This is a genomic window from Pseudonocardia thermophila (genome assembly GCF_900142365.1).
GTDB classification, from domain to species: Bacteria; Actinomycetota; Actinomycetes; order Mycobacteriales; family Pseudonocardiaceae; genus Pseudonocardia; species Pseudonocardia thermophila.
The window spans coordinates 113,408-168,099 of record NZ_FRAP01000002.1 but is presented as its reverse complement, the minus strand read 5'-3'; the positions used below and the strand labels follow the sequence as shown (position 1 = coordinate 168,099).

Sequence of the window (54,692 nt, the reverse complement as noted above, 5' to 3'; positions counted from 1 at the left end):
CGTCTCCGACTACGACGACGACGCGGTCTTCATCACCCCGGACGGGGTCAAGCACGGCAAGGCCGGCGTGCGGGAGGGCTTCGAGAAGCTGCTCAAGGACCTGCCGAACGCGCAGTGGTCCGTACCGACCCAGCACTTCGTGGGCGACATCCTGTTCATCGAGTGGCAGGCGGTCTCGGAGAAGACCCGGGCCACCGACGGCATCGACACGTTCGTGTTCAGCGAGAACGGCATCCGCGCCCAGACCGTGCGCTACACGCTCGAGCAGATCTAGGGCCGTCGCCGAGCGGACACCGCCGAGCCCGCCGGGGCGTCGTGCTCGACGACGTCGGTGAAACCGTGCGCGGTGAGGCTCGCGGCGATCACCCCGGTGACCCGGCGGGTGGAGCCGGGCGGCGGGGCGCCGTAGCAGAGGAGCAGCCGCCCGCCGGGGCGCAGCGCCTCTGCCAGCGCCGCGAGCTCCGGCTCGGCGGTGCCCGTCCAGAACAGGTTCACGTTCACGCCGAACGCTGCGTCGAGGCTGGCCGGGGCGACGAGCGAGCCCAGCTCGTCGAGCTTCGCGCACTGCGCGCGCAACCGGCCGGACTCGACGTGGGCGGCGTTGCGCCGCACGGTGTGCTCGATCGCCGTGATCGAGCGGTCGAGCGCGAGCAGCGTGCCCGTGGTGAGCCGGTCGCAGACGAGCCCGGCGGCGACGCCGCGCCCGCAGCCGAACTCCAGGACCTGCTCGGAGGGGGCCGGATCGAGCAGCCGCAGCGCGTAGTCGATGCGAGCTGGCACGATCATTCGGACACGCTACACATCCCGGACACCATGATCAGCAATTGGGCGGGACGATCACGGCGTGAACCGCCCCCGTCATCGCCGCCGAGCCGGTGATCCGCCGACGTTCCCGGCCGTGGCCCACGGCCACGGCCACCGCCCCGCCGGCCCGGCCGGGCGCGGGGTGCGGATCGCGATCGCGGTCCTGCTCGTCCCGGCCGCGCTGGCGACGGCCGCAGCGCTCGTGCTGCTCGCTCCGTGGTCGGGCGTCGCGCGGACGGACGCCGCGGCGTCGGCGGGTCCGCGCGTGCCCGGGCACGTGACGACGGTGACCGAGGTGCCGTGCGACGAGGCTGATCCGGACGCCGATCCGACCGGCTGCCTGCAGCTCACGATCGCGCTCACCGGCGGGCCGGTCGCCGGGCAGGAGGTGCGGACGGTCCTGTCGAAGGGGATGATCCGCTACCAGGCCGGCGACGACGTGGTGCTCGTGCAGTCCGGGGACGCGGACGACCCGATCGGCTACGACGTCGTGGACTTCCAGCGCAGCACTCCGCTGGCGGTGCTGGCCGCGCTGTTCGCGGCGGCCGTGGTGGCGCTGGGGCGGTGGCGCGGGGTGGCGGCGCTGGTCGCGCTGGGCCTGTCCGGGTTCGTGCTGCTGGCGTTCGTGCTGCCGGCGATCCTGGCCGGGCGGGATCCGCTGGCGGTGGCGGTCACCGGGGCGTGCGCGATCATGTTCGGGGTCCTGTACCTCACCCACGGGTTCTCGGCGCGCACCTCGACGGCGGTGCTGGGCACGCTCGCGTCGCTGGTGCTCATCGGGGCGCTGGGCGCGGTGTTCGTCGAGGCCGCGCACATCGTCGGGGCCTCGGAGGACGTGGCGGGGCTGTCGCGGGCGCTCGGCACGGCGGTCGACGGCCGCGGGCTGGTGCTGGCCGGGCTGGTGATCGGGGCGCTCGGCGCGCTCGACGACGTGACGGTGACCCAGACCTCGGCGGTGTGGGAACTGCACGCCGCCGATCCCGGGATGCGGCCGCGGCGGTTGTTCGCCGCGGCGATGCGGATCGGCCGCGACCACGTGGCGTCCTCCGTGAACACGCTGGTGCTGGCCTACGCGGGCGCGGCGCTGCCGTTGCTGCTGCTGTTCTCGGTGGCCGAGCGCGGGCTGGCGGACACGCTGACCGTCGACGTGATAGCCGTGGAGGTGGTGCGGACACTGGTGGGCAGCATCGGGATCGTCGCGTCGGTACCGGTGACGACGGCGCTGGCCGTCGCCGTGGTGACCCGGCGGTGATCAGCGGCAGGCGGCCCACCGCCACCTGGCACGATGGGGCACCGGACGGCACGACAGGGGTGTGATGAACGAGCCATCGGAGTGGGCCCGGCCCGACGACAGGTCGCCGGAGCAGCGTCGGGACGAGCCGCAGACCGCGCCCGAGCAGCAGACCCCCGCTCCGCCGCAGAACCAGCCCTACCCACCCCAGTACGCCCCGCAGGGTGGCCAGTGGGGTCCGCCGCCGGGGCAGCGGCCCGGCTGGCGCGGCACGATCCGGCCGGGGGTGATCCCGCTGCGTCCGCTGGGGCTGGGCGAGGTCCTCGACGGCGCGATCAGCTTCATCCGCAGCAACCCGAAGGCGACGATCGGGCTCTCCGCCGTGGTCGCGGCGATCGCGCAGCTGCCGCAGCTGGCTGCGTCGCTGGTGTTCGGGGTCGCGACCCTGCCGAACCCCGAGGACGCCGCCCGCGACGTGGACCGCTACCTCGAGGACGTCTCCGGGCTGATCGGGCCGCTGCTGGCGTCCAGCCTGCTGGGGTTCCTCGTCACGTCGATGCTGACCGGTCTGCTGATCGTCGTGCTGTCGCAGGCGGTGCTGGGGCGGCGCATGGAGATCGCGGAGGCGTGGCGCGCGGTCAAGGGCCGCATACCGGGCCTGCTCGGGATCTCGATCCTCGCCACCCTCGGCGTCTCGGCGGTGCTGTTCCTCGGGCTGGTCCCGGCCTTCGCCGCGATCGCGCTCGACGCCGGGCCCGGTTCGATCCTCGGCCTGCTGCTGCTCGGCACGCTCGCCGGGATCGCCGGCGCGATCTACCTGGGTGTGTCGTGGGCGCTGATCGGCCCGGCGTACGTGCTCGAGCACGCGGGCGCGATCGCGTCGTTCGGTCGGTCGCGCCGACTGGTCGCGCCGCAGTGGTGGCGGGTCTTCGGCACCCTGCTGCTCACGACCGTCCTCATCGCGATCATCGGGGAGATCCTCGCGCTGCCGTTCTCGGGTGCCGCGCTCGCGGTCAGCGACGATCCGCTGTCCGGGCAGCTCTCCCCGCTCGGGCTGGTCCTGACCGCGCTCGGCGGGGTGATCGCGGGTGCGATCACCACACCGTTCCAGGCCGGCGTCACCGGGCTGATCTACTTCGACCAGCGGATGCGCCGGGAGGGTCTGGACATCACCCTGCAACGCGCCGTCGGCGGGTGATCATGACCCTGCCTCCGATCGACATCGGCCGCGACGAGGCGGCCGATGCGGCGGCCCGGGAGCTGGCCCGCCCGATCTACCACGACGACCGCGGCCTGATCGCGACGATCTTCGACTGGATCGTGGAGCGGATCGCCGACCTGATCGCCGTGGCGGCGGACGCGACACCGGGCGGGTACCTGTCGCTGCTGGTGCTGCTCGCCGTGCTGGTGGCCGCGATCGTGGTCATCCGGTTGCGGATCGGGTCGGTCGGGCGCAGCACGTACGGCGCGCAGGAGCTGTTCAGCGGCGGCCCGGTACCAGCGGCCGAGCACCGTCGGGAGGCCGACGCGTTCGCCGCGCGCGGCGAGTGGGCCGAGGCCGTGCGGTCGCGGATGCGCGCGATCGTGCGGGGCCTCGAGGAACGCGACCTGCTCGACGTCCGGCCCGGCCGGACCGCTGACGAGGCCGCCCGCGAGGCGGGTGCGGTGCTCCCGCAGTGCGCGACCGATCTGCGCGCGGCCGCCGCGGTGTTCGACGACGTCTGGTACGGCGAGCGCCCCGCCACGCAGGAGATGGACGCGCAGCTGCGGGCCGTCGACGCGGCGGTGGCGCGGGCGCGACCCGCGATCCGGGCATGACAGCGCCGACCGAACCGCCCACGGCGCTGCGGCGGGATCCGCGGGCCCTGTGGCGAGCCGCGCGGGGACCGCTCGCGATCGCGGCGCTCCTGCTCGCCGTGGCCGTCGTCGTCGCGGCGCTGAGCCCGCGCACCAACCGCGGCGTCCTTGATCCGCAGTCCCCGGCGCAGCAGGGCAGCATGGCGCTGGCGACCCTGCTGCGCGAACGCGGCGTCACCGTCGAGGAGGCGCGGACCTCCGCCGATCTGCACGACGTCGGCCGCGGCGCCACCGTGCTCGTGCCGTTCCCCGAGCGGCTCTCCCGGATCCAGCTCGACGCGCTGGCGGCCACCGAGGCGGACCTGGTGCTGCTGGCGCCGAGCGACGGCCAGCTGGAGGTCCTCGCCCCCGGGGTGACCGTGGACAGCCGCACCGGGAGCGAGATCCCGATGCCGGCGGCCTGCCTGCTGCCGGCGGCGGTGGCCGCGGGCCCGGCCGTCACCGGCGCGGTCACCTACCGCGCCCCGCGCGACGCGATCACCTGCTACCCCGACGAGCACGGCGCGGCGGCGCTCGTGCAGGTCCGAGCGGGCGGGCGGACCGTCGTCGTGCTCGGCGGCGACGACGCGTTCACCAACGCCGATCTCGCCGACGAGGGCAACGCAGCGCTGGCGATGAACCTGCTCGGCGCGCACCCGCGGCTGGTGTGGTTCCGCGCGGTGCCCGAGGGGGTGCCCGTCGACGAGCAGCGCAGCCTCACCGAGCTGCTGCCGGAGGGCTGGGTGTGGGCGACGTACATGGGGTGGGTCACCGCGCTGCTCGCGGTGCTGTGGCGGGCGCGGCGGCTCGGCCGGGTCGTCGTCGAGCCGCTGCCCGTCGCGGTGCGCGCCGCGGAGGCCGTGGAGGGCCGGGCGCGGCTGTACCGGCGGGCGCGGGCGCGCGGGCACGCGGCGGAGGTCCTGCGGGACGCCGCGCGGAACCGGCTGGCGACGCTCGTCGGCACCGGTGACCGGACGGGGATGGTCGCAGCCGTGGCCGCACGGACCGGCCGGGCACCCGCGGCCGTCGACGCCCTGCTGTACGGTCCACCCCCTGTGGACGACTCCGCGATGATCGAGCTGGCCCGGGCGCTGGACGCCTGCGAAGCGGAGGTGCGCCGCGCATGACACTCCCCGACGCGGAGACCGCGCGGGCAGCCCTGCACGCGGTGCGGCGTGAGGTCGCGAAGGCCGTCGTCGGGCAGGACGCGGCGGTCACCGGCCTGGTGGTGGCGCTGCTGTGCCGCCGGCACGTGCTGCTGGAGGGCGTGCCGGGAGTCGCGAAGACGCTGCTCGTGCGCGCGCTCGCCGCCACCCTCGCGCTCGACGCGAAGCGGGTGCAGTTCACCCCCGATCTGATGCCGGGCGACGTCACCGGCTCGCTCGTCTACGACGCGCGCACCGCCGAGTTCTCCTTCCGGGAAGGCCCGGTGTTCACCAACCTGCTGCTCGCCGACGAGATCAACCGTACGCCGCCGAAGACCCAGGCGTCGCTGCTGGAGGCCATGGAGGAGCGGCAGGTCTCGGTCGAGGGCGAGCCGCGGAAGCTGCCCGAACCGTTCGTCGTCGTCGCGACGCAGAACCCGATCGAGTACGAGGGCACCTACCCGCTGCCGGAGGCGCAGCTGGACCGGTTCCAGCTGAAGCTGACGATGCCGCTGCCGGAACGGGCCGACGAGATCGCGATCCTGTCCCGACACGCCGCCGGGTTCGACCCGGCCGACCTGACCGCGGCCGGGGTCACGGCGGTCGCCGGCCCGGCCGACATCGAGGCGGCCCGCCGCGCCGTCGCCGCGGTGACGCTCGCGCCCGAGGTGATCGGTTACATCGTCGACGTCTGCCGGGCCACCAGGACGGCGCCGTCGGTGATGCTCGGGGCGTCGCCGCGGGGCGAGACGGCGCTGCTCGCGGCCGCCCGGGCGTGGGCATGGCTGTCGGGCCGCGACTACGTCACCCCCGACGACGTGCAGGCGCTCGCCCGGCCGACGCTGCGGCACCGGCTGCGGCTGCGCCCCGAGGCGGAGCTGGACGGCGTGACGCAGGACGCGGTGATCGACGGCGTGCTGGCGACGGTGCCGGTCCCCCGGTGACCGGGGTGCTGCGGTGGCGCTGACCGGGCGGCTGGTGCTCGCCGCGGGCGTCGGCGCGGTGGTGTGCGGGTTGCTGCCCGGACCGGCGACGTTCCTCGCGGTGCTGGCCGTGCTGCTGGTGGGAGTGGTCGCCGACGTGGTGCTGGCCGCGCCGGTGTCCGCGCTGCGACTGCGCCGCTCCGGTGACGCGGCGGTGCGGCTCGGCGGGTCCGCGACCGTCGAGCTGGTCGTGGCCAACCCCGGCCGGCGAGCCCTGCGTGCGCTGGTGCGGGACGCCTGGCCGCCCAGCGCCGGTGCTGCGCCGTCGCGCCAGCGGATCACCGTGCCCCCCGGGGAGCGGCGCCGCCTCACCACCACGCTGACGCCGACGCGGCGCGGGGACCGGCGGGCCGACCGGGTCACCGTCCGGTCGTTCGGCCCGCTCGGGCTCGCCGCCCGCCAGGGCAGCCACGACGTGCCGTGGACGGTGCGGGCGCTGCCGCCGTTCACCTCCCGCCGGCATCTGCCCTCCCGGCTGGCGCGGCTGCGGGAGCTCGACGGGCGGACCGCGGTGATGGTGCGCGGCCAGGGCACCGAGTTCGACTCGCTGCGCGAGTACGTCATCGGCGACGACGTGCGCTCCATCGACTGGCGCGCGACCGCCCGGGCCGCCGACGTGGTCGTGCGGACGTGGCGGCCGGAACGCGACCGGCAGGTGCTGATCGTGCTCGACACGGGACGGACGTCGGCGGGCCGGGTCGGCGACGCTCCGCGACTGGACACGGCGATGGACGCGGCGCTGCTGCTGGGCGCGTTGGCCGCGCGGGCCGGGGACACCGTGGGGCTGCTCGCCTACGACCGCACCGTGCGCGCCCAGGCCGGCGGCGCGGGCCGGGGGAACCTGCTGCCGTCGCTGGTGCACGCGATGGCGCCGCTGGAGCCCGAGCTGGTGGAGACCGACGTGCGCGGCATGGTGGCGGCCGTGCTGGCCCGGGCGACCCGCCGCTCGCTCGTCGTGCTGTTCACCGGACTCGACCCGGCCATCGTCACCGAGGGGCTGCTGCCGGGCCTGCCCGCGCTGCTCACCCGGCACACAGTGATCGTCGCGGCCGTCGCCGATCCGCGGGTCGACGAGCTCGCCGCGGACCGGTCCGACGCCGCCGCCGTCTACGCGGCAGCCGCGGCCGAACGCGCGCGGGCCGAGCGGCGAACGGCAGCGGCGCAGCTCACGCGGCGCGGGGTGACAGTGGTGGACGAGCCACCGGAGCGGCTGGCGCCGGCGGTGGCGGACGCGTACCTGGCGCTCAAGGCAGCGGGGAAGCTCTGACCCGCGATGAACCTCTACGAACGGCACTCTCGTCAGCACCGTTCCTCACGGGAGTGCCGTTCGTGGAGCTCCGGCGAACTCGGTGATCATGCGCTCTCCCGGCCAGGGTGCGGCGGGGTACGGGCTTGCACCACCACCGCGGGCGCGGGGTCGCCGTACACGTCCGGGCGCCGGTCGGCCGGGCCGCGCCGCACCTCCGTGAGGGCCCGGCGGGTCAGCCTCGCCCGCACGACCGGGTCCTCCGCCCCGTGGCCGCGGGTCAGGATCCGCCCGCTCGGGTCGGCGGCGACGCTGCGACCGACGTACCGGACGCCGTACTCCTCGCCGAGCCGGTTCACGGCCACGAAGTGGACCTGGTTCTCCCAGGCCCGGACGACGGCGCGGTGGGTGAGGAGATCGAGCGGGGCGGCGGGATCGTCGGCGTAGGCGAAGACGCAGACCAGGATCTCCGCGCCGGCGAGCGCCTGGGAGCGGGCCGCCTCCGGGAACTTCGAGTCGTAGCAGACCGAGAGCCCGATCCGGCCGAGATCGGTGTCGGCGACGCTGAGCCGGTCGCCGGGCACGAAGTAGTGGGCCTCGGTCCCGAACAGGTGCACCTTGCGGTGCACGACGATCCGCCCGGCCGGGGTCACCAGGACCAGTGCGTTGGCCAGGTCCCCGCCGGGCCGCAACTCGGCGATGCCGGTCGCCACGTGCGCACCGGTCTGGGCGGCGACCGTGCACAACGCCTCGGTCGTCGGGCCGGGCACGGGTTCCGCGGCTCGGGCCAGCAGCCGTCCGTACCACGCGTCGTGGTCCGGGGGCGGGTAGCCGGTGGTCGCGAGCTCCGGGAAGACCACCAGATCGGCCGGGTGTTCGCGGGCGATCCGGCGCACCGCTGCGATCATCGCCTCGCGGTTGGCGATCGGGTCCAGCGTGGTCGGCGCGAACTGCACCAGTGCGACGTCGACGACGTCCTTCACCCGCCGCTTCCTCCGCTATCCCGCCGTGGGCAGCACGTCGCCGGCTGCCCCCTCCTCCACGTCGCCGGTGATCCCGGCCAGAGCCGCGCGCCTGCCCAGCACCCACACGTACGCCACGAACGCCAGCTCGGCGGCCACCCCGATGCCGACACGCGCCCACGTCGGCAAGCCGGAAGGGGTCACGAACGCCTCGATCACGCCGGAGACCGCGAGCAGCAGCGCCACCCCGATCGCCATCCCGACCGTGGCGCGACCGGCCCGGCCCAACGCGGTGGTGCGCGGCAGCGGGCCGGGATCGACGAGGGTCCAGCCGAGCCGCAGCCCGGCACCGGCGGCGACGAACACCGCCGTCAGCTCGAGCAGCCCGTGCGGGGTGATCAGGCCGAAGAACAGGTCGAGCCGGCCGGCACCGGCCATGATGCCGCCCGCGACGCCGATGTTGAGCACGTTCTGCCACAACACCTCGATCACCGGGACGAGCAGGATCCCGGACACCAGGCACACCGCGGCGATCCACGCGTTGTTCGTCCACACCTGCGCGGCGAACGACCCCGCGGGCGCGGCCGAGTAGTACTGCTCGAAGTCGGCCTCGACGAGCCTGCGGATCTCCTCCGGCGTGGCGACGGCGGCCTGCACGTCCGGGTTCGTGGCGACCCACGTGCCGATCACCCAGCACAGCAGGAGGCTCGCCGCCATCGTGGTCAGCCACCAGCGACGGCCGGCGTACAGCGCGGCCGGGAACCCGGCCACGAGGAACCGCAGCGCCACCCTCCACGCCGGGGTGTGCACGCCCGCGATCGCTGCACGGGCGTTCGCGACCAGCTGCGACAGCCGCTGCACCAGCGCCGGGTCGGGGGACGCGGAGCGGATCGTCGACAAGTGCGTGGCCGTGCGCTGGTAGAGCATCACCAGCTCGTCGGCCTCCGGGCCGGACAACCGCGACGATCGGGCGACGAGCCGCTGCAGCCGCTGCCACTCGGGGCCGTGCCGGGCCGTGTAGGCGTCGACGTCCACGACGCCAGCCTATCCGCGGCACAATGGCCGGGTGCGCGACGTGATCACCGGCGAGGCCGTGGTGGTGGACCTGCCGGTGGCGCAGCTGGCCTCCCGCTCGTTGGCGTTCGCGATCGACGCGATCCTGCTGATCACCGCCACGGTGCTGGTGCTGATCGGGTACGCGTTCACCGGCCTGTTCGACTCCGACCCGGCGTTCGCCGCGGCCATGGCGATCGGGACGGCCGTGCTGATCCTCGTCGGGGTGCCGGTCACCGTGGAGACGCTCACGCGCGGCCGCAGCCTCGGCAAACTGATCGTCGGGCTGCGGGTGGTGCGTGACGACGGCGGGCCGATCCGGTTCCGGCACGCGCTGGCCCGCGGCCTGGCCGGGCTGGTCGTCGACTTCGGCCTGGTCAGCGGGTTCACGGGCGCGGTCGCGCTGTTCTCGTCGCTGATCTCGCCGCGCGGCAAGCGCATCGGCGATCTGCTCGCCGGCACGGTCGTGGTGCGTGACCGGGTCCGCACCCCGGCCGGGGCCGCGATCGGGATGCCGCCGATGCTGGCCGACTGGGCGAGCTCGCTCGCGCTCTCCCAGCTGCCGGACTCGCTGGCCCTGTCGGTGCGCCAGTTCCTCGTGCGGGCGCCGGAGATGGATCCGCAGGCGCGGTCGGCGATGGCGCTGTCGTTCGCGACGGAGGTGGCGGGGCTGGTCAGCCCGCCACCTCCGCCCGGCACCCCGCCGGAGGCGTTCCTCGCGGCCGTGCTCGCCGAACGGAGTCGCCGGGAGTCGGTGCGGCTGGCCGGGGAACAGCACGCCGTGGCCCCGCCCCCGCCGGTCCCGACCGCATCCCCGCCTCGGCCGCCGCAGGTCCCGCCCCCGCCCCCGGACGGGTTCGCCCTCCCCCGCTGACCGGGGAGGGCGTCGAGAACGAACTCGTGGTGATCGAAGAGCCTTGTTGATCACCACAGGTTCGGTCTCGACGCGGAGCCCCTGGGCAGCAGCGCGCAGTCGCCGCAGTAACCCCCACCGGGGACGCGGTAGTACAGGCAGCAGGAGCGGCGGCGGAACCCGGCCGGACCCACCTCCCAGGTGCCCACCAGCGGTCCGTGGGCGAGCAGCCCGGACACCGCACGGGCGGCCACCGGGTCCCGGCCGAGCACCCGCAGGGCGCCGACCAGCGCCGACGCCACGTTGCCCCACAGCAGGCCGGGAGCGACGCGCGCGTCCGCGGCCACCGTCTCGAGGAGCGGCCGCAGCTGCTGCTCCAGCAGCACCTCGGCGACCAACCGCACGTCCAGCTCGGGCGCGAGCCAGCCACCCGGGCACTCGCACGTCAGGGCCATCGCTTCACCGGGCCGGCTGCGCACGAACACGGCAGCGGGATCGAGGTCGAGGACGACGCCGTGGGCGAGCCCGGCGAGCACCGGCGAGAGCAGCCGGGACGCCAGTCCCTGGAACATGATCGACGCGGCGACCCGGCGCTCGGCTGCGCCGATCCGTTCCCCGACCGTGTCGGTCAGCGTCGCCAGGCCGGGTGCGTCGAGGGCGGTCCAGCCGTCCCCGTCCGGTGGTCCCGCCTGCACGGCGAAGAACGGGCCGATGCCCGCGGCGGCCTCGAGAACCGCCCCGACCTGCGCGTTCCCGGCCCGCAGGGGCGGGCCGACGGCGGCCGTGCGCGCCCAGCGCCCCAGTTGGGCCTGATCGGCGAGCCAGGACGTGGTGCCGGCGCACTGGGCCCGGATGCCGTCTGCGTGGCCGGTGACCTCGGCATCGGCGGGGCCGTCGGGCACGACGGTCCAGCCGGCGGTGCGCAGCACCGCACCGAGCACGTCGGTGTGCCGGCCGCGGACGCGGACGGCGGGGATCGAGGTCACGCCGACCATCCTCCTGCCGGACCACGCAGTGCTGCCGACCGGGCGGCAGCCGCACCGGACCGAGTGATCATCACCACCCGACCGGGTGGTCATGATCACGGACCGCGCCCGGGTCTGCGAACCTGCGATCGTGCTCCCCCAGCTGGTCGCACTGCTCGCCGCCACCGCGCTCGCCGCCGCGCCCGCCCCGGCCGCAGTGCCGTGCGCGACCGGGCTCGTCTGCCCGGACCACCTCTACGTCGACCCGGAGGGAGCGGCACCCGACCAGGTGCGCGAGCACCGTGCGCAGGGCCGGGAAGCCGAGGCCGCCGCGCTGGAGCGGATCGCCGGGCAGCCGCAGCCGCTGTGGGTCGGCGGGAGCGCCGACGACGTCGCGGACGCGGTCGTCCCGTACCTGGAGCGGGCCCGCGCGGCCGGGGCGCGGCCGCTGCTGGTGGGCTACTCGATACCCGGTCGCGACTGCGGGGCGGGCTACTCCGGCGGCGGGGTCTCCGACGGGGCCGCCTACCGGGCCTGGGCGAGCGCGTTCGCGGAGGCGCTGCGCGGCAGCGGCGCGATCGTGGTGCTGGAGCCCGACGCCATCCCGCACGCCCTGCAGGGCAGCTGTGACCGCGACGCGGACGAGCGCTTCGCGCTGCTCGCCGACGCCACCGCGAAGCTCGCCGACGCCGGCGCCGCCGTCTACATCGACGCCGGGCACCCCAGCTTCACCGGCGACGTCGAGGCCACCGCTGACGCGCTGCGCAGCTCCGGGGTGGACCGGGCCGCGGGCTTCAGCCTGAACGTCTCCTACTTCGCCAGCACGGAGGCGAACGTCGAGTACGGGACGGCGATCTCCGCCTTGCTCGGCGGCACGCACTTCGTGATCGACACCAGCCGCAACGGCGCCCCCGACGAGCCCGACGGCTGGTGCAACCCACCGGGCAGGCGGATCGGCGAACCGCCGACGCTCGACCCGGGCATCCCGCTGGTGGACGCCCTGCTGTGGATCAAGCGGCCGGGCGAGTCGGACGGCGACTGCGGCGGCGCGCCGCCCGCGGGGCAGTGGTACGAGGAGTACGCCCTCGGGCTGGTCGGGCTGTAGACCGCCCCGACTGCACGAGCTCACCCCGACTGCGCGGCGCTCAGCTGCCCGGCCAGCGCCTCCGCCGCCGCCCGCAGCCGCGGGGCGAAGTTCTCCACCGCCTCCCACGTCACCCGCGCCGCCGGTCCCGACACCGAGATCGCGGTGGCCGACGGCGCACCCGGGATGGCGACGGCGACGCAGCGCACCCCCAGCTCCTGCTCGGCGTCGTCGACGGCGTAGCCGCGGGCGCGGATCCGGTCCAGCTCGCGCATCAGCGCGTCGGGATCGGTGATCGTGTGCGGGGTGGCGGCGGGCAGCCCGGTGCGGGTGATGAGCGCCCGCGCCTCGGCCGGTGGCAGGGTCGCGAGCAACGCCTTGCCCACCCCGGTGCAGTGGGCGGGCACCCGGCGGCCGACCTCGGTGAACATCCGCATGGCGTGCCGCGACGGCACCTGCGCCACGTAGACGACCGCGTCACCGTCGAGCATCGCGAGGTTCGCCGACTCCCCCGTCGCCTCGACCAGCGCGGTGAGCTGCGGGCGCGCCCACTCCCCCAGCATCCGCGACGCCGCCTCGCCCAGCCGGATGAGTCGCGGGCCGAGCGCGTAGCGGCGGGACGGGAGCTGGCGCACGTGCCCGGACGCGACGAGGGTGCGGACCAGCCGGTGGATCGTGGGCAGCGGCAGCCCGGAGCGAGCGGCGAGCTCGGAGAGCGCCACGCCGTCGGGGCCGGGGGCGTCGGCGAGGTGCTCGAGCAGCGCGAACGCGCGGTCGAGCGACTGCACCCCGCCGCCGCGCACGGGCTCCGGCACACGTCCTCCGATCGCCTCGTTCCCGATCGATCGAGGATAGCCCGGCGGGTCGCAGCGGACCGGTGGATCTTGCGCGGTGCGGCAGGATGGCCGCATGGCACAGGTGACGGCGCAGGCCTCGCGGACCATCGCAGCTCCGGCGGACACGGTGTACGCCGCGCTCGCGGACTACGCCACGACCCGCCCGAAGATCCTCACCGACAGCTACCGCGACTACCGCGTCGAGGCCGGCGGGCAGGGCACCGGCACGCGCGCGGCGTGGAAGCTGCAGGCCACCCGGTCGCGAGTGCGCGACCAGGTCGTCGACGTCACCGAGCCTGCACCGCGCCGGCTCGTCGAAGCGGACGCCAACTCCAGCATGGTCACCGTCTGGACGGTCCGCCCCGAGGGTCCGGACCGCAGCACCGTCACCGTCGACACCCGCTGGAACGGCGCCGGCGGCATCGGCGGGTTCTTCGAGCGGCTGTTCGCACCGAGCGGCCTGGCCCGCATCCACGACGGCGTCCTGGAGAAGCTCGACGCCGTGGTCACGCGGTGAGCGGGATCGTCGCGGTCGCGGGCGAGGCGCTGGTCGATCTCGTCCCGGCCCCGGTCGGGGACTACTTCGAGGCCCGCCCCGGCGGCAGCCCCGCCAACGTGGCGCTCGGGCTGGCCCGGCTCGGGGTGCCGGCCCGGCTGCTCGCCCGGATCGCCGAGGACCCCATGGGCAGCCGGATCCGCGAGCACCTCGACCGCAACGGTGTGCAGCTCGATCACGTCGTCACCGCCCGGGAGCAGACGTCGCTCGCGCTCGTGACGGTCGGCCCGGACGGCGGGCCCAGTTACGACTTCCGCATCGACGGCACCGCCGACTGGCAGTGGACCCCCGAGGAGCTGACCGGAGCCGTCGACGACGCGGTGGTGGCGGTGCACTCCGGCTCGCTCGCGCTCACCACGCCGCCGGGCGCCGCGGTGCTGCGCCGCCTCCTGGCCGACGCGGCGGCCACCGCGACGATCAGCTACGACCCCAACTGCCGCCCGCTGCTCATGGGCGACCCGGCCGATGTGCTCGCCGGGGTGCACGAGGTGCTGGCGTTCGCGGACGTGGTGAAGGTGAGCGCCGAGGACCTCGAGTGGTTGATGCCCGGCGCCACGCCCGACGAGGTGCTCGACGACTGGCTCGCGCGCGGCCCGGCGATCGTCGCGGTCACCCTCGGCGGCGACGGCGTCGTGGCCGGCAGCGCGAACGGGTTGCGCACCCGGCGTCCGGGCGTCCCGGTGCAGGTGGTCGACACCGTCGGCGCGGGCGACACGTTCTCCGCGGCCCTGCTCGCCGGGCTGCACGGCCGGGAGCTGCTCGGCGCGGCGAAGCGGGTCCAGCTGCGCGCGCTCGACGCCGACGCGCTGGACCAGCTCCTGGACCTGGCGGCGCGGGCCGCAGCGATCACCTGCTCGCGGCGCGGTGCGGACCCGCCCACGGCGGCGGAGCTGGGGTGCACGTCCGCCCACCACTACTGAACCCCGGTCCTGACGCCCCTGTCCCTGACCCCACCCGCTCACCCGTCCGGACGGGGCGAGGATGATCGGGGCATGTCCATTCCTGCCACGGTCGCATCCGTCGCAGACGCGGTGGACGCCGCGATCGCCCGTCTGGACCGGGTGGCCGTGCGCACGCCGCTGCAGCACAACGAGCGCCTGTCCTCCGCCGTCGGTGCCGACGTCTGGTTGAAGCGGGAGGACCTGCAGGTCGGCCGCTCGTACAAGCTGCGCGGCGCCTACCACCTGCTGTCCGGGCTGACCGAGGAGCAGCGCGCGGCGGGCGCGGTGTGCGCGAGCGCCGGCAACCACGGCCAGGGTGTGGCGCACGCCTGCCGGCGGCTGGGCATCGCCGGGCGGGTGCACGTGCCGAGCACGACGCCGCGGCAGAAGCGGGACCGGATCCGCTCCCTCGGCGGCGACGCCGTGGAGCTGGTGGTCGACGGCGACACCTACGACGAGGCCGCTGCGGCCGCGGCCGAGTACGCCGAACGGGCCGGCGCGACCCTGGTCCCGGCGTTCGACGATCCGCGCACGATCGCCGGGCAGGGCACGATCGGCCCGGAGATCGTCGCGCAGCTCGGTGGCCCACCGGACGTGCTGGTGGTGCCGGTCGGTGGCGGGGGCCTGCTGGCCGGGCTGGGCGGGTGGTTCGCCGCGCGGCACCCGAGCACCCGCATCGTGGGCGTGGAGCCGGCCGGGGCGGCGAGCATGGCGGCGGCGCTGGCGGACGGTGGTCCGGTGACGCTCGACGAGATCGACTCGTTCGTCGACGGCGCCGCGGTGCGCCGCGTCGGCGACCTGACCTTCCCCGTGGTGCGCGACTGCGGCGCGGAGCTGATCGCGATCGCCGAGGGCCGGGTGTGCACGGAGATGCTCGATCTCTACCAGGTCGACGGCGTGATCGCCGAGCCCGCCGGGGCGCTGGCGTCCGCCGCGCTGGAGGAGATCGGCATCGCGCCCGGCTCGTCGGTGGTGTGCCTGCTGTCGGGTGGGAACAACGACGTCAGCCGCTACGCCGAGGTGGTGGAGCGGTCGCTGGTGCACCGCGGGCTCAAGCACTACTTCCTGGTGGAGTTCCCGCAGGAGCCCGGGGCGCTGCGCCGGTTCCTCGACGACGTGCTCGGTCCGGACGACGACATCGTGCTGTTCGAGTACCAGAAGCGGGACAACCGCGAGACCGGCCCGGCGCTCGTGGGGATCGAGCTGGCCAGCCGGGACGGCTACGAGCCGTTGTGGGAACGGATGAAGGCCAGCCCGCTGCGCATCCAACTGGTGGCACCTGGCTCCACCGCGTACCGGTTCCTGGTCTGAGTACGTACCGTTGAGACGTGCCCAGCTACAGCCAGGAGAAGGACGCCTACCTCAAGCGGTTGCGCCGCATCGAGGGCCAGGTGCGCGGTCTGCAGCGGATGGTCGAGGAGGACAAGTACTGCATCGACATCCTGACGCAGGTCGCAGCGGCCACGAAGGCGCTGCAGGCGTTCTCGCTCGAGCTGCTCAACGAGCACCTGGCGACCTGCGTGGTGCACGCGGCCCAGGCGGGTGGTGAGGAGGCCGAGCAGAAGGTGAAGGAGGCCTCCGAGGCGATCGCGCGGCTCGTCCGCTCCTGAACGGCCGATCGGGTGGCAGCCGGTGACGCGCGATCACCCTTCCAGGCGAGGAGATTCGTCCATCTTCACCCTCCGTAACAGATCTGTGGCGCGGCGGGAGTAACCGCTGCGTTAACTCTCCCTCGTGTCACTGGCGGTCCATGCCCCTCGGCCTAGGCTCGGATCGCCGGGCCGACCGCCCGGCTCCCGTCCGGTCTGGGGAGGTGAGACCGAAGGTGCGAGCGCGCAGGCGCCCGGCCGTGGGGCTGCCCGCAGGGGCCCGCTTCGCCGGCGCAGCAGCCGTGCTCAAGGCTGCGAACGAAACCGTTCCCGGTGACGCAGTGTCAGGCATCGGAGCCTTCGCCGCCGTCCCGTCCCCCCGTTCCCCCGACTCGCCCGCCCCGGCCGCCCCCGACTCGGCCGCGCTGATCGTCCGCTCCCCCGACCGGCCGGCGGGCGCCCGCTTCGTCGTGCCCGGCCGGCACGCGACCCGGGAGGCGCCCGCGCGCCGAGGCTGGCCGTTCCCCTCCGTCCGCCCGCACGGCGGCCGGATCCGCCCGCCCGACCCGCCACCAGCCCCGGCCGTGCTCCCCGGGCTCGGCGCTCGGGGTGCCGGACGCCTCGGGCGGGTCGCCCCCGCATGACCGCCGCCACCGGCGACACCGCGTGGGTCCTGGTCGCGGCGGCGCTGGTGATGCTGATGACGCCGGGCGTCGCCTTCTTCTACGGCGGCATGGTCCGCGCCCGCAGCGTGCTCAACACGCTGATGATGACCGTTGTCTGCCTGCCGGTGGTGGGCGTGGTGTGGGCCGTGGTGGGGTTCGACCTCACCTTCGGCGACGACGCGGGCCTCGGCGTGCTCGGGCTGATCGGGCGCCCGGGTTCGATCGACCCGGCGGGGCTGGTCGGCTCGGGCGACGCGACCACGCCGTGGCCGGGCCCGCACGCGCTGCCGGTGCCGGCGTTCGCGATGTTCCAGCTGATGTTCGCCGCGCTCACCGCGGCGGTGGTGGCCGGCGCGGTGGTGGAGCGCACCCGCTTCTGGGCGTGGACGGTGTTCGTGGCCCTGTGGTCGGTGCTCGTCTACGCCCCGGTCGGCCACTGGGTGTTCGCCGCCGACGGGCTGGTCGGGCCGGCCTCGCGCGGCGGCTGGATCAACAACCAGGTGCACGCCGTCGACTTCGCCGGCGGCACCGTCGTGCACATCAACGCCGGGGCGGCGGCGCTCGCGCTGGCGATCGTGCTGGGCCGCCGCCGCGGCTGGCCCACCACCGTAGCCCGGCCGCACCACCTGCCGTTCACGATGCTCGGCGCAGGCCTGCTGTGGTTCGGCTGGTACGGCTTCAACGCCGGCTCGGCGCTCTCGGCCGGGCCGCTGGCGGCGATCGCGTTCGCCAACACCACGTTCGCGACCTGCACCGCGGTGCTCGGTTGGCTGATCGTGGAGCAGCTGCGCACCGGACGGCCGACGAGCCTCGGAGCCGCGTCCGGCGCGGTCGCCCGGCTGGTCGCGATCACCCCGGCCTGCGGGTACGTGGACACCTGGGGCGCGCTGGCGATCGGCCTGGTCGCCGGGATCGTCTGCCCGCTGGCGTGCGCGGCCAAGTGGCGGATCCGGCTCGACGACTCCCTCGACGTGGTGGCGATCCACCTGGTCGGCGGGCTGGTGGGCACACTGCTGGTCGGGGTGTTCGCCCGCCGGTCGGTCAACCCGGACGCGCTCGACGTCGACGGCGTCGTCCACGGCGGCGACGCGACCCAGCTGCTGCGCCAGGCCGTGGCCGCCGGCGCGGTGTTCGGCTACTCGTTCGTCGTCACGCTGCTGCTGGGCTACCTGATCCGGTTCACGATCGGGTTCCGGGTGCCGGCAGCCGCCGAGGCCACCGGTCTGGACCTGGAGGAGCACGCCGAAACCGCCTACGAGCCCGTCGAGCGGCCCACCGGGCGACACCGCGACCAGCCACCACCCGGACCGTCCCCGCCTGGATCACCACCGGCGCTGCACCGTCCGCGGCCCGATCGCGGCCCCCTGCAGCGGTACGGATCGCAGAGCTGGTTCGACGTCCCGCAGGACCGGTGACACCCGCCGCAGCGAGTACGCTGGCCTCCGGAATCGCGCCGGGCGCTGCCGACGGAGAGGTCCCATGACGGCTGCCGACACGCCGACCGGCCGGGTCGCGCAGCGCCAGGTCGACAAGTTCGAGCAACGCCGCCGCGAGCTGGCCGACGCTGCCCTGCAGACCCTGTCGGAGCTGGGTTACGCCCGCACGAGCCTGCGCGAGATCGCGCAGAACTCGCCGTTCTCGCACGGCGTGCTGCACTACTACTTCCGGGACAAGGTCGACCTGATCACGTACTGCGTGCGGCAGTACAAGACCGAGTGCGTGCACCGCTACGACGACATCGTCGCCGGATCCACCACGGCTGAGCAGCTCTCGCGCGACTTCGGCGCGCGGCTCGCCGAGACGATGGTGGAGGACGCCGCGATGCACCGCCTCTGGTACGACCTGCGCGCGCAGGCGCTGTTCGAGGACTCGTTCCGCAGCGACGTCCTCGAGATCGACGCCGTGCTGGAGCAGATGATCTGGCGCGTCGTCCGCCGCTGCGCCGACCTGGTCGGGACGGCGCCTGCCACCGGCTCCCCCGAGGCGTACGCGATGTTCGACGGGCTGTTCCAGCAAGCTCTGCTGCAGCACCTGGCCGGGGCCCCCGAGGCCGGGGCCCGCCTGGACGCGAGCGCCCGCCGGCTGCTCGCCCTGGTGGTACCGGTCGGGTAATCCGCTCGTCACGGGCGCGGCGGCCGGGGACACTGAGCGTCCGTGCCTGATCGGTCAGCCTCCGGCGCGTGGGCGCTGCTGCGCGGCAACGCCGGCCTGCGCCGGCTCACGACCGCACGGATCGTCTCGTTCGCCGGCGACGCGCTGAGCCTCGTGGCGTTGATGCTGCACGTGGCGGCGACCAGCGGGCAGGCGATCGCCGTGGCGGCGCTGCTGCTGGTCGGTGACGTCGTCCCGGCGGTGTTCGCGCCGGTCGCGGGTGCGCTCGCCGACCGGTTCGACCGTCGCCGCGTGATGATCGGCTGCGAGCTCGTCCAGGGCGCCGCGCTGCTCGCGATCGCGGCGACGCTGCCCCCACTGCCGCTGCTGCTGGTGCTCGTCGGGGTGCGGGCGGTGGCGGGGCAGGTGTTCCAGCCCGCGTCGCGGGCCGCGGTGCCGGCCCTGGTGGGCCCGCGCGACCTGGAGACCGCCAACGCCGCGCTGGGGTTCGGCACCAACGGGGCCGAGGCGCTCGGCCCGCTGCTGGCGGCCGCGCTGCTGCCGTTCCTCGGAGTGCCCGGCGTGCTGCTGGTCGACGCTGCCTCGTTCGGCCTGTCCGCGCTGCTCATCTCGCGGCTGCCGGCGCTCCCGCCGGACCGTGCCGGGGCTGCTCCGACCGGCCTGCTCGCCGATGCCCGCGCCGGGCTGGGCTACATCTGGTCCCGCCCCGCGCTGCGGATCATCGCACTCGGCTTCTGCGCGGTGGTGGCCGCCAACGGCGTCGACGACGTCGCGCTCGTGGTGCTGGGCACCGATGACCTGCACGCGAGCGACTCGGCGATCGCGCTGATGCTGGCCGGGGTGGGCGTCGGGCTGCTGGCCGGCTACGCGCTGCTGGTGCGCGGCGCCCGCGCGGCGTCGACGACCGTGCTGCTCGTGGCCGGGTTCGCGGTGTCCAGCCTCGGCAACCTGCTCACCGGGCTGGCGTGGGCGGTCGCGGTCGTGATCGCCCTGCAGACGGTGCGCGGCCTGGGCGTCGCCGCGATGGACGTCGCGTCGAACACGCTGGTGCAGCGGCTCGTGCCGGACGGCCTGCTGGGCCGGGTGTTCGGCAACCTGTACGGCGCGATCGGGGTGTCCGCGGCCGTGTCCTACATCGGCGGCGGGCTGCTGCTCGACGCCGTCGGTGCGCCCCTGACGTTCGTGCTGGCCGGTGCGGCGGGCACGGTGGCGAGCGCGGCCGTGGCGGTCACCCTGCCCGGCCGGACCCGGGACCCAGCGCCGTCGTGACGATGCGGGTGACCTCGGCGAACACCGCCTCGTCCGGCTGCGCGTCCGGGTGGTCCCCCGCGGTGAGGACGGTGAGCACGATCGGCGCCCCCTGCGGCGGCCAGAGGACCGCGGCGTCGCCCGCCGTGCCGTAGCCGCCCGTGCCGGTCTTGTCGGCCACCCGCCAGCCCGCCGGCGCGCCGGCCCGGATGCGTGCGTCGCCGGTGGTGTTGGCGAGCATCCAGCCGCGCAGCAGCTCCCGCGCGGCGACGTCGAGACGGCTGCCCAGCACCAGCTCGCGCACGTCGGCGGAGAGCGCCCGCGGCGTGGACGTGTCGCGTTCGTCGCCGGGGACCGCGGTGTTGAGCGCGGGCTCCCAGCGGTCCGACCGGGTCACCGGATCGCCCAGGCTCCGCACGAACGCGGTGATCCCCTCCGGGCCGCCCACCGCGCGCAGCAGCAGGTTGCCGGCGGTGTTGTCGCTGTAGCGCAGGGCCGCCTCGGCGGCCTCCCGCAGGGTCATCCCCGTGCCGACGTGTGCGCGCGCGCTCGGTGAGTGGGCCACCAGATCGGCGGCCTCGACCGGCAGCCGCCGGTCGAGCTGCTCGATCGGGAACCGGTCGAGCACCGCGCCGGCGGCGAGCACCTTGACGATCGAGCAGTGCGCGAACCTCTCGTCCGCGCGGTGGGCGAGCTCGCGCCCGTCCGCGGTGGCCACGGCGTGCACCCCGAGCCGGACGCCGCGGCGGGCAGCCTCGCAGCCGGCCAGCGCCGCGGCGGCGGCGAGGTCCGGGACGTCCGCAGCGGGCGGCGGCGCGGCGCACGCGGCCGGAGCGAGCAGCGCCGCCCCGAGGACGGATCGCCTGCCGATCGGATGCCCCACGGTGCTGACCGTAGAACACGCCGGCCGCAGAACAGGCCGATCGCGGAGCAGCCGTCACCGGGTCGGCGCCGTGGTGCGCTCGGGCTCGCTCGGCCGCCGCTCGAACGCCGGGCCCGCGAGGAACCAGATACCCACGACCATCCACACGCGGCCGATCCACCACCACAGCGCGGCCTCCTGCTCGGGCCCGGCGACGGTGACGACCATGCCGAGCAGGGTGACCGACGCGATCGCGGCCGCGGCGACGACGCGGTACCACTCCTGCCAGACGGCCCGGTACCGCTCGGGGCTGCCCTTCGCCGGCCTGTGCGGCTTCGGTCCGCCGGCGAACCGGTGCGCGAAGTGCCGGTCGGCCCAGCGCACCAGCGCCGGCCCGAACGCCACGCTGAACCCCAGGTAGACCGCGGCGAGACCGTGGATCGCGGTAGCCGGGGATCCGCGGTGCAGATCGAGCAGCACGGCCACCACCAGCACGACGTCGACCAGCGGGACGGCCACCAGCAGCGCGGCGCTCAGCCGGCGCAGCCGCAGCAGGTAGCGCGCGGCGAGCCCGGCGACGACCAGCGCCCAGAAGCCGAACTCGCACAGGACGATGACGGCGGCTATCGGGTTGTCGCGGATCAGCTCGACCATGCCCTCGATGCTCGCCGCGGGGTGGGCCCGTGCACGTCGGCGATCGGGATCATCCTCGCGTCATCACTTCGGATGACCCGCGCCGGCGGCGACACGCCAGGTCGCAGGTGGCGCAGATCGTTGACCGCGGGCCTCCGGGTTGCTCTGATACCAGTCCGGCCCTTTCTGCGGCCGTCGGGGACTCTGGGGCTGTCGGGGAGCACGAGGGGTCGGGGTGGCAGAACGCAGGTCGCGCCGCTGGTTGTGGATCGGTGCCGTGCTGGTCGCGGGGGCCGCGCTGCTGTCGGCGTCGCAGACCACCCTCCCCTTCGGCGGGCCCGGCCGGGCCGCGGCCGCCGTCGCGGCGGCGCCGCGGGTGGTCGTCTCCCCCGCCGACGGATCCACCGACGTCGCCCCGGCGACCGCGATCACCGTGGCCGCGTTCGACGCGACCCTGCAGGACGTCACCGTCACCGCGGCTGACGGCACCCCGCTGCCCGGGGCGCTCTCCGCCGACGGCCGCACGTGGAGCGCGACGCAGCGGCCCGCGTTCGCCACCGAGTACCGCTTCTCCGGCACTGCCGCGGGCCCGGGCGGCAGCGTGGCGGTGACCGGGACGTTCCGCACGGCCGATCCGCAGGACCGGCTCGTCACCGCGTCCGCGCCGTGGATCGGCGAGGGCACCACCGTCGGCATCGCCGCGCCGATCGAGCTGCGGTTCGACACGACGCTGAGCGAGGAGGCCAAGGCGGCCGTCGAACGGCGGCTCACGGTGAAGACGAGCGTCCCCGTCGAGGGGTCGTGGGGCTGGCTGCCCGACACCAAGCGCGGCTCCCGGGTGCACTGGCGGCCGAAGGACTACTGGCCGCCGAACACCCAGGTCACCGTGCACGCCGCCCTCTACGGCGTCCCGCTGGGCGACGCCGGGTTCGGCGAGAGCGACCTGACGCGGTCGTTCACGATCGGGCGCGCGCAGATCGTGAAGGCCGACGTCACCTCGCACCGCATGGTCGTGATCCGCGACGGGGAGGTCGTGCTGGACGTGCCGGCCAGCTACGGGCTGGAGAGCGACTCCCGGCGGGTCACCCGCTCCGGCATCCACGTCGTGACCAGCAAGTCGCCGACGGTCTACATGACCAACCCGACGTTCGGCTACTACAACGTCAAGATGCACTGGGCGGTGCGGATCTCCGACAACGGCGAGTTCATCCACGCCAACCCCGCCTCCGCTTACGCGCACGGCCGGCAGAACGTCACCCACGGCTGCGTCAACCTGTCCACCGCGAACGCCAAGGCGTACTACGACACCGCCCTCTACGGCGACCCGGTGGAGGTCGTCAACTCGAGCGTGCCGCTGTCGAAGGCCGACGGGGACGTCTACGACTGGACGTTGTCGTGGGAGGAGTGGCAGTCGCTCTCGGCGCTGGCGCCGCGCAGCTGATCCGGCAGGCCGAACCGGGCGGCGAGCTGCGGCAGGTGGAACCGCGTCACCGCCGCGATGCCGGACGGGGTGCAGGTCAGCACGATCAGCGCGGTCATCCGCCCGCCGCCGTACCCCCGAAGGCCGGTCCGCCGGCCGCACCGACCGGCACCAGCTCGACCGCGCGGTCGCGGGCGGCGAAGGACATCCGCCGGAACCCGGCGATCGCTTCACGACCGCCGTGCCCGTGCGGCGCGGGCGGCATCGCGCCACGCGTCGTCGGTGAGCAGTGCGACCAGGTCGACGTCACCCGCCACGTACGCAGCGGCGAAGCGGGAGGCGAGCTCCTGCTCGGCGGCCGCGGGTGGCCGCGGCGGGCGCTCCCCCACCCCGGAGCGGGCCCGCTGCAGCAGGCCCTTCACCACGGTCGGGGTGGTGTCGAGCAGGTCGGCGACCTCGGCGGCGGAGGAGTCCAGCACGTCGCGCAGCACGAGCGCGGCCGCCTGCCGCGGCGGGGAGCCGCGCCAGCGCGGTGACGAAGGCCAGCTCCACGTCGGCCACCGCCTCCACCCGGTCGTCCGGCCCGGGCTGCGGCCACGTCACCTCGCTGCGCCGCGTCGGCTCGGGCGGGGTGAACGGCGGCACCGACTCGGCGGGGCGGCGGCCGGCGTCGAGGCAGCGGTGCGTGGCGATGCGGTAGAGCCAGGGTGCGCAGCCCGGCCCGCTCCGCGAACCCGGCGAGGCCGCGCCAGGCCGCGAGCAGCGTCTCCTGCACCACGTCCTCGGCGTCGGTGATCGACCCGAGCAGCCGGTAGCAGTGCGCGAACAACTACCCGCCGGTACGGCTCGACGAGCTCGACGAACGCCCGCTCGTCCCCGGCCTCGGCCCGCTCCAGCACGATCGGCACCGGCGCATCGTGGCCGAGCGTTCCGATCGGGGCGGTCGGGGTGTTCGATACGGACATGGCAGCTGTTGACACCTCTCTCTCGCGTTCCACCGCGCCTGGATGGCGGGCGACATCGACACCGCGATGCGGTACGTCGCCGACGACGTCGTGACACCCCGGCGGGGCGGATCGTCGAGCGCCGCCGCGTTCCGGCAGTTCATCGAGCCGTTCAGCCGCATCCTCACCGGCTCGCACCTGCACGGCGCGTTCGGTGACGAGACCAGCTCGGTGCTGTTCTACGTGGCCGACGGGAAGATCACGCACGTGCGGATCGTGTTCGACCGGGTCCCGTTCGAGGCGGCGCGAGCGGCCGCGGGGTGATCACCGCCAGTGCTGCGGCCGGTCGAGCGTGTCGGGCAGCGTGGTGCGGGCGTCGCCGCGGGCGGCGCGGACCTGGAACTGGGTGAGGAACAGCGCGCCGTGCAGACGGGCACCGCGCACGTCGGCGGCGCGCAGATCGGCGCCGATCACGTCCGCCCCGGTCAGGTCACAGCCGCGCAGCGACGCCCCGACCAGCACCGCACCCCGCAGTGACGCCCCGCGCAGGTCGCGGCGGGTCAGGTCCGCCCCGGCCAGGTCCGCACCGCGGCGGTCGAACCGCCGCCGCGGGCCGGGTGCCGCCGCCCGCACCCGCTCGGCCACCTCGCGCAGCAGGACGTTCACCCGTTCCCGCTGCGCAGCCGCGTCGGTCGCCAGCAGGGCCGGCACGTCCGCCCCGGCCAGCGCGTCGGTCTCCGCCCGCAGGCGCGCGAGCTGCGGGTGCAGCTCGCGCGCCTCCGGGCGGGCCAGTGCGGCGTCGAGGTACCAGAGCAGCTCGTGCAGCAGCCGGACCGTCTCGAACACGGCGAACATCGGCTCTGCCACCTCGGGCCCGGCCCGCCAGCTGCGCCCGCCGAACGTCTCCTGCACGACCCGCTGGCCCGCGCCGAAGCAGTCGTACACCGTGCAGCCGACGAAGCCGCGCCCACGCAGCTCGGCGTGGATCCCGCACCGGTGGTCGGCCAGCAGGTTCGGGCACGGGGTGCGCGGCGGCTTGGAGATCGCGAAGTCCGCCGACGCCGCGAACGCGGGCACCACGCAGCACAGCCCCGAACAGGCTGAGCAGTCGGCGCGCAGCATCCGGCGATCGGCCATCCCCGTGACCGTAGTCGGCCCTGCTCAGCCCACCCGCAGCTCGTCCCCGTCCCGCTCGACCGGCAACGCGGTCAGCGGTGCCGGGGACGGGCCGCCGGCCACCGAGCCGTCGGTGATGCGGAACCGGCTGCCGTGGCAGAAGCAGTTGATCGTCCCAGCGGCGATCGCGCGGACGGCGCAGCCGCGGTGCGGGCAGGTCGCGTCGAAGGCGGCGAACTCCCCCGCGGCCGGCTGGGTCACGACCACCCCGTCGGTGATCACCCCGCCGCCGACGGGCACCGCGGCGGCCGTGATCCGTGCGCGCATCTGCGGAGTATGGGCGCCGTGGCCGCACCCGCGCCAGCTCAGTCGCCGACGGTCGCGGGCTCGCGGATCTCCGCGATCCGCACCGGCCGCCCGGTGTGCAGCGAGCGGGTGGCCGCCTCGGCGATCCACGCGACGGCCACCGCATCGTCCACCGTGCACGGCACCGCCGCCCTGCCCGCCACCACGTCGACGAACGCCGCCAGCTCCGCCCGGAACGCCGTGGCCAGCCGGTCCATGAAGAACGTGTGCGGCGGGCCGGCCGGGAAGGTCGCGCCCGGGTGGGTGTTGCGCAGCGGCAGCCCGTCGTCCAGCCCGGCGGCGACGCTGTCAGCGACCCCGTGCACCTCGAGCCGCACGTCGTAGCCGCGGCCGTTGAACCGGGTGTTGGACACCAGCCCCAGCGTGCCGTCGTCGAAGGTCAGCATGGTGGCCGCGGTGTCGACGTCCCCGGCCGCGGCGAACGCGTCCGGGTCGCCCCCGCCGAGCGAGCCGGTCGCGTACACCTCGACGACCTCTCGGCCGGTCACCCAGCGGACCGCGTCGAAGTCGTGCACGGCGCAGTCGTGGAAGATCCCGCCCGACCCAGCGAGGTACGACGCCGGCGGCGGGGCCGGGTCGAGCGTGGTGGAGCGGACGGTGCGCAGCTTGCCCAGCTCCCCCTTCTCGACGGCGGCGCGGGCGGCCCGGAACGCCGGGTCGAACCGGCGCGGGAACCCGACCTGCACCGGAACCCCGGCCGCGGTCACCGCCGCGGCCACCCGCTCGGCCTCGGCGGGCGTGGGGGCCAGCGGCTTCTCGCAGAACACCGGCACGCCCGCGTCGACGCCGGCCAGCGTCAGCTCGGCGTGCAGCGCGGTCGGGGCCGCCACCAGCACCCCGTCGACGCCGGCGGCGAGCACATCGGCGGGTGACCCGGCCGGGGTGGCGCCGACCCGGTCGGCCACCCGCTCGGTCACCGCGGGCACCGCGTCGGTCACCACCAGCTCGTCGACGGTGTCGAGCGCGGCGAGCGTCTCGGCGTGGAAGGCGCCGATGCGGCCCAGCCCGATCAGACCCAGCTTCATCTGCAGCTCCCTGCTCAGTCCAGGCCGCCGAACACGTTCTGGTCCCAGTCGATGACGGAGCCGGTGACGACCCCGCTGCGGTCGCTCAGCAGGAAGACGACGAAGTCGGCGATCTCGTCGACCTGCCCGAGCTTGCCCATGGGCAGCCGGGCCGCGGCCCGCTGCGCCCAGTCCTCCGGCGCGCCGTGCGCGGTGCGCTGGATCTCGGCCTCGCCCTCGGTCTCGGTCCAGCCGATGTCGAGGCCGTTGATGCGGATGCGGTCGAAGCGGTGGGCGTGCGCGGCGTTGCGGGTGAGCCCGGCCAGCCCGGCCTTCGCCGCCACGTACGGCGCGAGGTAGGGCTGCCCACCCAGCTCCGACGAGGAGATGATGTTGACGATCGTGCCGGGTGCGCCGCGACGGCGCATGTCGGCGACGGCGGCCTGCATGAGGAAGAACGGGCCGCGCAGGTTGATCGCGATGTGCCGGTCGAACAGCTCCGGTGTGGTGTCGAGCAGTGTGCCGCGGTCGACCAGGCCCGCGGAGTTCACCAGGCAGTCGATCCGCCCGAACCGCTCGACGGTGGCCGCGACCGACGCCTGCGCGGACGCGACGTCGGCCACGTCGGCCTGCACGAACACCGCGCCGATGTCGGCGGCCGCCTTCTCCCCCCGCTCGGCGCGCCGCCCGGTGATCACCACCTGCGCGCCCTCCCGGACGGCCGCCCGGGCCACGCCGGCACCCACCCCCTGGGTGCCGCCGCTGACCAGAACGACCCGGTCGGCCAAGAGCGTCATGCCGTCCTCCTCCGCGCGGAGTGGGCGGCCAGGCGCGCCCGGAACGTCTCGATCGGCCAGTCCTCGGCGAGCGCGCGGCGCACCAGGTCGGCCTGGGTCGGTGGGGCGAGGCCGTCGACGGGCGGATCGCGGTCGAGGTTGGTGGGGAAGGCGTAGCCCTCGGCAGCCGCGGCGATCGCCGGCCCGGGCGCGGGGTGGGCGCGCAGCGCCGGGTAGATCGCCAAGCAGATCCGCTCGCGGTCCACGCTCTCCATGGCCCGCCCGAACGCCGAGGAGATCTGCAGCAGGTTCGCGATCCGCCGCAGGTCGCGCGTGGCGTTGGCGCCGGCGCCGTGCACGACGGCCGGGTTGAAGAACGCCGCGTCGCCCTTGACCAGCGGCAGTTGGACGTGCCGCTCGGCGAACAGCTGCTGGAAGTCGGGGCGGTTCATCGCGAGGTAGCCGGGCAGGTACTTCTGCGAGTGCGGCAGGTAGCAGGTGGGACCGGCGTCCAGCGGCATGTCGGAGTGGGCGACCGCGCCCTGCAGGGTGAGCACCGGCGAGAGCCGGTGCACGTGCGCGGGGTAGCGCTCGATCACCGCGCTCGGCTGGAACCCGAGGTGGTAGTCGCGGTGCCCGACCTGCGCCTTCCCACCCGGCCGCACGACGTTGACCTGCGAGGTCATCTGGTAACCGGGCCCGAGCCAGGCCTCGGCGGCCAGCGCGATGGCCGGGTTGGCGTAGTAGTCGACGAACACCTCGGGCGCGCGGACGGCGAGCTTCTCCAGCGCGTTCCACACCCGGTCGTTGGCGCCGGGCGCGGCGAAGTGGTCGCCGGTCTCGTCGTCCTGGCCGGCGATGACCTCCTCGAACACCGCGGTCGCGCGGTCGACCACGGACGTGTCGGGGTACGCGCCGCGCAGCACCACCACGCCCGGGCCGTCGGCGAACGCGCGGACCAGCTCGGCCCGCGCGGCGGCCGGGTCGGCGGCGAGCAGCGCGGCGGTGTCGTAGATCAGGATCTCCTGCTCGATCGCCGCGGCCAGCGGGTAGTCGGCGGGGTCCGTCCGCTCGGCCAGCACGGCGAGCAGGTCGTCGACCGAGCACGCGGCCTCGGTCAGCGGCTCGTGCGTGAGCGGCATCGATCACTCCGAAGGTGCTTAAAGCGCTTTAACAAGTGGGTACTATCCGGGCGGCGACGGGAGGTGTCAAGGGGTGCGACGGCCCAGGCTGGAGGACGTGGCGGCGGCCGCGGGCGTGTCGACCGCGTCGGTGTCGCTGGTGCTGCGCGGCCGACCGGGACCAAGCGATCGGACCCGGGAGAAGGTGCTGGCCGCGGCCGCCCAGCTGGGCTACCGCGCCGATCGCGCAGCGAGCCTGCTCGCCCGTCGGCGCACCCACCTGCTCGGCGTGCCCGTCCAGCTGCGCGACGTCTACCGGGCCGAGCTGGCCGAGGAGATCCAGCTCGCCGCCGATCGCCGCGGCTACACGGTGGCGCTCTCGGCGATCACCGCGGCGCACGACGAGCAGCGCGTCGCCGAGACGCTGCTCGACCTGCGCTGCGAGGCGCTGCTGCTGCTCGCCCCCGGCATGCCCGACGCCGACATCGCTGCGCTCGCTACCCGCGTGCCGGTCGTCGCGGTGAGCCGGCGCGCCGAGCCCGCCGGGTTCGACGTGGTGCGGGTGGCCGACGACCAGGGCGTCGCCCTCGTGGTGGACCACCTCGTGGAGCTGGGCCACCACGCGCTCGTGCACGTCGACGGCGGGAGCGAGGCCATGGCCGCGGATCGCCGAGACGGCTTCCTCGCCGCCACGGCCCGGCACGGGGTCGCCGGGCGGGTGGTGCCCGGCGGCAACACCGAGGAGGCCGGGGCCGCCGCGGCCCGGGCCCTGCTCGCCGAGCCGGAGCTGCCGACGGCCGTGGTGGCAGCCAACGACCGCAGCGCGATCGGCCTGCTCGACGTGTTCCTCCGCGCGGGCGTGCGGGTGCCCGGGGACGTCTCGCTCACGGGCTACGACGACTCGGAGCTGTCCCGGCTCGCGCACGTCGACCTCACCACCGTCAACCAGGAGGCGGCCGAGCAGGCCGAGCAGGCCGTCGACGCGGCGCTGGACCGGCTCGACGGCGGCCGCACGACGTCGGTCGAGCGGGTGCTGCCGCCGCGCCTGGTGGTCCGGGGCACGACCGGACCACCGCGCAGATGAACCTCGGCGGTGGACCCCAGCGGCGGACCTCAGCGCAGCAGCGCCTTCAGCGCTTCCACGCTCGTGCGCACGTCCTCCGGGGCGCCCGGCTCGCGCGGCTCCTCGGTGAGGATCGTGTCCTGCTCCAGCACGTACCAACCGTCGTAGCCGCGGGCGCGCAGGTGCCGCACGATGGTCTCGAAGTCGACGTCGCCGTGCCCGACGGGCCGGTACATGCCCTCGCGGACGGCCTCGGTGTAGGTGCGCCGCCCGGACCGCACCTGCTTCGCCAGGCCCAGGTCGACGTCCTTGACGTGGGTGTGCGCGATCCGATCGGGCACCTGCCGGACGAGATCGGCCGGGTCGGTGCCGCCGATGAGCAGGTGCCCGGTGTCCAGGCACAGCGCGATCGACGAGCCGTCGAGCACCCGCTTCACGTCGTCGGGCGTCTCCACGAGCGTCCCGACGTGCGGGTGCAGCACCGCGCGCACGCCGTGCCGGGCGGCGAGCGCCGAGATCCGGTCCAGGTTGGCCAGCAGGGTGCGCCAGCCCGCTTCGTCCAGCTCGGGGCGGCTGTCGTAGCCGGTGAGCCCGGTGTCGGCGGACAGGACGAGCACGGTCGAGCCGGTGGTCGCGTACCCGGCGAGCACGCGCTCGATCTCCGGCACCGGGTCGTGGTCGGGCCGGTGCAGCTGCACGGGCACGAAGCCGCCGATGGCGGCGAGGTGGTGCTCGGCGAGCACCTTGCGCGGGTCGGGCGGCAGGAACCCGGCGGGTCCCCACTCGGTTGCGGCGAGCCCGACCTCCTCCATCTCGGCGAGCACCCGTTCCGCGGGGAGCTGGTAGCCCCAGCCGGGCACCTCGCACACCCCCCACGAGATGGGTGCGCCGGCGATGCGGTTCATGCGGGTACCTCCAACGAGACGGTGCGACCGGTCCGCCACGACTCGGTCGCGGCGGCGGCCAGATCGGACGCCACGAGCGCATCGTGGCCGGTCACGCGCGGCGGGGTGCCGTCGCGCACGCAGCGGGCGAACGCGTCGAGCTCCGCGACGTAGGCGAACGGGAACCGCTCCTCGAAGTCGCGGGCGAAGCCGCGGACCGCGCCGCCGCGGCTGCGCCACTCCAGCCCGCGCGGGTGCGGTGCGTCGATCCGCGCCGTGGCCAGGGTGCCCATCACCTCGGTGGAGCACTCGTAGCCGTAGCGGGCGGAGCGGCTGTTGTCGATCACGCCCAGTGCGCCGGAGACGAACCGCAGCACGACGACGGCGGTGTCGATGTCGTCGTACTCGGCGAACGCGGGATCGATCGCCGCGCCGTGCGCGGTCACCGAAGCGACCTCCCCGCACAGCCACCGCGCGGCGTCGAGGTCGTGCACGGTCATGTCGGCGAAGAACCCGCCGGAACCGGCCAGGAACGCCGGGTCCGGCGGATCCATGTCGCGCAGCGAGGTGCGGAACAGCTGCACCTGGCCCAGCTCGCCGGCGTGGATCCGCGCGGCTGCGGCCACCCAGTCGGGATCGAACCGCCGGTGGAAGCCGACCTGCAGCGCCACCCCCGCCGCCGCGCACGCCTCGACAGCGGCGACAGCGCTCTCCCGCACGAGCGAGAGCGGCTTCTCGCAGAAGACCGGCTTACCCGACTCGGCGGCCTGCACGGTCAGCTCCGCGTGCGCGGCGGTGGGGGTGGCGATCGCGACCGCGTCGCAGCGGTCGAGCAGCTCGGCGAAGCTCGCCGCCCACGGCACGCCGAACTCCGCCGCGGCGGGGTCCGCGTCGTACACGCACGCCAGGTGGGCCTCCGTGCACCCGCCGCGCAGGCTGCGCGCGTGCACTCGGCCCATCCGGCCGAGCCCGGCCAGCCCGATCCCGACCGTCACTTCTCCTGGCCCTCCCCCGACAGCCCGAGGTGCTCCTCGGCGGCCGACGCCCCGAGCTGCGCCCCGACGGCCTCCAGCTCGTGCGCCGCCGCGGCCGCCGCGCCGCCGCCGCGCTCCAGCTCGTGGCTGAGCTCCTCCAGCTCCGCGCCACCGGCCATCAGCGCGGTCAGCTCCTCGCGGGTGATCTCGTCCTTGGCGAAGTCGCCGAGGCTGCGTCCCCGCTTGAGCAGCATGAACCGGTCGCCCACCGGGTAGGCGTGGTGCGGGTTGTGGGTGATGAACACGACGCCCAGGCCGCGCTCGCGCGCCTGGATGATGTACTTCAGCACCACACCGGCCTGCTTGACGCCCAGCGCGGCCGTCGGCTCGTCGAGGATGAGCACCTTGGCGCCGAAGTAGACGGCGCGGGCGATCGCCACGCACTGCCGCTCGCCACCGGAGAGGGTGCCGATCGGCTGGTCGACGTCGCGCAGGTCGATGCCCATCGCCAAGAGCTCGGACTTGGTGATCTTCCGCATCGCCTCGACGTCGAGCCGGGCGAACGGACCCTTGCCCTTGGTGATCTCCGAGCCGAGGAAGAAGTTGCGCCACACCGGCATGAGCCGCACGACCGCCAGGTCCTGGTAGACGGTGGCGATCCCGCGGTCGAGCGCCTCGCGCGGCGAGGAGAGCCGCACCGGCTCGCCCTCCACGCGGAACTCGCCCGCGTCGTGCTGGTGCACCCCGGAGAAGATCTTGATCAGGGTGGACTTGCCGGCGCCGTTGTCGCCGAGCACGCACGTGACGGCGGCGGCCTCGACCTTCGTGCTGATGTCCTGCAGCGCGATCACGCTGCCGAAGAACTTGGAGACCCGCTCGATCTCCAGCAGTGGTGGTGCGCTCATCGCTACCTCTTCGTCTGCTCGGCGTAGCGGCGGACGACCTGGTTGGCGAGCACCGCCAGCAGCAGCATCGCGCCGAGGAAGAACTTGAACCAGTCGCTGTCCAGCCCGGCGTAGACGATGCCCTGGTTCGTCATACCGAAGATCAGCGCGCCGATCGACGCCCCGATGACCGACCCGTAGCCACCGGTGAGCAGGCAGCCGCCGATCACTGCGGCGACGATGTAGATCAGCTCCTCGCCGAAGCCCTGGCTGGTCTGCACCGACGTCTGCTCGATCAGCTTCAGCGTACCCACCAGCCACGCGCACGCGCCGACCGTCATGAACAGGGTGATGGTGGTGCGCTTGGCCGGCACACCGACGTTGCGGGCGGCCACCGGGTCGCCGCCGGTGGCGAACGTCCAGTTGCCGAAGCGCGTGCGGGACAGGACCCAGGCGCCGATCGCGGTGACGACGATCCACCACACGATCTGGATCTTGAAGTCGACGCCGAAGATGTTGATCTTCGCAGCGAAGATCGGCCGGACGGTGTCGTAGTACGGCACCGTGGCCATGCCGCCGACCGAGACCGTGCCGGTGATCAACTTCGTCACCGCCAGGTTCAGCCCCTGCAGCATCAGGAACATGGCCAGCGTGATGATGAAGCTGGGCAGCCCGGTGCGGGTCACCAGGTAGCCGTTGGCGAAGCCGACGCCGAGGCAGATCGCCAGCGACACCAGCAGTGCGACCCAGATGTTGAGGCCCCACTGGGTCGTCATGATCGCCGTGGCCAGGCCGGCGGTGCCGGTGAGCACCCCGGCCGACAGGTCGAAGTGCCCGCCGATCATCAGCAGGGCCACGGCGACGGCCATGATCCCGAACAACGACGCCGGGTCGAGCCAGTTCGAGATGCCCGCCAGCGAGTAGAAGTTCGACGACAGGATCGCGAACAGGATGAACAGCACGGCGGCGCCGATGAGCGACCCGATCTCGGGACGCAGGACGAGCCGCCGGACGAGGCTGATCTGGGCGACGCGCTCGTCGGCGGCCGCCGTGGGCGGTGGAGGGAGTGTGGTCGTCATGGGTGGTCTCCTTCAGACCCGCGGGGAGCCGGGCCGGGCCGGCGCCGCGGCCCGGCTCCCCCTCGCGTCCTAGCGGGTGCCCTGCGCGGCCAGGCTCTGGACCTGGGCGGCGTTCTCCTGGGTGACGTAGCCGGGCCCGGTCAGCACCGGCTGACCGCCGCCGATCGTGTTCAGGTTCGACTTGTAGAGCGTCAGCATCACGATGGGCAGGTAGCCCTGCGTGTACTGCTGCTGGTCGACGGCGAAGAGCATCCGGCCGTCGGCGATCGCCTGCGTGACGTCGGCGTTCAGGTCGAACGTGGCGAGCTTGGCCGAGGAGCCGGAGTCGGCGACGGCCTTGATCGCCACCGCGCCGATCACCGGACCGAGCGTGAGCACCCCGTTGATCGACGGGTCGGTCTGCAGCTTCGCCTTGATCGTGGCCTCCGCACCGGACGGGTTGGAGTTCTCCACCTGCAGGTTCTCGACCTCACCGCCGAGTCCCTCGCGGAAGCCCTGGCAGCGCTGCTCGAGGCCGATGTTGCCGGCCTCCTGGATCACGCACAGGGCCTTGGTGACGCCTGCGGCGCGCATCTGCTCACCGGCGCCGCGGCCCGCGATGACCTCGTCCTGGCCGACGTGCGCGATCGCGCCGAACTCCTTGGACTTGTCCTGCCCGGAGTTGATGGTGATGACCGGGATGCCGGCGTCGACCGCCTTGCGGATCGAGGCCTGCAGCGCGTCCGGGTTCGCCATCGACACGACGATCCCGTCGACCTTCTCGTTCACCGCCGCGTCGATCAGCTGGGCCTGCTTGGCCGGGTCACCGCCCGAGGCCTGGTAGTTGACGCTCACTCCCTCGTCGCTGCCGGCCTTCTCCGCGCCCTTCTTCACGACGTCCCAGAAGGTGTCGCCCGGCGCGCCGTGGGTGATCACCGAGAACTTGTACCCGTAGGTGCCGGCCCCGCCGCCTCCGCCGGAGGCGGGGCTCGTCGGCTGACCCGTGCCGCTGCACGCGGCCGTGGCGACCAGCACCAGGGCCGAGGCGGCCACGATGACGCCCTTGCGCAGTCTCATCGAGGGATCCCTTCGGTGGGTGTGGTTGACGCGTTCGTGCTGTAGAGCGCCGGCTGCGGGCGCAGCTCGACCGGTTGCCGTGTCCCCGTGCGCAGAGATTCCAGGCCTGCCTCGCAGCAGGCGGTCGCGGCGTAACCGTCCCACGCCGTCGGCCCGGCGGACAGGTGCGTTCCACCGGCGGCGACGACGTCGATCCACGCCCGGAACTCGGCGTCGAAGGCGACGGCGAACCGCTCGATCCACGCGGTGGGCACGGACGTGTGCGCGGCGCCGGCGCGTTTGACGATCGCGCCGGCGCTCTCCGAGAGCTCGACGGTGCCGTCCTCGCCGACGACCTCGCCGCGGATGTCGTAGGCGAACCCGGCGTTCACGGAGGCCTCGACGTCGACGAGGATCCCGCTCTCGGTCTCCAGGATGATCAGCTGCGGGTCGCGGAAGCCGGGCTTGGCCTTGCGCGAGACCCGCCCGGTCAGCACCGTGACCGCGACGATCTCCTCATCGAACATCCACCGGGCCACGTCGATGTCGTGGACGGCGGTGTCGGTCACGATCATCTCGCTGGTGAAGAAGTCCGGCACCGACACGTTGCGGTGCGCGGCGTGCATGAGCAGCGGGGCACCGATCGACCCGCCCGCCACGACCTCCTTCATCGCCACGTACTGCGGGTCGTGGCGGCGCATGAACCCGACCGTGACCAGCCGCCGCCCCGCGGCCACCTCGGCGTCGAGGATGCGGTTGCACTCCGCGCGCGTCGGCGCGAGCGGCTTCTCGCAGAACACCGGTCTGCCCGCCGCGATCGCGGCGAGGACGTACTCCTCGTGGGTCGGTCCCCACGACGCGACGACGACGGCGTCCACGTCGTCGATGAGGTCGACGCCCGACCGGTAGACCTCGGCGCCGATCTCGGTCGCGACCGCGCGGGCGCGCTCGGCGTCGGTGTCGGCGACGGCCACGACCTGCGCCCCGACGGTGCGCCGCGCCAGCCGCAGCGCGTGCTCGCGGCCGATCATGCCGGTGCCGATCACGCCGACCCGGATCGGATCGCTCGTGCTCATCCCGTCCCCGTGGTCACGTCGCCGTCGGGAAGTGGAAGGACGCGTCGACCCGCGGCCACCGCGAGGTGACCACCTTCGCCCGGGTGTAGAAGGACACGCCCTCGGGGCCGTGGATGTGGCGCTCGCCGAACAGCGAGTCCTTCCAGCCGCCGAACGAGTAGTAGGCCATCGGCACCGGGATGGGCACGTTGATGCCGATCATCCCGACCTTCACCCCGCGCTGGAACCGCCGCGCCGCCTCGCCGGACGAGGTGAAGATCGCGGTCCCGTTGCCGTACGGGTTGGCGTTGATGAGCGCGATCGCGTCGTCGACGGTGTCGGCGCGCACCACCGACAGCACCGGGCCGAAGATCTCCTCCCGGTAGACGTCCATGTCGCGGGAGACGTGGTCGATCACCGTCGGACCGACGAAGAAGCCGTTCTCGTGGCCGGGTACCGTGATGCCGCGGCCGTCCACGGCGAGGGTGGCCCCCTGCTCCTGCCCGCTGCCGATGAGCCCGACGATGCGGTCGCGCGCGGCCGCGGTGATCACCGGCCCCATCTCGCTCGACGGGTCGCGGCCCGGGCCGACCTTGGTCTTGCGGGCCTTCTCGCTCACCGCGGCGACCAGCTCGTCGGCCGAGGTGCCAGGGCCTACGGTGACCGCGGCGGAGATCGCCATGCAGCGCTCGCCCGCCGAGCCGAACGCGGCGGCGACGAGGTGGTCGGAGACGTGGTCGATGCTCGCGTCCGGCAGGACGACCGCGTGGTTCTTCGCCCCGCCCAGCGCCTGCACGCGCTTGCCGGCAGCGCTCGCGCGCTGGTGGATGTAGCGGGCGATCGGCGTGGACCCGACGAACGACACCGCGGCGACGCCGGAGTGGTCGAGCAGCGCGTCGACGGCCTCCTTGTCGCCGTGCACCACGTTGAACACGCCGTCGGGCAGGCCGGCCTCGGCCCACAGCTGCGCGACGAACTCGCTCGGCGAGGGATCGCGCTCGCTCGGCTTGAGCACGAACGTGTTCCCGCACGCGATCGCGATCGGGTGCATCCACATCGGCACCATCACCGGGAAGTTGAACGGCGTGATGCCCGCGCAGACGCCCAGCGGCTCGCGGAAGGAGAACAGGTCGACACCGGTGGAGACCTGGTCGGAGTACTCGCCCTTGAGCAGCTGCGGGATGCCGCAGGCGAACTCGACGACCTCCAGGCCGCGCTGCACCTCGCCGCGCGCGTCGGAGACGACCTTGCCGTGCTCGTCGGAGATCATCTCGGCGAGCCGCTGCATGTTGTCCGCGACCAGTCGGCGGAACTCGAAGAGGATCTTCGTACGCTGAGAGAGCGACGACTGCGACCAGGTCTCGAACGCCGCGGCCGCCGAGCGCACCGCCGCGTCGACGTCGGCGGCGGACGCCAGCGGCACCTCGGCCTGCTGCTCACCGGTGGCCGGGTTCCAGACCGGCCCGGTGCGCGTCGACTCCCCGGTCGTCGCCTTGCCGCCGATCCAGTGGTGGACGGTCCTCACGACGCACCTCCGATGAGCGGGCGCTGCTTCTGCTTGTCGGCCTCGTAGGTCCGCCGCGCAGCGACGGTCGTGTCCAGCCTGGCGACCTCGGCGACCGGGACATCCCACCAGGCCTCGTTGTCGGGTGCGGGCGCCAGCGGGTCGGTCTCGATGTGGATGACCGTGGTGCGGGTGGCGGCGCGGCTGCGCTTGATCGCCTCCCGGAACTCCGCGATCGTGCGGACCCGGATGACCTCGGCGCCCAGGCTCGCGGCGTTGGCGGCCAGGTCGACCGGCAGCACGTCGCCGTCGAGCTGCCCGGACTCGGTGCGGTAGCGGTAGCGGGTGCCGAACCGCTGCGAGCCGACCGACTCCGACAGGGCCCCGATCGAGGCGAAGCCGTGGTTCTGCACGATGACGACGTTGAGCTTGACCCCCTCCGACACGGCGGTGACCAGCTCCTGCGCCATCATCAGGTACGAGCCGTCGCCGACCAGCGCGAACACCTCGCGATCGGGGGCGGCCATCTTCACGCCGAGCGCGCCGGCGATCTCGTAGCCCATGCACGAGTAGGCGTACTCGACGTGGTACTGCTTCGGGTCCTTCGCCCGCCACAGCATCTGCAGCTGGCCGGGCATGGAACCGGCGGCCTGCACGACGACGTCGCGCGCGTCCAGCTCCTCGTTGAGCGCGCCGAGCACCTCGGTCTGCGCGGGCAGCGGCTCGCGGCCGGCGTGGAAGGCCTGGTCGACGACCCCGTTCCAGACCTCGGTGTTCCACCGGCGCGGCCAGCGCTCCCCGGCCAGCGCCTCGGTGAGCGCCTCGAGCGCCGCGCGGGCGTCGGCGACGAGCATCGCCCCGCCGTGCTTGGCCGCGTCGAACGCGGTCACGTTGACGTTGACGAACCGCACGTCGGGGTTCTGGAACGCGCTGCGGGAGGCGGTGGTGAAGTCCGACCAGCGGGTGCCGACGCCGATGACGACGTCGGCGTCGCGGGCCAGCGCGTTCGCGACCGGGGAGCCGGTGGCGCCGATCCCGCCGACGGCCTGCGGGTGGTCCCAGGCGATCGCGCCCTTGCCGGCCTGGGTGTCGGCGACCGGGATGCCGGTGGCCTCGGCGAAGCGGCCCAGCGCCTCAGTCGCTTCGCTGTAGATCACGCCACCGCCGGCGACCAGCAGCGGCGCCTTCGCGGAACGGATGATCTGGACGGCGCGGGCCAGCGCGGCGGGCTCGGGCACCGGACGGGCGACGTGCCAGACCCGCTTGGCGAACAGCTCGTCCGGCCAGTCGTGGGCCTCGGCCTGCACGTCCTGCGGGAGCGCGAGGGTCACCGCGCCGGCGCTGGCCGGGTCGGTGAGCGCGCGCATCGCCCCGAGCAGTGCGGACGGCAGCTGCTCTGGCCGCCAGACCCGGTCGAAGAACACCGACAGCGGGCGGAACGCGTCGTTGACCGACACGTCGCCGGTGTCGGGCCGCTCCAGCTCCTGCAACACCGGCGAAGCCACCCGCGTGGCGAACACATCGCTGGGCAGCAGCAGCACCGGGATGCGGTTGGTGCTGGCCAGCGCCGCGCCGGTCAGCATGTTCGTCGAGCCCGGTCCGATCGACGCGGTGCAGGCGAACGTCTGCAGGCGGTTGCGCATCTTCGCGAAACCGACGGCCGTGTGCACCATGCCCTGCTCGTTGCGGGCCATGTAGAACGGCATCTCGTCGGTCGTCTCCAGCAGCGCCTGCCCGACGCCGGCCACGTTGCCGTGGCCGAAGATCCCGAAGCAGGCCGGGATCAGGCGCTGCTCGACGCCGTCGCGCTCGGTGTACTGGTTCGCCAGGAATCGCACGAGCGCCTGGCCGACCGTCAAGCGGGTCACGGCTGCTTCTCCTCAGTCGTCGTCAAGGGCAGCCGGGGATCGATCTCCTGGTCCGCCCACGTGCCGCGGACCCAGCCGTGCGCCGGGTCGTCGCAGATCCGCCAGGCCCGCTCCGGCGAGGGGCCGGCCATGACGTTGAGGTAGTAGAGGTCGTAGCCGGGGGTGGCCATCGACGGCCCGTGCCAGCCGTACGGGATGAGCACGGTGTCGCCGCTGCGCACCTCGGCGCACACGTCGATCTCGCGGCCCGGCCCGGAGGTGTAGACGCGCTGGTAGGCCGGACCGTCCCGGTCGACCTCGAAGTAGTAGATCTCCTCCAGCTGCGACTCGGTCTCGGTCTGCTCGTCGTGCTTGTGCGGCGGGAACGACGACCAGTTCGCGGCGGGGGTGAGCACCTCGACAGCGATCAGCTTGTCGGCGTCGAAGGTGCCGGGCATGCAGAAGTTGTTGACCTGCCGGCTGGCCTGGCCCGCGCCGCGCAGCTCGACCGAAACGTCCTCGGCCGGGCCGTACCGCGGCGACAGCTTGCGGGTGGCGCGGGCGGTCGGCAGCGCGAACCGGCCACCGCCCGCCGAGGTGACGGTGACCTCGGCGTCGCGCGGCACGTAGGCGAAGTCGCTGACGCGGCTGAACACGCTGCGCCGGCCGGCCAGCTCGAACGCCTCCCCCTCGCACGCGACGGTCGCCGAGCCGGAGAGCGGCAGCACGACCATCTCGTCCTCGCCGGTGGCGAAGGTGGCGCTGCCGCCGGGCGCGAGCTCCAGCACGCGCAGCCCGGAGTAGCCCCACCCCGCGCTCTCCGGGGTGATGAACAGCGCGAATCCGTCCCTGGCGGACTCGCCCCTTCGGACGATGTGCTTGGTGCTCACAGCAGGCTCACCACCGTGTCCAGCGCTCCTTCGACGTCGTCGTCTGCCGGGTAGAGCAGGCTGCGCCCCAGCACCAGCCCCTGCACAGTGGGCAGCGTGAGCGCCTTCTGCCAGCTCTCGTAGGCCGCGTCGGGGTCGGCGGAGACCTCGCCGCCGAGGATCAGCGCCGGCAGCGTGGTGGCGGCCATCGCCCGTTCCATGTCCTCGACGACCGGCACCTTCAGCCAGGTGTGCGCCGACGTGGTGCCGAGCCCAGCGGCGACGGTCATCGCCCGGATCATGGCCTCGGTGGACAGGTCGTTGCGCACGCGCCCGTTCGGACCGTCGCGGTGGGAGATGAACGGCTCGACCATCGCCATCAGGCCGTTGCCGGCCAGCTCGCTCACCGCTCGCCCGGCCGCTTCCAGCGTCGGCGCGGTCGCGGCGTCCTCAGGGTCGATGCGGACGAGCATCTTGCCGCCCTCGAACCCGGCCGCGGCGATGCTCGCGGCGTCGTAGGCGGTGAAGCGGTCGTCGATCTCGAAGGCGGTGCCGGCGAGCCCGCCCCGGTTCATCGACCCGATGACCACCTTGTCGTCGAGGGCGCCGAGCAGCAGCAGGTCCTCCAGCACGTCGGCCGTGCCGAGCACCCCGTTGACCTCGGGCCGCGACAGGGCGAGCACGAGCCGTTCGAGCATGTCGGCGCGGTCGGCCATGGCCATCGGCCGGGCACCCGCCCGCAGCGCGCCGCGGGCCGGGTGGTCGGCGGCGACCATCAGCAGCCTGCCGTGCTCCCCGAGCAGCGACGCCGGCCTGCGCCGGTTCGCCGCAGCCTCGGCGACCGCGTCGGGCCGCCGGACCCGCATCTCCACGAGCCGCTGCACCACGTCAGGCACGGCCCGCCACCTCCACCGCCGATCCGGCGCGCACGGTCTCCTCCACTTCCTCCGACGTCGGCATCGCATCCGCGCAGGCCAGCCGGCCCGCGACGATCGAGCCGGCGGCGTTGCAGAACCGCATCGCCCGGTCCAGGTCCCAGCCGGACAGCAGCGCGTGGCACAGCGCGCCGCCGAAGGCATCGCCCGCGCCCAGGCCGTTCACCACCTCGACCGGGATCGGCGGCACTTCGACGATCTCCCCGCCCCGCGACGCGAGCACCCCGTCGGGGCCCTGCTTGACGACCGCGAGCTCCACCCCGGCCGCGTGCAGCGCGGCGGCCGCGGCCCGCGGCTCCCGCTCCCCGACCGCGGTGTCGCACTCGTCGAGGTTCCCAACGGCCACCGTGACGTGCGGCAACGCGTGCTGCACCCAGCGGCGCGCCTCCTCGCGGGACTCCCAGAACATCGGCCGGTAGTCCAGGTCCAGCACGGTGATGCCGTGCCTCGCCCGCGCCCGCAGCGCCTCCAGCGTGGCGGTCCGGCTCGGCTCCTGCGACAGCCCCGTCCCGGTCACCCAGAACACGTCGGCGCTGCGGATCGCGTCGAGATCCAGCTCGTGGGCGTGGATCTCCAGGTCCGGCGCCTTCGGGTAGCGGTAGAAGTACAGCGGGAAGTCGTCCGGCGGGAAGATCTCGCAGAACGTGACCGGCGTCGGCAGGTGCGGCACCGAGGCGACGTACCGGTCGTCCACCCCGAACCCGCGCAGCGCGTCGCGCAGGAACTCGCCGAACGGGTCCGCCCCGGTCCGCGTGATCACCGCGGCGCGCCGCCCGTGCCGGGCCGCCGCGACGGCGACGTTGCTCGGGCTGCCCCCCAGGTACTTGCCGAACGAGGTCACGTCACGCAGCGACACCCCGACCTGGAGCGGGTACACGTCCACCCCGATCCGGCCCATCGTGAGGACCTCCGGGGGCAGCGCCCCCTGACCGGACATCGCCACTGATGCTCCCTCCTCCGGTTCGCGGAGAAGATGTACTCTCAGCGCTAATCACATGTCAACACTTTGTCCTAACAAAGTACCCGGGGAGAGTTGCGCATGCCGGTGCCCGATGTCGCCCTGGACCGCTCGAGCCCGGTCCCGCTCTACTACCAGGTGGCCACCCGACTGGAGCAGCTGATCGACGAGGGCGAGCTGCCCGCCGGCAGCCGACTGGAGAACGAGATCGAGCTGGCCGATCGCCTCGGCGTCTCCCGCCCGACGATGCGCCGCGCGATCCAGTACCTCGTCGAGCGCGGCCTGTTGGTCCGCAAGCGCGGCGTCGGCACCCAGGTCGTCCACCCGAAGGTGCGCCGCCCGGTCGAGCTCACCAGCCTCTACGACGACCTCGCCAAGAGCGGTCAGGATCCCCGCACCGAGGTCCGCTCCCTCGTCTCCGAGCCGCTGTCCGACCACGTCGCCGGCCTCATGGGCCTCGCCCCGGGCACCCCGGCCACCCGCATCGAACGACTGCGCTACGCCGCGGGCGAGCCCCTCGCCCTGATGACCAACATCGTCCCCGCCGACGTCCTCGAGCTCAGCGTCGAGGCCCTCACCGACCACGGCCTCTACGACCTGCTCCGCGCCGCGGGCCGCGTCCCGCGCATGGCCCGCCAGGTCGTCGGCGCCCGCGCCGCCACCCCGGCTGAGGCCCGCCTCCTCGGCGAACCCGCCGGCACCGCCGTGCTCACCATGACCCGCACCGCGTGGGACGCCGGCGGCCAGGCCGTCGAGTACGGCTCGCACATCTACCGCGCCTCGCGCTACAGCTTCGAGCTGACGCTGACGTCGGCGTGACGACCTCGCCGGCGACGGCCACGGGGAGCGCCGGGGCGGGCACGATCTCGGGCGGGCGCGGACGCGGCGGGCCGTGGCCGCAGGAGATCACATCGGTCCGGGCCCGGGAACCACGACTCGGCGTCCCGAACCCCACGGATCGGCGTCGGGAAACCCCCAGTTCGCGGGCCCAGTGCGCGCACGCAGCCGGGACTGCAGCCCCGCTCAGCCGTCGGAGTTCAACGAGTCCCGCACTCGGACCAGCAGATCGGCCAGATCCCGCTGCTGCTCCGCACTCAACCCCCGCACCGTCCGCTGCTCCAACTCCACCCACGCCGCCCGGGCCCGCGGAACCGCCTCCCGCCCCTTGGCGGTGAGCCGCACGACCAGGGCCCGCCCGTCGGAAGCGGACGGCTCCCGGACGACGAGCCCGGCCCGCTCCATCGCCTGCAGCGTCGCGGTGACCGTCGACCGATCGCGCCCCATGTAGTGCACGAGCTCGGTCTGCGGCACCGCGTCCCGCCCGTCGAGGTAGAGCAGGACGATCTCGTGCGGCGGCGTGACCCCGGCCGCGTTGAGCAGCTCGGTCCCCACCCGCGCGTGGGCGCGCAGGACCTGCAGGAGGAGCGACCCGATGGGCGCCCCGTCGATGCTGATCCCGACGTGGGGGCGCGGCGCCACCCCGGGCGAGCGGTCCGCGGAGCGACTCATGGGCCCACCCTAGAGACGCTGTTGGCATGCCAGCAAATTCGCTACTTTGTTGGCATGCCATCAATCAGGTCCGACCCGGACCGCATCGATCCCGCCCTCCTCCGCCTCATGGGCGTCCTGCTCGCCGGCGCCTCCGCGGCGCTGCTCGACACCACGATCGTCGCGGTCGCGATCAGCGACCTGACCAGGGCGTTCGACACCACGGTGCAGGTCGCCCAATGGGCCACGACCGCCTACCTGCTCGCCATGGCCGCCGCGATCCCGCTCATGGGCTGGCTCACGGACCGCTGGGGCGCCCGCCGCGTCTGGCTGGGCACGCTCTGGCTGTTCCTCGCCGGCTCGATCCTCTGCGGCCTGGCGTGGTCGATCGGCAGCCTGATCGCCTTCCGCGTCGTGCAGGGCCTCGGCGGCGGGCTGATCCTGCCGCTGGTGCAGGCGGTGCTCGCCCGCGCGGCGGGCCCCCGCCGGATGGGCCGCGCCATGGGGCTGATCGGCATCCCCGGCCAGCTCGCCCCGATCCTCGGCCCGGTGCTGGGCGGGATCATCCTCGGGACGCTCGGCTGGCGCTGGATCTTCTTCGTCAACGCGCCGCTCTGCCTGCTCGCGATCGCGCTGGCCCACCGCCACCTGCATCCGGCGGACGAGCCGCGGCCATCCGCGCTCGACCGGCTCGGTGCGCTGCTGGCGGTCCCGGCGACGGTGGCGATCCTGGCCGGCCTCTCCCTGGCCGGCGAGGCCCCGGACGTCTCGGTCGCGCTGCTCGTGGACGGCGCGGTGCTGCTCACCTGGTTCGTGCTGCGCTCCCTCCGCCGCGGCGACCGGGCCCTGCTCGACCTGCGGCTGCTGCGGCAGCGGACGTTCGCGGTAGCGACCGCGATGATGCTGCTGTCCGGCGCCTGCCTGTACGGCCCGATGCTGCTCCTGCCGCTGCACTACCAGCTGGCCCGCGGCTTCCCCGTCGACCAGGTCGGGTGGCTGCTGGCCCCGCAGGGCGCCGGCCTCGCAGCCGGGCTGCTGGTCGCCGGGCGCTGGGCCGACCGGACCGGCCCGCGGATCGTCGCACTCACCGGCACGGCGCTGGCCGCCGTCGGGCTCGGGGTGTTCGCCGCCGCCGGCGACGCGTCGCTCGTCGTGCTCTCCGCGGGCCTGGCCGCGCTCGGAGCCGGGCTCGGCGGCATCGGCGTGGCGGTCTCCGCGACGAGCTACCGCGACGTCGCGCCCGTCGCGATCCCGCGGGCCACCAGCCTGCTCACCGTCGTCCAGCGCATCGGCGCGTCGTTCGGCACCGTCCTCGCCGCGCTCGTCCTGGAGCGGCAGCTCGCTGCGGCACCCGACGCCGGCACGGCCTTCGCACACACCTTCACGTGGACCATCGCGCTCCTCGCCGTCGTCCTCGCCGTCACGCTCCTGCTGCCCGCCCGGCCGCCGGCCCGCTGAGTTCCGACGCCGGAAAGTACCCGCGTCGAGAACGAAGCAGTGGCGATCTCGAATCGATTCAAGTCGCCACGAGTTCGTTCTCGACGCACCGAGATCCGCGACCCGCAGCCCAGTCGCACGGCCAGGTCCACGCGGTGCCGCTCGGCTGAGAGGGCCGCCACACGGCGGCCCGCCCGCTTGACCGGCCTCGGCACCGCGACCACTCTGGATCGAGAGCCGAGAGGGGTGCACGCACGTGGCCGGACAGGATCTGGTGCGCCGCCGGCACATCGATCTCGAGCGCGTCAGCAGCGCAGGCTGTCGTGCCCGCTGATCCTCCGCCGTTCCCGCACACTCCTGCGAAAGGTCCGTCCCCCCGCTATGTCCCGCCTGCGCAAGCTCGGCTTCCTCACCATCGGGCTGTTCGACGAGGCCGATCCCGCGGCCGGTCACGAGACCACGCTGCGGATGATCGAACTGGGTGAACGGCTCGGCTTCGACAGCGCCTGGGTGCGCCACCGGCACCTGCAGTTCGGCATCTCGTCGCCCGTCGCGGTGCTGGCCGCGGCGAGCCAGCGCACGTCCCGGATCGAGCTGGGCACCGCGGTGACTCCGCTGGGCTGGGAGAACCCGCTGCGGCTCGCCGAGGATCTGGCCACCGTGGACCTGCTGTCGGGCGGCCGGCTCAACCCGGGCGTGAGCGTCGGCCCGCCGATGCACTACGACCTGGTGCGCGACGCGCTGTACCCGCACTCGGCCGATCTCGAGGACTTCGGCGACGAACGGCTCGAACGGTTCCTGCGCGCCGTGGCCGGGGAACCGGTCCCCGCGTGGAAGGGGACCGAGGGCTTCGAGGTGTTCTCCGACCGGGTGCAGCCGCACTCGCCCGGGCTGCGGTCGCGGCTCTGGTACGGCGCGGCGAGCCTCGGCTCGGCCCGCCGCGCCGGCAAGCTCGGAATGCACCTGCTGACCAGCAGCGTCGTGCGCGCGGAGGGCTCGAGCGACGGGTTCGCGGCGATCCAGCGCCGCCACATCGACGCCTTCCGCGAGGAGAACCCCACCGGCCGGGTCTCCCAGGGCCTCGTCGTCGTCCCCACCGACAGCGCCACGCCCGAGCAGCGGGACCGCTACTTCGCCTACGCCGCCGCGCGCACCCCGCGCACCGCGGCGCCGCAGGGCCCCGCCGGCATGCTGTTCGCCCGCGACCTGGTCGGCACGAGCGCCGAGATCGCCGAGCAGCTGCAGGCGCACGCCGGCTACCAGGCCGTCGACGAGGTCGTGTTCGCCCTGCCGTTCACCTTCCGGCCCGAGGACTACGAGCAGATCCTCACCGACATCGCCACCAAGCTGGCGCCGGAGCTGGGCTGGGTGCCGGCCACCTCACCGGTCGGGTGAGCGGCGCGGCGCCCGGATGTGCGGGACGGGCCGGCGCGGAGCGGGCACCCGCGCCGTGACCCGCCGCGCCGCCCCGGACGCTGCCCTCCAGCCCGAGCGCCGCGTCGAGCACGTCCGGGTCGTCGCGCCCGTCGTGGAAGACCAGCCGCAGTTCGCCGGACTCCCCCAGCTTGCGCCTGCGCTGACGGATGCGGGCGACGAACGTGCTGGACCGCGCTGCCAGGAACTCCTCGAACGTCCCGCTGATCGCGACGTACGGCGAGCGCTGGACGAGGCTGCGCCGCGGGGTGCCGCAGCGCGAGCGCACTGCCTGCTCGGCCGCATCGGCCGCATCGGTCGGCTGATGACCGAGGTCGAGCAGCAGCGGCGCGGCGTGCAGGGCGCGGTCGAGCAGCTCGGCCACGGCGTCGGCGTCCTCGGCGACCGGCGCGCCCGCCCCTCGATGCGCTCGCTGCACCGCATCGCGACCGCACTCGGGACGACCCAGCAGGCGCTGCTCGCCGCGGCCGCTGGTGACGGACCGGGCGACACCGGCCAGATGCTCGACGTCGGCGGCGGCGGGGCCCGGCTGATCCTGCACGAACCCGCCGGTGTGGACGTCACCGAGTTCGTCGGGCTGCCGCGGGAGTTCGAGGACTTCTTCGAGCACCCGCGGGCCGAGCTGCTGTACGTGGCGCGGGGGCGGTGGAGGTGGAGGTCGTCGAGGACGGGTGCAGTACGCGGACGGTGCTCGGGCCGCGGGACACGATCACGTGTCCTGGTGGAGCCGGGCACCGGTACCGGCAGATCGGCGAGGAGACCTGTGTGCTGCTGGTGATGCACCGTGGAGTGTGAGGACCCGGTCCTCGACCGGTGGATCGCGGATGCACCTGCTGCGGGGGTGGTTTCGCCGTCGGCGATGGTGCTGGCGACGGTCTTCCCGGATGGGTCGCCGGCTGCCCGGACGGTGCTGGTGACCGCCGTCGAGGGTGGGGCGCTGCAGTTCCATCCCTCGGCGCCTACGGGCAAGACCCGGGACCTCACGGCTCGCCCCGTTGCGTCCGGGGTCTTCCCGTGGGCCGCGCTGGGACGGCAGGCCGTGGTGTTCGGGCGCGTCCGGGAGCTTGAGAGGTCCGTGACGGCGGCTGCTTTCCGTGAGCGGCCGGAGCAGCTGCAGCGGGTGGCGTGGACCTACGAGGCCTTGTTGCCGTCGGTGGAGCATCCGCTGGGCGCCGTCGATCCCGCCGCCGTGGTCACCGTCCGGTGCTGCTCGGTCAGGGGCGGTGGGCGGTCCGGGGTGTGCGCCCGGCGCTGTTGAGGCGGATCGCGTCTGCAGGGGTTCCTCTCCTGCGCCCCGAGCCACCGACCATCCCACGGGAACTCAGGCGGGGGTGAGCCGCGCCCGAGACGGCGGATCGGTGCACCGCGCCGTACTCGATGCACCGATCCACCAGTTCGGCAGGAGGTGCTAGACGATCTTCTCCGCCTCCTGGAAGACGTGCCGGAGGATGGCGGCGATCTCGTCGAACTCAGCCTGGCCCGCGATGAGCGGCGGGGCGAGCTGGACGACGACGTCGCCGCGGTCGTCGGGGCGGCAGTAGAGGCCGGCCTCGAACAGGGCACCGGGCAGGAAGCCGCGGACGAGGCGTTCGCGCTCCTCGGGGTCGAAGGTCTCCCGGGTGGTCTTGTCCTTGACCAGCTCGACGGCCCAGAAGTAGCCGTCGCCGCGGACGTCGCCGACGATCGGCAGGTCGAGCAGCGTGCGCAGGGTGGCCTCGAAGGCGCCCTCGTTGGCGAGGACGCGGTCGTAGAGGCCCTCGCGCTCCATGAGGTCGAGGTTGGCGAGCGCGACCGCCGCGGAGACGGGGTGGCCGCCCCAGGTGTAGCCGTGCGGGAACGTGACCCCGGGGCGGAGGAACGGCTCCATGACGCGGTCCGACGCGATGAGGGCGCCGAGCGGGCTGTAGCCGGAGGTCATGCCCTTGGCACAGGTGATCATGTCGGGGACGAAGCCGAACTTCGTGCAGGCGAAGGGCGCGCCCTGGCGGCCGAACGCGTTGATGACCTCGTCGGAGACGAGCAGGACGTCGTAGCGGTCGCAGATCTCGCGGACCCGGGCGAAGTAGCCGGGCGGCGGCGGGATGGAGCCACCGGAGTTCTGCACCGGCTCCAGGACGACCGCGGCGACGGTGTCCGGGCCCTCGAAGAGGATGGCCTCCTCGATGCGGTCGGCGGCCCAGCGGCCGAAGCCCTCCGGGTCGTCGGCGAACTCGGGGCGGCGGTAGAGGTTGGTGTTGGGCACGCGGAAGCCGCCCGGCGCGAGCGGCTCGAAGTCCTGCTTCATCTTCGGCAGGCCGGTGATGGCCAGCGCGCCGTGCGGGGTGCCGTGGTAGGCGACGGCACGGCTGATGACCTTGTGCTTGGCCGGCTTGCCGACGAGCTTGAAGTACTGCTTGGCCACCTTCCACGCCGACTCGACGGCCTCGCCGCCGCCGGTGGTGAAGAAGACCCGGTTGAGGTCGCCGGGGGCGAGGTGCGCGAGCCGCTCGGCGAGCTGCGCGGCGGCCGGCGTGGTGTAGCCCCACACCGGGAAGTAGGCCAGCTCGCTCGCCTGGCGGGCCGCGACCTCGGCCAGCTCGCGGCGGCCGTGGCCGACCTGGACGACGAACAGCCCGGCGAGGCCGTCGAGGATGCGGCGGCCCCGGTCGTCCCAGATGTGCACGCCCTCGCCGCGGGTGATCACCGGGATTGGGTTCTCCGGGCCCCGGCCGCCCATTCGGGCGAAGTGCATCCACAGGTGTCGGGCCGCCTGATCGGCGGTGCCGGTCGCGGTGGACGGTTCGTGCAGCGCGGTCATGTCGCGCCTCCGTTCGACGGTTCTCGGGTGCGGGCGATCAGGAGTTCTGCGGGAAACCGAGGTCCACCCCGCGGTGCGACGGATCGGGCCAGCGGGTGGTGACCACCTTGCCACGGGTGAAGAAGTGCACGCCCTCCACGCCGTGCGCGTGGGTGTCGCCGAACAGCGAGTTCTTCCACCCGCCGAACGAGTAGTAGGCCACCGGGACCGGGACCGGCACGTTGATGCCGACCATCCCCACCTCGACCTCGTTCTGGAACCGCCGCGCGGCCCCGCCGTCGTTGGTGAAGATCGCCGTCCCGTTGCCGTACGGATTGGCGTTGATCAGCTCGATCGCCTCTGCGTAACCGGCGACCCGCACGACCGACAGCACCGGTCCGAAGACCTCATCGGTGTAGATCGACATGTCGGGGCGGACGTGGTCGAACAGTGTCGGGCCGACGAAGAAGCCGGCGCCGTCGGCGTCGAACTGCGCCTCCCGCCCGTCGACGACGAGCTCCGCGCCCGCCGCCACCCCGGCCTCGATGTAGCCGGTGACGCGGTCGCGGGCCGCGGCGGTGACCAGCGGACCCATGTCGCAGGAGCGGCGGCCGTCACCGGTGCGCAGCGCGCGGGCCCGCTCCGCGATCTTCTCCACCAGCGGGTCGGCGACGTCCCCGACGGCGAGCACCACCGAGATCGCCATGCACCGCTCCCCCGCCGAGCCGAAGCCGGCGTTGACGGCCTGGTCGGCGGCGAGATCGAGATCGGCGTCCGGCAGCACCACCATGTGGTTCTTCGCCCCGCCCAGCGCCTGCACCCGCTTGCCGTTGGCCGTGCCGGTCTCGTAGACGTAGCGGGCGATCGGGGTGGAGCCGACGAAGCTGATCGCCTTGACGTCCGGGCTGGTCAGCAGCGCGTCGACGGCCTCCTTGTCGCCGTTGAGCACGTTGAACACGCCGTCGGGCAGGCCGGCTTCCTGCAGCAGCCGGGCCAGCCACAGCGCCGCCGACGGCACCTTCTCCGACGGCTTGAGCACCACGGTGTTGCCCGCCCCGATCGCGATCGGGAAGAACCACAGCGGCACCATCGCCGGGAAGTTGAACGGGGAGATCACCCCGACCACGCCGAGCGGTTGGCGGAGCGACTGCACGTCCACCCGCGTCGAGGCGTTCTCCGTGGCCGAGCCCTTGAGCAGGTGCGCGATGCCGCAGGCGAACTCGACGACCTCCAGGCCGCGCGCCACCTCGCCGGCCGCGTCGGCGAGCACCTTGCCGTGCTCAGCGGTGATCAGCTCGGCCAGCTCGCCGCTGCGCGCGTTGAGCAGCTCGCGGAAGCGGAACAGGATCCGGGTGCGCGCCGCCAGCGAGGTGTCCCGCCAGGCCGGGAACGCCGCCTTCGCCGCGGCGATCACGGAGGCCGCCTCCTCCGCGGACGCCAGCGGCACGGTCGCGGTCACCTCGCCGGTGGCGGGATCGGTCACGTCGCCGAACCGGCCCGAGGTGCCGGCCACCTGCTGGCCTGCGACCCAGTGGTGCAGCGGGACCACGGCGGACGTCTGCAGCACGCTCGTCATGGCTCTCAGTCTCGGCACCACACCACCGCGAGGAACCTGTCGATCCGTATCGATCTGCCGCAGGGGTCGACGGTCTGTAAAGATCTGGCGCGTGCACCCGACCGTCGCCGAGATCCTCGAGCTGCCGGTGGTGGCCGCCGGCCGGCCGGTGGTGCGAGCCGGCCGGTCGGCGCTGGACACCCGGGTGCGCTGGGTGCACGTGAGCGAGCTGCCCGATCCGGCCGGCACGCTGTCGGGCGGCGAGCTGGTGCTCTCGATCGGGATCCCGGTGAGCGACCCGACGACGGACCCGGCCGACTACCTGCGAGCCCTGCGCGTGGCCGGCGGGGTCGCGCTGATGATCGAGCTGGGCCAGCGGCTGAAGGCGCTGCCGGACGAGCTGGTGCAGGCCGCTCGCGCGATGTCGTTCCCGCTGATCGAGCTGCGCCGCACGGTCCGGTTCATCGAGGTCACCGAGGCCGTGCTGGGCCGGGTGCTCACCGAGCAGCACGCCCAGCTGCGGTTCTCCCAACGGGTCGCCGACGCGTTCCGCGGCCTCGCCGTCGACGCGGCCCGCCCCGGCCGGGTGGTGGAGACCGCGGCGGGACTGCTCGGGTACCCGGTGGTGCTGGAGGACCTGGCGCACCGGGTGCTCGCCGTCGCGGGCGGGGACCCGGCGCAGGTGCTGCGCGACTGGACCACGCGCTCCCGCGGCGCCGCGGCAGCGGAGGGCTGGCACATCGTGCCCGTCGGCCGGCCCACCGCGCGCTGGGGGCGCCTCGTCGTCCCCACCCGCGTCGACGACGACCGGGTGCCGATGGTGCTCGTCAACGCCGCCGACACGCTCACGGTGATCGCGAGGCTCTCCCCCGAGCCGGACCCCGCCCGCACCGCCCGCAGCCACTGGTTCGCCGATCTCCTCGCGCTGCCCCGCGGCGGCCTGCCCGAGCTGCGCGCTCGCGCGGCCGCCCTCGGGCTCGATCCCGCTGGGCCGTTCACGGTGCTGGCCTGCCCCGCCGGGTCCGCCCTACCGGTGCCGTTCACCGGCGACCTCCCGGACGGGACGGTGGTGGCGATCGGCCGGGCCGAGCCGGTGTCGGTCGCGTACCCGGTCGCCACGGCGGAGGCGGCGGCGTTCGAGGACCTGCCCGCCGCGGTCACCGAGGCCATGCGGGTGCTCGGCGCGGTCCCACCGGGGCCTGCACGGGTGTGGCGATCCGCCGACCTGGGGATCCGCGGGCTGGTCCACGAGCTGCGCGACGATCCGCGGCTGCTCGCCTTCGTCGAGGACCAGCTCGGCCCGATCCTGCGGCTCGACGACAGGCGGCGGACCGACGCGCTGCGCAGCCTGCGCGCGTTCGCCGAGGCGGACGGGGTGATCACCGCGTTCGCCACCCGGATCGGCACCAGCCGTCCCTCCGCGTACGCGCGGGTGCGCCGGCTGGGGCAGCTGCTCGGCCGCGATCTCACCGATCCAGCGGTCAAGCTGTCGCTGCAGGTCGCACTGCTGGCCGCGGACACGGCCGGGATCGGCTGACCGCTACTGTCGATCGCCGAACCAGGGCCGACGGAGGCGAGGAACCGTGGAGCGCAAGACCGTCGTCGACGCGATGGACCGCAGGCTCCTCGAGCTGCTCATCGAGAACCCCCGGCTGTCCAACCGCGCGCTCGCCAGGGCGATCGGCATGTCCCCGAGCGCGGTCGGCGAGCGCCTGGACCGGCTCCAGAAGCGCGGCGTCATCCGCGGGTTCACCGCCGAGGTCGATCTCGCGGCGCTCGGCTACGCCCTCGAGGTGGTCGTCGCCATCCAGCTGCGGCAGGGCAAACCGGTGCGCGAGACCGTCGAGCAGCTGCGGTCGATCAAGGAGGTGCGCTCGATCCAGCTGGTCACCGGCCGGTGGGACCTGCTGCTGACGTTCCAGGTGCGCGACCAGCTGCACCTGCGGGAGATCCTGCTCGGCGAGGTCTGGGCGGTCGCGGACTTCCAGCACAGCGAGTCGATGATCGTCCTGCAGACGTGGACGGCACCGACCCCGCTGCGGGCGGCGTTCGACGAGGACGACGAGCCGGACGGGGACTGATGCGCGTGCCGGGGGCCGTGCGGATCGGCGTCGTCGGGCCGGACTCCGACGGCGCCACCGCCGAGGAGCTGCAGCTCGCCGAGGAGGTGGGCCGGCTGCTCGCCGAGCGCGGAGCGACCGTGCTGTGCGGCGGGCTCGGCGGCGTGATGGAGGCGGCGTGCCGGGCCGCCGTCGCCCACGGCGGCACCACCGTCGGCCTGCTGCCCGACCCCGACGACAGCGCCGCCAATCCCTACCTGACGGTCGCGCTGCCCACCGGCATCGGTGAACTGCGCAACGGGCTGATCGTCCGCGCGAGCCACGCCGTGATCAGCATCGGCGGCAGCTGGGGCACGCTCAGCGAGATCGCGCTGGCCGTGCGCACCGGAACCCCGTGCGTGGCGCTGCGCAGCTGGCAGATCGTCCCGCGCGGCCGAACGGCCTCCGCCCCGGTGCCCGTGGACACCGCGGCGGAGGCCGTCACCGCCGCGTACGCGGCGATCGGCGCCCGGACCCGGCCACCGGACGCCGAGCCTCGTTAGAGCTGCATCAGCTCCCACTTCGGGCGCTCGAGGATCGCGCCGACCCGGGCGAGCACCCGGCTGCCCAGCTCGCCGTCGACCAGCCGGTGGTCGAACGACAGCGCGAGCTGCGTGGTCCAGCGCAGCGCGATCCTGCCCTTGTGCTCCCACGGGGTGCGCCGCACCTGGCCGAGGCAGAGGATCGCTGCCTCGCCCGGGTTGAGGATCGGGGTGCCCGCGTCGACCCCGAAGACCCCGATGTTGGTGAGCGTGATCGTGCCGCCGGTGAGATCGCGTGGGGCGGCCCGGCCCTCCCGCGCGGTCTGCACCAGCTCGGTGATCGCCGCCGCGAGCTGCGGCAGCGTGAGCGAGCCGGCGTCCTTGACGCTCGGCACGACCAGCCCGCGCGGGGTGGCCGCCGCGATGCCCAGGTTGACCCGCTCGTGGCGGACGATCTCGCCGGCCGTGTCGTCCCAGGAGGCGTTGACGTCCGGGAACTCCTTGGCCGCGGCGATCAGCGCCCGCGCGGCGAGCAGCAGCATCGTGACCTTCGAACCTGCGTAGGCGGGTGCGGCGCGCAGCTCCTCGACCAGCTTCACCGAGCGGGTCACGTCGACGGTGAGGAACTCCGTGACGTGCGGGGCGGTGAAGGCGCTCTTCACCATCGCCGCCGCGGTCGCCTTCCGCACGCCGGAGGCGGGGATGCGGGTGACGTCCGGCTCCGGTGCTCCCACCAGTGCCGGTGCCTCCACCGGTGCCGGTGCCGCCGCCCGCTCGACGTCCTCGCGGGTGATCGTGCCGTGCGGACCGGTCGCCGGGACGGTGGCGAGATCGACGCCGAGATCGCGGGCCAGCTTGCGCACCGGTGGCTTCGCCCGGACGCGCCCGTCGAGCCCCGGGTGCGCGGGCGAGGCCGTGGGCCGGCGTCTGCGGCGGCGCCTGCCGCCGTCTCCCGCCGGACCGTACCCGACGAGCACCGACGGCGTCGGTTCCGGCTGCGACGCCGGCGGAGCTGCTTCCGGTCCGACGCTGATGATCGGAGTGCCGACCTTGACCGTCTCGCCCTCGGCGGCGAGCAGCTCGGTCACCACACCGTCGAACGGAGAGGGCAGCTCGACGAGCGACTTGGCCGTCTCGATCTCGACGAGGACCTGGTTGTGCGTCACCCGGTCGCCGACGCCCACCCGCCAGCTGACGATCGTGGCCTCTTCGAGGCCCTCCCCCACGTCGGGGAGGCGGAACTGCTGCACGGACTCGAGCACGGTCTGCGTCACGGCGGTCACCACGCGAAGGCCCGGTCGACGGCGTCGAGCACGCGGTCGGCGTCCGGCAGGTACTGGTCCTCGACCTTCGCCGGCGGGTACGGCGTGTTGTACCCGCCGACCCGCAGCACCGGCGCCTCCAGCCGGTAGAAGCAGCGCTCGGTGACGGCGCTGCCCACCTCGGCGCCCAGCCCGGCGAACGTCGGCGCCTCGTGCACGACGACGCAGCGGCCGGTGCGGTCGACGGACGCGGTGATCGTGTCCAGATCGAGCGGGGAGAGCGAGCGCAGGTCGACGACCTCCAGGTCGCGGCCCTCCTCGGCGGCGATCTCCGCCGCCTCCAGGCAGGTCGCCACCATGCCGCCGTAGGTGAGCAGGGTGAGATCGCGGCCGGGCCGGACGACCCGGGCGCGGTCCAGCGGCAGCACCCGCGCGTCGTCGGCGGACTCGGCGACGTCTGCCTTCGACCAGTAGCGCCGCTTCGGTTCGTAGAAGATCACCGGATCGGCGCCGCGCGCGGCCATGCGCAGCATCCAGTGCGCATCGTGCGGATCGGAGCAGCAGACCACGCGCAGCCCGGCGGTGTGGGCGAAGTAGGCCTCGTTCGACTCGCTGTGGTGCTCGACCGCACCGATGCCGCCCCCGACCGGGATGCGGATCACCACGGGTACGGACAGCAGGCCGTTGGTGCGGGCGCGCAGCTTCGCCAGCTGGGAGACGA

60 protein-coding genes and 1 pseudogene (2 of these 61 running past the window's edge) are annotated in these 54,692 nt (G+C 74.1%); 30 read left to right on the top strand and 31 right to left on the bottom strand.

Translation table 11 applies throughout. The annotated features are described in order from the left end of the window. Positions 1-274, top strand: partial view of a nuclear transport factor 2 family protein gene (locus tag BUE41_RS03080; RefSeq protein ID WP_073455303.1) — the 3' portion only. Its footprint begins 71 nt before the window's first position; 274 of the gene's 345 nt are visible here — the last part of the coding sequence; its start codon lies off the left edge, out of view; the stop codon is at positions 272-274. On the opposite strand, the gene BUE41_RS03075 is transcribed toward BUE41_RS03080, so the two are convergent. Continuing rightward, complete coding sequence (locus BUE41_RS03075; RefSeq protein ID WP_073455302.1) at positions 271-786, bottom strand: class I SAM-dependent methyltransferase; 516 nt, start codon at positions 784-786, stop codon at positions 271-273. The two genes, BUE41_RS03080 and BUE41_RS03075, sit on opposite strands and share 4 nt — an antisense overlap. 58 nt (positions 787-844) lie before the next feature. On the opposite strand from BUE41_RS03075, the gene BUE41_RS03070 reads away from it, so the two are divergent. The 6 genes from BUE41_RS03070 to BUE41_RS03045 all read left to right on the top strand — a co-directional run bounded on the left by BUE41_RS03070 (position 845) and on the right by BUE41_RS03045 (position 7,266). Further along, entirely contained in the window at positions 845-2,056 is a 1,212-nt protein-coding gene (locus tag BUE41_RS03070) for a YibE/F family protein (RefSeq protein ID WP_073455301.1), read from the top strand. A 64-nt stretch (positions 2,057-2,120) separates the two neighbouring features. Then, positions 2,121-3,233, top strand: coding sequence for a DUF7847 domain-containing protein (locus tag BUE41_RS03065; RefSeq protein WP_073455300.1), 1,113 nt, complete (start codon positions 2,121-2,123; stop codon positions 3,231-3,233). A 2-nt stretch (positions 3,234-3,235) separates the two neighbouring features. After that, complete coding sequence (locus BUE41_RS03060; RefSeq protein WP_073455299.1) at positions 3,236-3,853, top strand: DUF4129 domain-containing protein; 618 nt, start codon at positions 3,236-3,238, stop codon at positions 3,851-3,853. After that, on the top strand, positions 3,850-4,998 hold the full coding sequence (locus BUE41_RS03055) for a DUF4350 domain-containing protein (RefSeq protein ID WP_073455298.1): 1,149 nt from the start codon (positions 3,850-3,852) through the stop codon (positions 4,996-4,998). The genes BUE41_RS03060 and BUE41_RS03055 overlap by 4 nt, the downstream gene beginning before the upstream one ends. Then, the gene (locus tag BUE41_RS03050; RefSeq protein WP_073455297.1) at positions 4,995-5,960 is read left to right on the top strand and encodes an AAA family ATPase; all 966 of its coding nucleotides are present in this window, start codon (positions 4,995-4,997) and stop codon (positions 5,958-5,960) included. Before BUE41_RS03055 ends, BUE41_RS03050 begins: the two co-directional genes overlap by 4 nt. Before the next feature lie 13 nt (positions 5,961-5,973). Further along, on the top strand, positions 5,974-7,266 hold the full coding sequence (locus BUE41_RS03045; RefSeq protein ID WP_073455296.1) for a DUF58 domain-containing protein: 1,293 nt from the start codon (positions 5,974-5,976) through the stop codon (positions 7,264-7,266). An 86-nt stretch (positions 7,267-7,352) separates the two neighbouring features. On the opposite strand, the gene BUE41_RS03040 is transcribed toward BUE41_RS03045, so the two are convergent. Continuing rightward, a complete protein-coding gene (locus tag BUE41_RS03040; protein ID WP_073455295.1) occupies positions 7,353-8,228 on the bottom strand; it encodes a carbon-nitrogen hydrolase family protein in 876 nt (291 codons plus the stop codon). A 15-nt stretch (positions 8,229-8,243) separates the two neighbouring features. Next, entirely contained in the window at positions 8,244-9,242 is a 999-nt protein-coding gene (locus BUE41_RS03035; protein WP_073455294.1) for a stage II sporulation protein M, read from the bottom strand. Positions 9,243-9,273: 31 nt separating this feature from the next. Between BUE41_RS03035 and BUE41_RS03030 the strand changes: the two genes are divergently transcribed. Next, positions 9,274-10,134 (top strand): RDD family protein, encoded by an 861-nt coding sequence (locus BUE41_RS03030; RefSeq protein WP_073455293.1) that lies wholly within the window; start codon positions 9,274-9,276, stop codon positions 10,132-10,134. Between the two features lie 50 nt (positions 10,135-10,184). Here BUE41_RS03030 and BUE41_RS03025 read toward each other — a convergent pair whose 3' ends face one another. Next, entirely contained in the window at positions 10,185-11,099 is a 915-nt protein-coding gene (locus BUE41_RS03025) for a (2Fe-2S)-binding protein (RefSeq protein ID WP_200803741.1), read from the bottom strand. Positions 11,100-11,190: 91 nt separating this feature from the next. On the opposite strand from BUE41_RS03025, the gene BUE41_RS03020 reads away from it, so the two are divergent. Beyond that, on the top strand, positions 11,191-12,183 hold the full coding sequence (locus tag BUE41_RS03020) for a glycoside hydrolase family 6 protein (protein ID WP_073455536.1): 993 nt from the start codon (positions 11,191-11,193) through the stop codon (positions 12,181-12,183). Positions 12,184-12,203: 20 nt separating this feature from the next. Here BUE41_RS03020 and BUE41_RS03015 read toward each other — a convergent pair whose 3' ends face one another. Then, positions 12,204-12,977, bottom strand: a complete 774-nt coding sequence (locus BUE41_RS03015; RefSeq protein WP_234996924.1) for an IclR family transcriptional regulator — start codon at positions 12,975-12,977, stop codon at positions 12,204-12,206. Between the two features lie 94 nt (positions 12,978-13,071). Between BUE41_RS03015 and BUE41_RS03010 the strand changes: the two genes are divergently transcribed. From BUE41_RS03010 to BUE41_RS02975, 8 genes are all read left to right on the top strand, one after another. Further along, positions 13,072-13,515 (top strand): SRPBCC family protein, encoded by a 444-nt coding sequence (locus BUE41_RS03010; RefSeq protein WP_073455292.1) that lies wholly within the window; start codon positions 13,072-13,074, stop codon positions 13,513-13,515. Then, positions 13,512-14,474, top strand: a complete 963-nt coding sequence (locus BUE41_RS03005; protein ID WP_234996922.1) for a carbohydrate kinase family protein — start codon at positions 13,512-13,514, stop codon at positions 14,472-14,474. The genes BUE41_RS03010 and BUE41_RS03005 overlap by 4 nt, the downstream gene beginning before the upstream one ends. A 72-nt stretch (positions 14,475-14,546) precedes the next feature. After that, the gene (gene ilvA / locus BUE41_RS03000) at positions 14,547-15,806 is read left to right on the top strand and encodes a threonine ammonia-lyase IlvA (protein WP_073455291.1); all 1,260 of its coding nucleotides are present in this window, start codon (positions 14,547-14,549) and stop codon (positions 15,804-15,806) included. Between the two features lie 17 nt (positions 15,807-15,823). After that, on the top strand, positions 15,824-16,105 hold the full coding sequence (locus BUE41_RS02995) for a metal-sensitive transcriptional regulator (protein WP_073455290.1): 282 nt from the start codon (positions 15,824-15,826) through the stop codon (positions 16,103-16,105). 320 nt (positions 16,106-16,425) lie between these two features. Further along, entirely contained in the window at positions 16,426-16,728 is a 303-nt protein-coding gene (locus BUE41_RS02990) for a hypothetical protein (RefSeq protein WP_143171942.1), read from the top strand. After that, entirely contained in the window at positions 16,725-18,164 is a 1,440-nt protein-coding gene (locus BUE41_RS02985) for an ammonium transporter (protein ID WP_073455288.1), read from the top strand. The genes BUE41_RS02990 and BUE41_RS02985 overlap by 4 nt, the downstream gene beginning before the upstream one ends. 64 nt (positions 18,165-18,228) lie before the next feature. Continuing rightward, entirely contained in the window at positions 18,229-18,861 is a 633-nt protein-coding gene (locus tag BUE41_RS02980) for a TetR/AcrR family transcriptional regulator (RefSeq protein ID WP_073455287.1), read from the top strand. 42 nt (positions 18,862-18,903) lie between these two features. Next, positions 18,904-20,130 (top strand): MFS transporter, encoded by a 1,227-nt coding sequence (locus BUE41_RS02975; protein WP_200803740.1) that lies wholly within the window; start codon positions 18,904-18,906, stop codon positions 20,128-20,130. Here BUE41_RS02975 and bla read toward each other — a convergent pair. Together bla and BUE41_RS02965 are read right to left on the bottom strand one after the other, a co-directional pair. Then, positions 20,090-20,992, bottom strand: coding sequence for a class A beta-lactamase (gene bla / locus BUE41_RS02970; RefSeq protein WP_073455286.1), 903 nt, complete (start codon positions 20,990-20,992; stop codon positions 20,090-20,092). The genes BUE41_RS02975 and bla overlap by 41 nt on opposite strands. Positions 20,993-21,046: 54 nt before the next feature. Continuing rightward, a complete protein-coding gene (locus BUE41_RS02965; protein ID WP_073455285.1) occupies positions 21,047-21,625 on the bottom strand; it encodes a hypothetical protein in 579 nt (192 codons plus the stop codon). Positions 21,626-21,839: 214 nt separating this feature from the next. Between BUE41_RS02965 and BUE41_RS02960 the strand changes: the two genes are divergently transcribed. Further along, positions 21,840-23,045, top strand: coding sequence for a L,D-transpeptidase (locus BUE41_RS02960; RefSeq protein ID WP_073455284.1), 1,206 nt, complete (start codon positions 21,840-21,842; stop codon positions 23,043-23,045). Here BUE41_RS02960 and BUE41_RS32625 read toward each other — a convergent pair. Together BUE41_RS32625 and BUE41_RS32620 are read right to left on the bottom strand one after the other, a co-directional pair. Continuing rightward, a complete protein-coding gene (locus BUE41_RS32625) occupies positions 22,982-23,143 on the bottom strand; it encodes a hypothetical protein (protein WP_327194731.1) in 162 nt (53 codons plus the stop codon). The genes BUE41_RS02960 and BUE41_RS32625 overlap by 64 nt on opposite strands. A gap of 111 nt (positions 23,144-23,254) precedes the next feature. Beyond that, a pseudogene (locus BUE41_RS32620) lies at positions 23,255-23,527 on the bottom strand (sigma factor-like helix-turn-helix DNA-binding protein); the annotation flags it as partial. Positions 23,528-23,556: 29 nt separating this feature from the next. On the opposite strand from BUE41_RS32620, the gene BUE41_RS32615 reads away from it, so the two are divergent. Together BUE41_RS32615 and BUE41_RS02950 are read left to right on the top strand one after the other, a co-directional pair. Beyond that, complete coding sequence (locus BUE41_RS32615; RefSeq protein WP_327194742.1) at positions 23,557-23,724, top strand: hypothetical protein; 168 nt, start codon at positions 23,557-23,559, stop codon at positions 23,722-23,724. Between the two features lie 307 nt (positions 23,725-24,031). Beyond that, positions 24,032-24,292 (top strand): hypothetical protein, encoded by a 261-nt coding sequence (locus tag BUE41_RS02950; RefSeq protein ID WP_073455283.1) that lies wholly within the window; start codon positions 24,032-24,034, stop codon positions 24,290-24,292. Here the strand turns inward: BUE41_RS02950 and BUE41_RS02945 are convergent, their stop codons facing one another. From BUE41_RS02945 to BUE41_RS02925, 5 genes are read right to left on the bottom strand one after another with little or no spacing between them, the layout of a single operon-like run. After that, positions 24,293-25,105, bottom strand: a complete 813-nt coding sequence (locus BUE41_RS02945) for a pentapeptide repeat-containing protein (RefSeq protein ID WP_073455282.1) — start codon at positions 25,103-25,105, stop codon at positions 24,293-24,295. 24 nt (positions 25,106-25,129) lie between these two features. Next, on the bottom strand, positions 25,130-25,411 hold the full coding sequence (locus BUE41_RS02940) for a Rieske (2Fe-2S) protein (protein ID WP_084754282.1): 282 nt from the start codon (positions 25,409-25,411) through the stop codon (positions 25,130-25,132). A 38-nt stretch (positions 25,412-25,449) separates the two neighbouring features. Beyond that, positions 25,450-26,475, bottom strand: a complete 1,026-nt coding sequence (locus BUE41_RS02935; RefSeq protein WP_073455280.1) for a Gfo/Idh/MocA family protein — start codon at positions 26,473-26,475, stop codon at positions 25,450-25,452. A gap of 14 nt (positions 26,476-26,489) precedes the next feature. Further along, complete coding sequence (locus tag BUE41_RS02930) at positions 26,490-27,251, bottom strand: SDR family oxidoreductase (RefSeq protein ID WP_073455279.1); 762 nt, start codon at positions 27,249-27,251, stop codon at positions 26,490-26,492. Further along, complete coding sequence (locus tag BUE41_RS02925; RefSeq protein ID WP_073455278.1) at positions 27,248-28,372, bottom strand: phytanoyl-CoA dioxygenase family protein; 1,125 nt, start codon at positions 28,370-28,372, stop codon at positions 27,248-27,250. Before BUE41_RS02925 ends, BUE41_RS02930 begins: the two co-directional genes overlap by 4 nt. A 73-nt stretch (positions 28,373-28,445) precedes the next feature. Between BUE41_RS02925 and BUE41_RS02920 the strand changes: the two genes are divergently transcribed. Beyond that, positions 28,446-29,435: a LacI family DNA-binding transcriptional regulator gene (locus BUE41_RS02920; RefSeq protein ID WP_073455277.1), complete on the top strand. Its 990-nt coding sequence runs from the start codon at positions 28,446-28,448 to the stop codon at positions 29,433-29,435. A gap of 29 nt (positions 29,436-29,464) precedes the next feature. Here the strand turns inward: BUE41_RS02920 and BUE41_RS02915 are convergent, their stop codons facing one another. From BUE41_RS02915 to iolC, 11 genes are all read right to left on the bottom strand, one after another. Further along, on the bottom strand, positions 29,465-30,319 hold the full coding sequence (locus tag BUE41_RS02915; protein ID WP_073455276.1) for a sugar phosphate isomerase/epimerase family protein: 855 nt from the start codon (positions 30,317-30,319) through the stop codon (positions 29,465-29,467). Then, positions 30,316-31,293 carry a Gfo/Idh/MocA family protein gene (locus BUE41_RS02910; RefSeq protein ID WP_073455275.1) on the bottom strand — a complete coding sequence of 326 codons (978 nt, stop codon included), beginning with the start codon at positions 31,291-31,293 and terminating at the stop codon, positions 30,316-30,318. Before BUE41_RS02910 ends, BUE41_RS02915 begins: the two co-directional genes overlap by 4 nt. Beyond that, positions 31,290-32,177 (bottom strand): ATP-binding cassette domain-containing protein, encoded by an 888-nt coding sequence (locus BUE41_RS02905; RefSeq protein WP_073455274.1) that lies wholly within the window; start codon positions 32,175-32,177, stop codon positions 31,290-31,292. Before BUE41_RS02905 ends, BUE41_RS02910 begins: the two co-directional genes overlap by 4 nt. Before the next feature lie 2 nt (positions 32,178-32,179). Continuing rightward, on the bottom strand, positions 32,180-33,235 hold the full coding sequence (locus BUE41_RS02900; protein ID WP_073455273.1) for an ABC transporter permease: 1,056 nt from the start codon (positions 33,233-33,235) through the stop codon (positions 32,180-32,182). Positions 33,236-33,304: 69 nt separating this feature from the next. After that, positions 33,305-34,291 carry a sugar ABC transporter substrate-binding protein gene (locus BUE41_RS02895; RefSeq protein WP_073455272.1) on the bottom strand — a complete coding sequence of 329 codons (987 nt, stop codon included), beginning with the start codon at positions 34,289-34,291 and terminating at the stop codon, positions 33,305-33,307. Further along, complete coding sequence (locus BUE41_RS02890) at positions 34,288-35,346, bottom strand: Gfo/Idh/MocA family protein (RefSeq protein ID WP_073455271.1); 1,059 nt, start codon at positions 35,344-35,346, stop codon at positions 34,288-34,290. Before BUE41_RS02890 ends, BUE41_RS02895 begins: the two co-directional genes overlap by 4 nt. Before the next feature lie 13 nt (positions 35,347-35,359). Then, positions 35,360-36,850 carry a CoA-acylating methylmalonate-semialdehyde dehydrogenase gene (locus BUE41_RS02885; protein WP_073455270.1) on the bottom strand — a complete coding sequence of 497 codons (1,491 nt, stop codon included), beginning with the start codon at positions 36,848-36,850 and terminating at the stop codon, positions 35,360-35,362. After that, positions 36,847-38,697, bottom strand: coding sequence for a 3D-(3,5/4)-trihydroxycyclohexane-1,2-dione acylhydrolase (decyclizing) (gene iolD / locus BUE41_RS02880; RefSeq protein WP_073455269.1), 1,851 nt, complete (start codon positions 38,695-38,697; stop codon positions 36,847-36,849). The genes BUE41_RS02885 and iolD overlap by 4 nt, the downstream gene beginning before the upstream one ends. Then, entirely contained in the window at positions 38,694-39,566 is an 873-nt protein-coding gene (gene iolB / locus BUE41_RS02875) for a 5-deoxy-glucuronate isomerase (RefSeq protein WP_073455268.1), read from the bottom strand. The genes iolD and iolB overlap by 4 nt, the downstream gene beginning before the upstream one ends. After that, entirely contained in the window at positions 39,563-40,441 is an 879-nt protein-coding gene (locus tag BUE41_RS02870; protein WP_200803739.1) for a Cgl0159 family (beta/alpha)8-fold protein, read from the bottom strand. Before BUE41_RS02870 ends, iolB begins: the two co-directional genes overlap by 4 nt. After that, on the bottom strand, positions 40,434-41,417 hold the full coding sequence (gene iolC, locus BUE41_RS02865; protein WP_073455531.1) for a 5-dehydro-2-deoxygluconokinase: 984 nt from the start codon (positions 41,415-41,417) through the stop codon (positions 40,434-40,436). Before iolC ends, BUE41_RS02870 begins: the two co-directional genes overlap by 8 nt. Before the next feature lie 102 nt (positions 41,418-41,519). Here iolC and BUE41_RS02860 point away from each other — a divergent pair, with 102 nt between their 5' ends. Next, positions 41,520-42,257 carry a GntR family transcriptional regulator gene (locus BUE41_RS02860; protein WP_073455267.1) on the top strand — a complete coding sequence of 246 codons (738 nt, stop codon included), beginning with the start codon at positions 41,520-41,522 and terminating at the stop codon, positions 42,255-42,257. Positions 42,258-42,461: 204 nt separating this feature from the next. Here BUE41_RS02860 and BUE41_RS02855 read toward each other — a convergent pair whose 3' ends face one another. After that, entirely contained in the window at positions 42,462-42,947 is a 486-nt protein-coding gene (locus BUE41_RS02855) for a MarR family winged helix-turn-helix transcriptional regulator (protein ID WP_073455266.1), read from the bottom strand. A gap of 54 nt (positions 42,948-43,001) precedes the next feature. Between BUE41_RS02855 and BUE41_RS02850 the strand changes: the two genes are divergently transcribed. The 3 genes from BUE41_RS02850 (at position 43,002) to BUE41_RS02845 (ending at position 45,758) form a co-directional block, all read left to right on the top strand. Continuing rightward, positions 43,002-44,384 carry a DHA2 family efflux MFS transporter permease subunit gene (locus BUE41_RS02850; protein WP_073455265.1) on the top strand — a complete coding sequence of 461 codons (1,383 nt, stop codon included), beginning with the start codon at positions 43,002-43,004 and terminating at the stop codon, positions 44,382-44,384. Positions 44,385-44,619: 235 nt separating this feature from the next. Further along, positions 44,620-44,697 carry a putative leader peptide gene (locus BUE41_RS32800; RefSeq protein WP_407691645.1) on the top strand — a complete coding sequence of 26 codons (78 nt, stop codon included), beginning with the start codon at positions 44,620-44,622 and terminating at the stop codon, positions 44,695-44,697. Positions 44,698-44,744: 47 nt separating this feature from the next. After that, on the top strand, positions 44,745-45,758 hold the full coding sequence (locus BUE41_RS02845; RefSeq protein WP_073455264.1) for an LLM class flavin-dependent oxidoreductase: 1,014 nt from the start codon (positions 44,745-44,747) through the stop codon (positions 45,756-45,758). Here BUE41_RS02845 and BUE41_RS02840 read toward each other — a convergent pair. Further along, the gene (locus BUE41_RS02840) at positions 45,691-46,161 is read right to left on the bottom strand and encodes a GNAT family N-acetyltransferase (protein WP_073455263.1); all 471 of its coding nucleotides are present in this window, start codon (positions 46,159-46,161) and stop codon (positions 45,691-45,693) included. The genes BUE41_RS02845 and BUE41_RS02840 overlap by 68 nt on opposite strands. Between BUE41_RS02840 and BUE41_RS02835 the strand changes: the two genes are divergently transcribed. Both BUE41_RS02835 and BUE41_RS02830 read left to right on the top strand, forming a co-directional pair. After that, positions 46,102-46,575, top strand: coding sequence for a hypothetical protein (locus tag BUE41_RS02835; protein WP_143171940.1), 474 nt, complete (start codon positions 46,102-46,104; stop codon positions 46,573-46,575). The genes BUE41_RS02840 and BUE41_RS02835 overlap by 60 nt on opposite strands. Positions 46,576-46,638: 63 nt before the next feature. Further along, positions 46,639-47,055, top strand: coding sequence for a pyridoxamine 5'-phosphate oxidase family protein (locus BUE41_RS02830; protein WP_143171939.1), 417 nt, complete (start codon positions 46,639-46,641; stop codon positions 47,053-47,055). A gap of 150 nt (positions 47,056-47,205) precedes the next feature. Here BUE41_RS02830 and BUE41_RS02825 read toward each other — a convergent pair whose 3' ends face one another. Then, positions 47,206-48,594, bottom strand: coding sequence for an aspartate aminotransferase family protein (locus BUE41_RS02825; RefSeq protein WP_073455260.1), 1,389 nt, complete (start codon positions 48,592-48,594; stop codon positions 47,206-47,208). Between the two features lie 37 nt (positions 48,595-48,631). Then, positions 48,632-50,149 carry a CoA-acylating methylmalonate-semialdehyde dehydrogenase gene (locus tag BUE41_RS02820; RefSeq protein WP_073455259.1) on the bottom strand — a complete coding sequence of 506 codons (1,518 nt, stop codon included), beginning with the start codon at positions 50,147-50,149 and terminating at the stop codon, positions 48,632-48,634. A gap of 91 nt (positions 50,150-50,240) precedes the next feature. Between BUE41_RS02820 and BUE41_RS02815 the strand changes: the two genes are divergently transcribed. From BUE41_RS02815 to BUE41_RS02805, 3 genes are read left to right on the top strand one after another with little or no spacing between them, the layout of a single operon-like run. Continuing rightward, positions 50,241-51,665: a PucR family transcriptional regulator gene (locus tag BUE41_RS02815; RefSeq protein WP_073455258.1), complete on the top strand. Its 1,425-nt coding sequence runs from the start codon at positions 50,241-50,243 to the stop codon at positions 51,663-51,665. 46 nt (positions 51,666-51,711) lie between these two features. Beyond that, positions 51,712-52,209, top strand: a complete 498-nt coding sequence (locus BUE41_RS02810) for an Lrp/AsnC family transcriptional regulator (protein WP_073455257.1) — start codon at positions 51,712-51,714, stop codon at positions 52,207-52,209. Further along, positions 52,209-52,730, top strand: a complete 522-nt coding sequence (locus BUE41_RS02805; protein ID WP_073455256.1) for a TIGR00725 family protein — start codon at positions 52,209-52,211, stop codon at positions 52,728-52,730. Before BUE41_RS02810 ends, BUE41_RS02805 begins: the two co-directional genes overlap by 1 nt. Here BUE41_RS02805 and BUE41_RS02800 read toward each other — a convergent pair. Beyond that, on the bottom strand, positions 52,727-53,983 hold the full coding sequence (locus BUE41_RS02800) for a dihydrolipoamide acetyltransferase family protein (protein ID WP_073455530.1): 1,257 nt from the start codon (positions 53,981-53,983) through the stop codon (positions 52,727-52,729). The two genes, BUE41_RS02805 and BUE41_RS02800, sit on opposite strands and share 4 nt — an antisense overlap. Before the next feature lie 5 nt (positions 53,984-53,988). Beyond that, positions 53,989-54,692, bottom strand: partial view of an alpha-ketoacid dehydrogenase subunit beta gene (locus BUE41_RS02795; protein ID WP_073455255.1) — the 3' portion only. It continues 280 nt past the right edge of the window; only the last 704 of its 984 coding nucleotides appear in the window; its start codon lies beyond the right edge, outside the window; the stop codon is at positions 53,989-53,991.

What these genes read in the sequence shown, in the direction of transcription:
- BUE41_RS03075 (WP_073455302.1), bottom strand. Translation starts at nt 786, where the DNA reads ATGATCGTGCCAGCTCGCATCGACTACGCGCTGCGGCTGCTCGATCCG.
- BUE41_RS03065 (WP_073455300.1), top strand. Translation starts at nt 2,121, where the DNA reads ATGAACGAGCCATCGGAGTGGGCCCGGCCCGACGACAGGTCGCCGGAG.
- BUE41_RS03060 (WP_073455299.1), top strand. Translation starts at nt 3,236, where the DNA reads ATGACCCTGCCTCCGATCGACATCGGCCGCGACGAGGCGGCCGATGCG.
- BUE41_RS03055 (WP_073455298.1), top strand. Translation starts at nt 3,850, where the DNA reads ATGACAGCGCCGACCGAACCGCCCACGGCGCTGCGGCGGGATCCGCGG.
- BUE41_RS03050 (WP_073455297.1), top strand. Translation starts at nt 4,995, where the DNA reads ATGACACTCCCCGACGCGGAGACCGCGCGGGCAGCCCTGCACGCGGTG.
- BUE41_RS03020 (WP_073455536.1), top strand. Translation starts at nt 11,191, where the DNA reads ATGATCACGGACCGCGCCCGGGTCTGCGAACCTGCGATCGTGCTCCCC.
- BUE41_RS03010 (WP_073455292.1), top strand. Translation starts at nt 13,072, where the DNA reads ATGGCACAGGTGACGGCGCAGGCCTCGCGGACCATCGCAGCTCCGGCG.
- ilvA (WP_073455291.1), top strand. Translation starts at nt 14,547, where the DNA reads ATGTCCATTCCTGCCACGGTCGCATCCGTCGCAGACGCGGTGGACGCC.
- BUE41_RS02985 (WP_073455288.1), top strand. Translation starts at nt 16,725, where the DNA reads ATGACCGCCGCCACCGGCGACACCGCGTGGGTCCTGGTCGCGGCGGCG.
- BUE41_RS02980 (WP_073455287.1), top strand. Translation starts at nt 18,229, where the DNA reads ATGACGGCTGCCGACACGCCGACCGGCCGGGTCGCGCAGCGCCAGGTC.
- BUE41_RS02965 (WP_073455285.1), bottom strand. Translation starts at nt 21,625, where the DNA reads ATGGTCGAGCTGATCCGCGACAACCCGATAGCCGCCGTCATCGTCCTG.
- BUE41_RS32625 (WP_327194731.1), bottom strand. Translation starts at nt 23,143, where the DNA reads ATGACCGCGCTGATCGTGCTGACCTGCACCCCGTCCGGCATCGCGGCG.
- BUE41_RS02950 (WP_073455283.1), top strand. Translation starts at nt 24,032, where the DNA reads ATGGCGGGCGACATCGACACCGCGATGCGGTACGTCGCCGACGACGTC.
- BUE41_RS02945 (WP_073455282.1), bottom strand. Translation starts at nt 25,105, where the DNA reads ATGGCCGATCGCCGGATGCTGCGCGCCGACTGCTCAGCCTGTTCGGGG.
- BUE41_RS02940 (WP_084754282.1), bottom strand. Translation starts at nt 25,411, where the DNA reads ATGCGCGCACGGATCACGGCCGCCGCGGTGCCCGTCGGCGGCGGGGTG.
- BUE41_RS02935 (WP_073455280.1), bottom strand. Translation starts at nt 26,475, where the DNA reads ATGAAGCTGGGTCTGATCGGGCTGGGCCGCATCGGCGCCTTCCACGCC.
- BUE41_RS02930 (WP_073455279.1), bottom strand. Translation starts at nt 27,251, where the DNA reads ATGACGCTCTTGGCCGACCGGGTCGTTCTGGTCAGCGGCGGCACCCAG.
- BUE41_RS02925 (WP_073455278.1), bottom strand. Translation starts at nt 28,372, where the DNA reads ATGCCGCTCACGCACGAGCCGCTGACCGAGGCCGCGTGCTCGGTCGAC.
- BUE41_RS02915 (WP_073455276.1), bottom strand. Translation starts at nt 30,319, where the DNA reads ATGAACCGCATCGCCGGCGCACCCATCTCGTGGGGGGTGTGCGAGGTG.
- BUE41_RS02905 (WP_073455274.1), bottom strand. Translation starts at nt 32,177, where the DNA reads ATGAGCGCACCACCACTGCTGGAGATCGAGCGGGTCTCCAAGTTCTTC.
- BUE41_RS02900 (WP_073455273.1), bottom strand. Translation starts at nt 33,235, where the DNA reads ATGACGACCACACTCCCTCCACCGCCCACGGCGGCCGCCGACGAGCGC.
- BUE41_RS02895 (WP_073455272.1), bottom strand. Translation starts at nt 34,291, where the DNA reads ATGAGACTGCGCAAGGGCGTCATCGTGGCCGCCTCGGCCCTGGTGCTG.
- BUE41_RS02890 (WP_073455271.1), bottom strand. Translation starts at nt 35,346, where the DNA reads ATGAGCACGAGCGATCCGATCCGGGTCGGCGTGATCGGCACCGGCATG.
- iolC (WP_073455531.1), bottom strand. Translation starts at nt 41,417, where the DNA reads ATGTCCGGTCAGGGGGCGCTGCCCCCGGAGGTCCTCACGATGGGCCGG.
- BUE41_RS02860 (WP_073455267.1), top strand. Translation starts at nt 41,520, where the DNA reads ATGCCGGTGCCCGATGTCGCCCTGGACCGCTCGAGCCCGGTCCCGCTC.
- BUE41_RS02855 (WP_073455266.1), bottom strand. Translation starts at nt 42,947, where the DNA reads ATGAGTCGCTCCGCGGACCGCTCGCCCGGGGTGGCGCCGCGCCCCCAC.
- BUE41_RS02850 (WP_073455265.1), top strand. Translation starts at nt 43,002, where the DNA reads ATGCCATCAATCAGGTCCGACCCGGACCGCATCGATCCCGCCCTCCTC.
- BUE41_RS02845 (WP_073455264.1), top strand. Translation starts at nt 44,745, where the DNA reads ATGTCCCGCCTGCGCAAGCTCGGCTTCCTCACCATCGGGCTGTTCGAC.
- BUE41_RS02835 (WP_143171940.1), top strand. Translation starts at nt 46,102, where the DNA reads ATGACCGAGGTCGAGCAGCAGCGGCGCGGCGTGCAGGGCGCGGTCGAG.
- BUE41_RS02825 (WP_073455260.1), bottom strand. Translation starts at nt 48,594, where the DNA reads ATGACCGCGCTGCACGAACCGTCCACCGCGACCGGCACCGCCGATCAG.
- BUE41_RS02820 (WP_073455259.1), bottom strand. Translation starts at nt 50,149, where the DNA reads ATGACGAGCGTGCTGCAGACGTCCGCCGTGGTCCCGCTGCACCACTGG.
- BUE41_RS02805 (WP_073455256.1), top strand. Translation starts at nt 52,209, where the DNA reads ATGCGCGTGCCGGGGGCCGTGCGGATCGGCGTCGTCGGGCCGGACTCC.